The 56,403-nt window shown below is 67.8% G+C and carries 52 protein-coding genes, 1 tRNA gene and 1 other RNA gene (1 of these 54 only partly in view); 34 read left to right on the top strand and 20 right to left on the bottom strand.

Annotated features, from left to right (window positions below):
• Positions 1 to 234, top strand: the 3' portion of a protein-coding gene (gene amrS / locus MTBSS4_RS12395) for an AmmeMemoRadiSam system radical SAM enzyme (RefSeq protein WP_173983716.1). 855 nt of this gene lie to the left of the window's left edge; 234 of the gene's 1,089 nt are visible here — the last part of the coding sequence; its start codon lies off the left edge, out of view; its stop codon occupies positions 232 to 234.
• A gap of 17 nt (positions 235 to 251) precedes the next feature.
• Here the strand turns inward: amrS and MTBSS4_RS12390 are convergent, their stop codons facing one another.
• A complete protein-coding gene (locus MTBSS4_RS12390) occupies positions 252 to 2,051 on the bottom strand; it encodes a potassium/proton antiporter (protein WP_173983715.1) in 1,800 nt (599 codons plus the stop codon).
• Between the two features lie 189 nt (positions 2,052 to 2,240).
• Here MTBSS4_RS12390 and MTBSS4_RS12385 point away from each other — a divergent pair, with 189 nt between their 5' ends.
• From MTBSS4_RS12385 to MTBSS4_RS12375, 3 genes are read left to right on the top strand one after another with little or no spacing between them, the layout of a single operon-like run.
• Entirely contained in the window at positions 2,241 to 3,224 is a 984-nt protein-coding gene (locus tag MTBSS4_RS12385) for a bifunctional GNAT family N-acetyltransferase/(deoxy)nucleoside triphosphate pyrophosphohydrolase (RefSeq protein WP_173983714.1), read from the top strand.
• The gene (locus tag MTBSS4_RS12380; RefSeq protein WP_173983713.1) at positions 3,221 to 3,955 is read left to right on the top strand and encodes a molybdopterin-binding protein; all 735 of its coding nucleotides are present in this window, start codon (positions 3,221 to 3,223) and stop codon (positions 3,953 to 3,955) included. The genes MTBSS4_RS12385 and MTBSS4_RS12380 overlap by 4 nt, the downstream gene beginning before the upstream one ends.
• Positions 3,956 to 3,959: 4 nt before the next feature.
• Positions 3,960 to 4,208, top strand: coding sequence for a hypothetical protein (locus MTBSS4_RS12375; RefSeq protein WP_173983712.1), 249 nt, complete (start codon positions 3,960 to 3,962; stop codon positions 4,206 to 4,208).
• A 13-nt stretch (positions 4,209 to 4,221) separates the two neighbouring features.
• Here the strand turns inward: MTBSS4_RS12375 and MTBSS4_RS12370 are convergent, their stop codons facing one another.
• Together MTBSS4_RS12370 and ctrA are read right to left on the bottom strand one after the other, a co-directional pair.
• The gene (locus MTBSS4_RS12370) at positions 4,222 to 5,079 is read right to left on the bottom strand and encodes an SDR family oxidoreductase (protein ID WP_173983711.1); all 858 of its coding nucleotides are present in this window, start codon (positions 5,077 to 5,079) and stop codon (positions 4,222 to 4,224) included.
• Positions 5,080 to 5,778, bottom strand: a complete 699-nt coding sequence (gene ctrA, locus MTBSS4_RS12365; protein WP_173983710.1) for a response regulator transcription factor CtrA — start codon at positions 5,776 to 5,778, stop codon at positions 5,080 to 5,082.
• Positions 5,779 to 5,869: 91 nt separating this feature from the next.
• Between ctrA and fliI the strand changes: the two genes are divergently transcribed.
• The 23 genes from fliI to ftsZ all read left to right on the top strand — a co-directional run bounded on the left by fliI (position 5,870) and on the right by ftsZ (position 29,515).
• Positions 5,870 to 7,222 (top strand): flagellar protein export ATPase FliI, encoded by a 1,353-nt coding sequence (fliI, locus tag MTBSS4_RS12360; RefSeq protein ID WP_173983709.1) that lies wholly within the window; start codon positions 5,870 to 5,872, stop codon positions 7,220 to 7,222.
• Positions 7,223 to 7,306: 84 nt separating this feature from the next.
• Positions 7,307 to 7,741, top strand: a complete 435-nt coding sequence (locus tag MTBSS4_RS12355) for a flagellar FliJ family protein (RefSeq protein ID WP_173983708.1) — start codon at positions 7,307 to 7,309, stop codon at positions 7,739 to 7,741.
• A 267-nt stretch (positions 7,742 to 8,008) separates the two neighbouring features.
• Positions 8,009 to 8,626 (top strand): DUF721 domain-containing protein, encoded by a 618-nt coding sequence (locus MTBSS4_RS12350; RefSeq protein WP_254432524.1) that lies wholly within the window; start codon positions 8,009 to 8,011, stop codon positions 8,624 to 8,626.
• 42 nt (positions 8,627 to 8,668) lie between these two features.
• Complete coding sequence (locus MTBSS4_RS12345) at positions 8,669 to 8,860, top strand: hypothetical protein (protein ID WP_173983707.1); 192 nt, start codon at positions 8,669 to 8,671, stop codon at positions 8,858 to 8,860.
• An 88-nt stretch (positions 8,861 to 8,948) separates the two neighbouring features.
• Positions 8,949 to 9,404, top strand: a complete 456-nt coding sequence (locus MTBSS4_RS12340; RefSeq protein WP_173983706.1) for a bacteriohemerythrin — start codon at positions 8,949 to 8,951, stop codon at positions 9,402 to 9,404.
• The gene (locus MTBSS4_RS12335) at positions 9,401 to 10,123 is read left to right on the top strand and encodes a protein phosphatase CheZ (RefSeq protein WP_173983705.1); all 723 of its coding nucleotides are present in this window, start codon (positions 9,401 to 9,403) and stop codon (positions 10,121 to 10,123) included. Before MTBSS4_RS12340 ends, MTBSS4_RS12335 begins: the two co-directional genes overlap by 4 nt.
• Positions 10,124 to 10,243: 120 nt before the next feature.
• Positions 10,244 to 10,638, top strand: an RNA gene (rnpB, locus tag MTBSS4_RS12330) — RNase P RNA component class A.
• Between the two features lie 330 nt (positions 10,639 to 10,968).
• Positions 10,969 to 11,436, top strand: coding sequence for a division/cell wall cluster transcriptional repressor MraZ (mraZ, locus tag MTBSS4_RS12325; protein WP_173983704.1), 468 nt, complete (start codon positions 10,969 to 10,971; stop codon positions 11,434 to 11,436).
• A 3-nt stretch (positions 11,437 to 11,439) separates the two neighbouring features.
• Positions 11,440 to 12,408 (top strand): 16S rRNA (cytosine(1402)-N(4))-methyltransferase RsmH, encoded by a 969-nt coding sequence (gene rsmH, locus MTBSS4_RS12320; RefSeq protein ID WP_173983703.1) that lies wholly within the window; start codon positions 11,440 to 11,442, stop codon positions 12,406 to 12,408.
• The gene (locus MTBSS4_RS12315; protein WP_173983702.1) at positions 12,405 to 12,992 is read left to right on the top strand and encodes an energy transducer TonB; all 588 of its coding nucleotides are present in this window, start codon (positions 12,405 to 12,407) and stop codon (positions 12,990 to 12,992) included. Before rsmH ends, MTBSS4_RS12315 begins: the two co-directional genes overlap by 4 nt.
• A 2-nt stretch (positions 12,993 to 12,994) precedes the next feature.
• Positions 12,995 to 14,779, top strand: a complete 1,785-nt coding sequence (locus MTBSS4_RS12310; protein WP_254432541.1) for a penicillin-binding protein 2 — start codon at positions 12,995 to 12,997, stop codon at positions 14,777 to 14,779.
• Positions 14,763 to 16,217: a UDP-N-acetylmuramoyl-L-alanyl-D-glutamate--2,6-diaminopimelate ligase gene (locus MTBSS4_RS12305; RefSeq protein ID WP_254432523.1), complete on the top strand. Its 1,455-nt coding sequence runs from the start codon at positions 14,763 to 14,765 to the stop codon at positions 16,215 to 16,217. The genes MTBSS4_RS12310 and MTBSS4_RS12305 overlap by 17 nt, the downstream gene beginning before the upstream one ends.
• Entirely contained in the window at positions 16,214 to 17,611 is a 1,398-nt protein-coding gene (locus MTBSS4_RS12300; RefSeq protein WP_173983700.1) for a UDP-N-acetylmuramoylalanyl-D-glutamyl-2,6-diaminopimelate--D-alanyl-D-alanine ligase, read from the top strand. The genes MTBSS4_RS12305 and MTBSS4_RS12300 overlap by 4 nt, the downstream gene beginning before the upstream one ends.
• Before the next feature lie 7 nt (positions 17,612 to 17,618).
• Positions 17,619 to 18,707 (top strand): phospho-N-acetylmuramoyl-pentapeptide-transferase, encoded by a 1,089-nt coding sequence (gene mraY / locus MTBSS4_RS12295; RefSeq protein ID WP_173983699.1) that lies wholly within the window; start codon positions 17,619 to 17,621, stop codon positions 18,705 to 18,707.
• 7 nt (positions 18,708 to 18,714) lie between these two features.
• Positions 18,715 to 20,088 carry a UDP-N-acetylmuramoyl-L-alanine--D-glutamate ligase gene (gene murD / locus MTBSS4_RS12290; protein ID WP_173983698.1) on the top strand — a complete coding sequence of 458 codons (1,374 nt, stop codon included), beginning with the start codon at positions 18,715 to 18,717 and terminating at the stop codon, positions 20,086 to 20,088.
• Positions 20,085 to 21,218 (top strand): putative lipid II flippase FtsW, encoded by a 1,134-nt coding sequence (gene ftsW / locus MTBSS4_RS12285; RefSeq protein WP_173983697.1) that lies wholly within the window; start codon positions 20,085 to 20,087, stop codon positions 21,216 to 21,218. The genes murD and ftsW overlap by 4 nt, the downstream gene beginning before the upstream one ends.
• Positions 21,215 to 22,336 (top strand): undecaprenyldiphospho-muramoylpentapeptide beta-N-acetylglucosaminyltransferase, encoded by a 1,122-nt coding sequence (murG, locus tag MTBSS4_RS12280; RefSeq protein ID WP_173983696.1) that lies wholly within the window; start codon positions 21,215 to 21,217, stop codon positions 22,334 to 22,336. The genes ftsW and murG overlap by 4 nt, the downstream gene beginning before the upstream one ends.
• A 3-nt stretch (positions 22,337 to 22,339) precedes the next feature.
• Positions 22,340 to 23,776 carry a UDP-N-acetylmuramate--L-alanine ligase gene (murC, locus tag MTBSS4_RS12275; protein WP_173983695.1) on the top strand — a complete coding sequence of 479 codons (1,437 nt, stop codon included), beginning with the start codon at positions 22,340 to 22,342 and terminating at the stop codon, positions 23,774 to 23,776.
• Positions 23,776 to 24,696 carry a UDP-N-acetylmuramate dehydrogenase gene (gene murB, locus MTBSS4_RS12270; RefSeq protein ID WP_173983940.1) on the top strand — a complete coding sequence of 307 codons (921 nt, stop codon included), beginning with the start codon at positions 23,776 to 23,778 and terminating at the stop codon, positions 24,694 to 24,696. The genes murC and murB overlap by 1 nt, the downstream gene beginning before the upstream one ends.
• On the top strand, positions 24,693 to 25,616 hold the full coding sequence (locus MTBSS4_RS12265) for a D-alanine--D-alanine ligase (protein ID WP_173983694.1): 924 nt from the start codon (positions 24,693 to 24,695) through the stop codon (positions 25,614 to 25,616). The genes murB and MTBSS4_RS12265 overlap by 4 nt, the downstream gene beginning before the upstream one ends.
• On the top strand, positions 25,604 to 26,536 hold the full coding sequence (locus tag MTBSS4_RS12260; protein ID WP_173983693.1) for a cell division protein FtsQ/DivIB: 933 nt from the start codon (positions 25,604 to 25,606) through the stop codon (positions 26,534 to 26,536). The genes MTBSS4_RS12265 and MTBSS4_RS12260 overlap by 13 nt, the downstream gene beginning before the upstream one ends.
• 1 nt (position 26,537) lies before the next feature.
• On the top strand, positions 26,538 to 27,776 hold the full coding sequence (gene ftsA, locus MTBSS4_RS12255; protein ID WP_173983692.1) for a cell division protein FtsA: 1,239 nt from the start codon (positions 26,538 to 26,540) through the stop codon (positions 27,774 to 27,776).
• Positions 27,777 to 27,829: 53 nt separating this feature from the next.
• A complete protein-coding gene (ftsZ, locus tag MTBSS4_RS12250; RefSeq protein WP_173983691.1) occupies positions 27,830 to 29,515 on the top strand; it encodes a cell division protein FtsZ in 1,686 nt (561 codons plus the stop codon).
• A gap of 171 nt (positions 29,516 to 29,686) precedes the next feature.
• Here ftsZ and MTBSS4_RS12245 read toward each other — a convergent pair whose 3' ends face one another.
• From MTBSS4_RS12245 to MTBSS4_RS12235, 3 genes are all read right to left on the bottom strand, one after another.
• Positions 29,687 to 30,307 carry a class I SAM-dependent methyltransferase gene (locus MTBSS4_RS12245; RefSeq protein ID WP_173983690.1) on the bottom strand — a complete coding sequence of 207 codons (621 nt, stop codon included), beginning with the start codon at positions 30,305 to 30,307 and terminating at the stop codon, positions 29,687 to 29,689.
• A gap of 599 nt (positions 30,308 to 30,906) precedes the next feature.
• Positions 30,907 to 32,643, bottom strand: a complete 1,737-nt coding sequence (locus MTBSS4_RS12240; RefSeq protein ID WP_173983689.1) for a glycosyltransferase — start codon at positions 32,641 to 32,643, stop codon at positions 30,907 to 30,909.
• Positions 32,640 to 33,755: a DegT/DnrJ/EryC1/StrS aminotransferase family protein gene (locus tag MTBSS4_RS12235; protein ID WP_173983688.1), complete on the bottom strand. Its 1,116-nt coding sequence runs from the start codon at positions 33,753 to 33,755 to the stop codon at positions 32,640 to 32,642. The genes MTBSS4_RS12240 and MTBSS4_RS12235 overlap by 4 nt, the downstream gene beginning before the upstream one ends.
• 184 nt (positions 33,756 to 33,939) lie before the next feature.
• On the opposite strand from MTBSS4_RS12235, the gene MTBSS4_RS22730 reads away from it, so the two are divergent.
• Positions 33,940 to 35,541, top strand: a complete 1,602-nt coding sequence (locus tag MTBSS4_RS22730) for a Gfo/Idh/MocA family oxidoreductase (protein ID WP_173983687.1) — start codon at positions 33,940 to 33,942, stop codon at positions 35,539 to 35,541.
• A 103-nt stretch (positions 35,542 to 35,644) separates the two neighbouring features.
• Here the strand turns inward: MTBSS4_RS22730 and MTBSS4_RS12225 are convergent, their stop codons facing one another.
• Both MTBSS4_RS12225 and MTBSS4_RS12220 read right to left on the bottom strand, forming a co-directional pair.
• A complete protein-coding gene (locus MTBSS4_RS12225; protein WP_173983686.1) occupies positions 35,645 to 35,932 on the bottom strand; it encodes a HigA family addiction module antitoxin in 288 nt (95 codons plus the stop codon).
• 9 nt (positions 35,933 to 35,941) lie between these two features.
• Entirely contained in the window at positions 35,942 to 36,220 is a 279-nt protein-coding gene (locus MTBSS4_RS12220; protein ID WP_173983685.1) for a type II toxin-antitoxin system RelE/ParE family toxin, read from the bottom strand.
• 456 nt (positions 36,221 to 36,676) lie between these two features.
• On the opposite strand from MTBSS4_RS12220, the gene MTBSS4_RS12215 reads away from it, so the two are divergent.
• Positions 36,677 to 37,420 (top strand): hypothetical protein, encoded by a 744-nt coding sequence (locus tag MTBSS4_RS12215; RefSeq protein WP_173983684.1) that lies wholly within the window; start codon positions 36,677 to 36,679, stop codon positions 37,418 to 37,420.
• Positions 37,421 to 37,594: 174 nt separating this feature from the next.
• Here MTBSS4_RS12215 and MTBSS4_RS12210 read toward each other — a convergent pair.
• From MTBSS4_RS12210 to MTBSS4_RS12195, 4 genes are all read right to left on the bottom strand, one after another.
• Positions 37,595 to 37,670 (bottom strand) — tRNA-Ile (locus MTBSS4_RS12210).
• Positions 37,671 to 37,721: 51 nt separating this feature from the next.
• A complete protein-coding gene (rpoD, locus tag MTBSS4_RS12205; protein ID WP_173983683.1) occupies positions 37,722 to 39,746 on the bottom strand; it encodes an RNA polymerase sigma factor RpoD in 2,025 nt (674 codons plus the stop codon).
• Positions 39,747 to 39,917: 171 nt separating this feature from the next.
• Positions 39,918 to 41,783, bottom strand: coding sequence for a DNA primase (gene dnaG, locus MTBSS4_RS12200; RefSeq protein ID WP_173983682.1), 1,866 nt, complete (start codon positions 41,781 to 41,783; stop codon positions 39,918 to 39,920).
• 63 nt (positions 41,784 to 41,846) lie between these two features.
• Positions 41,847 to 42,305: a GatB/YqeY domain-containing protein gene (locus MTBSS4_RS12195; RefSeq protein WP_173983681.1), complete on the bottom strand. Its 459-nt coding sequence runs from the start codon at positions 42,303 to 42,305 to the stop codon at positions 41,847 to 41,849.
• Between the two features lie 367 nt (positions 42,306 to 42,672).
• On the opposite strand from MTBSS4_RS12195, the gene carA reads away from it, so the two are divergent.
• The 4 genes from carA to MTBSS4_RS12175 all read left to right on the top strand — a co-directional run bounded on the left by carA (position 42,673) and on the right by MTBSS4_RS12175 (position 49,110).
• Entirely contained in the window at positions 42,673 to 43,851 is a 1,179-nt protein-coding gene (carA, locus tag MTBSS4_RS12190) for a glutamine-hydrolyzing carbamoyl-phosphate synthase small subunit (protein ID WP_254432522.1), read from the top strand.
• Positions 43,852 to 44,010: 159 nt separating this feature from the next.
• Complete coding sequence (gene carB / locus MTBSS4_RS12185) at positions 44,011 to 47,268, top strand: carbamoyl-phosphate synthase large subunit (protein ID WP_173983679.1); 3,258 nt, start codon at positions 44,011 to 44,013, stop codon at positions 47,266 to 47,268.
• A 16-nt stretch (positions 47,269 to 47,284) separates the two neighbouring features.
• Positions 47,285 to 47,758, top strand: coding sequence for a transcription elongation factor GreA (gene greA / locus MTBSS4_RS12180; RefSeq protein WP_173983678.1), 474 nt, complete (start codon positions 47,285 to 47,287; stop codon positions 47,756 to 47,758).
• Positions 47,758 to 49,110 carry a hypothetical protein gene (locus MTBSS4_RS12175; protein ID WP_173983677.1) on the top strand — a complete coding sequence of 451 codons (1,353 nt, stop codon included), beginning with the start codon at positions 47,758 to 47,760 and terminating at the stop codon, positions 49,108 to 49,110. Before greA ends, MTBSS4_RS12175 begins: the two co-directional genes overlap by 1 nt.
• Positions 49,111 to 49,119: 9 nt before the next feature.
• On the opposite strand, the gene MTBSS4_RS12170 is transcribed toward MTBSS4_RS12175, so the two are convergent.
• The 7 genes from MTBSS4_RS12170 to MTBSS4_RS12140 form a co-directional block, all read right to left on the bottom strand.
• Positions 49,120 to 49,917: an ABC transporter permease gene (locus MTBSS4_RS12170; protein ID WP_173983676.1), complete on the bottom strand. Its 798-nt coding sequence runs from the start codon at positions 49,915 to 49,917 to the stop codon at positions 49,120 to 49,122.
• A complete protein-coding gene (locus tag MTBSS4_RS12165; protein ID WP_173983675.1) occupies positions 49,914 to 50,888 on the bottom strand; it encodes an ABC transporter ATP-binding protein in 975 nt (324 codons plus the stop codon). Before MTBSS4_RS12165 ends, MTBSS4_RS12170 begins: the two co-directional genes overlap by 4 nt.
• 103 nt (positions 50,889 to 50,991) lie before the next feature.
• Positions 50,992 to 51,285, bottom strand: coding sequence for a CcdB family protein (locus MTBSS4_RS12160; RefSeq protein WP_173983674.1), 294 nt, complete (start codon positions 51,283 to 51,285; stop codon positions 50,992 to 50,994).
• A gap of 3 nt (positions 51,286 to 51,288) precedes the next feature.
• Positions 51,289 to 51,546 (bottom strand): type II toxin-antitoxin system CcdA family antitoxin, encoded by a 258-nt coding sequence (locus MTBSS4_RS12155; RefSeq protein ID WP_173983673.1) that lies wholly within the window; start codon positions 51,544 to 51,546, stop codon positions 51,289 to 51,291.
• Positions 51,547 to 51,595: 49 nt separating this feature from the next.
• Entirely contained in the window at positions 51,596 to 52,987 is a 1,392-nt protein-coding gene (locus tag MTBSS4_RS12150; protein ID WP_173983672.1) for a cobyrinate a,c-diamide synthase, read from the bottom strand.
• Complete coding sequence (locus MTBSS4_RS12145) at positions 52,984 to 53,985, bottom strand: glycosyl transferase family protein (RefSeq protein ID WP_173983671.1); 1,002 nt, start codon at positions 53,983 to 53,985, stop codon at positions 52,984 to 52,986. Before MTBSS4_RS12145 ends, MTBSS4_RS12150 begins: the two co-directional genes overlap by 4 nt.
• 85 nt (positions 53,986 to 54,070) lie before the next feature.
• The gene (locus MTBSS4_RS12140; RefSeq protein WP_173983670.1) at positions 54,071 to 54,823 is read right to left on the bottom strand and encodes a tRNA-uridine aminocarboxypropyltransferase; all 753 of its coding nucleotides are present in this window, start codon (positions 54,821 to 54,823) and stop codon (positions 54,071 to 54,073) included.
• A 79-nt stretch (positions 54,824 to 54,902) separates the two neighbouring features.
• Here MTBSS4_RS12140 and ruvX point away from each other — a divergent pair, with 79 nt between their 5' ends.
• Positions 54,903 to 55,370 carry a Holliday junction resolvase RuvX gene (ruvX, locus tag MTBSS4_RS12135; protein WP_173983669.1) on the top strand — a complete coding sequence of 156 codons (468 nt, stop codon included), beginning with the start codon at positions 54,903 to 54,905 and terminating at the stop codon, positions 55,368 to 55,370.
• Between the two features lies 1 nt (position 55,371).
• Here ruvX and ppk2 read toward each other — a convergent pair whose 3' ends face one another.
• On the bottom strand, positions 55,372 to 56,373 hold the full coding sequence (gene ppk2 / locus MTBSS4_RS12130; protein ID WP_254432521.1) for a polyphosphate kinase 2: 1,002 nt from the start codon (positions 56,371 to 56,373) through the stop codon (positions 55,372 to 55,374).
• Positions 56,374 to 56,403: the final 30 nt, after the last annotated feature.

Here is a 56,403-nt window from a genome sequence, read left to right as displayed (position 1 = left end):
GGCAACGGCCTGCGCTACGTCTATACCGGCAATGTTCACGATCCGGCCGGCGGCAGCACCTATTGCCCCGGCTGCGGCGGCCTGCTGATCGGGCGCGACTGGTACGAGCTGTCGGCGTGGGCGCTGACGCCGGAGGGAACCTGCCGCGCCTGCGGCAGCCGTATTCCCGGGGTGTTCGAGGCGGCGCCCGGCGCCTGGGGGCGCAAGCGCCAGCCGGTGCGGTTCCGCCACTGACGCCGGCGACGGAAGGTCTATCGCCTCAGCCAGCGTCGCAGCAGCGCCCTCATCTCGCTGCGGGTCTGGAACAGCGGCAGCCTGGGCTTGTCGATCGGGGTCGGCTCGACCGCCAGCCCGATCTCCGAGATGCTGTCGTCCCAGTCCAGCGCCCGGACGATCAGCTCGATCTCGCCCAGGGCCACCCGGTCGCCGGTCCCCGGCGCGTGCCCCAGTTCGCGGGCCACCCAGGCCGCCAGGGTCATGTCGAAATCGGCCTCGGCCACGGGCAGGCCGTAGGACAGCGCCAGCTCCTTCATGCGGATGTCGGGGGCGAGGGCGAAATCGCCGAAGAACTGGCGGTCGGCCTCGGCCGCCGGGGCAGGGCTGGCGAACAGGCGGTCGAGATGGGGCACCCGCTCGGGCCGGGCGAACAGATAGGCGGTGTCGCCGGTCCGCAACGGTCCGGCGGCGTGGGCGCTGTACGACTTGGCGTCGCGCAGCACCAGCGACGGCACCGCCCAGCGCGGCAGCCGGTGGCCGCGCGTCACCAGCGAATCCGGAGCGACCCGGTAGGCCACCAGTTCATGGCTGGCGCCGGGGATTTCCAGTTCCATGCGCTCCACCGGCCCGATTCGCTTCGGCACGATCTGCCCCAGGAAGCGGGCGGCGGGGCCGATGGTCCAGCCCTGGACGCCCAGGCTGACCAGCACCACCAGGAAGGCGACGATGAAATAGTCGCGGCCGTGGTCGAGGCCGGCGACCATGGGCAGGACGGACAGCAGCACCGACACCGAGCCGCGCAGCCCGACCCAGGCGACGAAGGTGGTTTCGTTGCGGTTGAAGCCGAACGGCAGCAGCGATATCCATGCCGCCACCGGCCGCGCCACCAGCATCAGCACCACCGCCACCCCCAGGGCCGGCAGGGCGAAGGCCGGAAACTCCGACGGCGTCGCCAGCAGCCCCAGGGTCAGGAACATGACGATCTGGGCCAGCCAGGTCAGGCCGTCCTGAAAGCGGCGCATGGTCTCGGGGGCGTTGATGCGGGCGTTGCCCGCCACCAGGCCGGCGATGTAGACGGCGAGGAAGCCGCTGCCGTGCAGCACCGAGGCGGTGGCGAACACCACCATGGCCAGACTGATGGCGGCCAGCGGTTGCAGGCCGCGCTCGAACCCCATGCGGTTGACCGCCAGCACGATCAGGCCGCCGCCCGCCATGCCGATGGGGGCGCCGATGGCGATCTGGGTGCCGAGGTCGGCCAGGATCAGCAATCCCGACGACAGCGAGTCGACCTCGGCGCCCGAGGCCAGCAGGGTCACCAGGGTCAGGGTCAGGAAGATGGCCATGGGGTCGTTGCTGCCCGATTCCACTTCCAGGGTCGAGCGGACCCGGTCCCTGACGTGGATGCCGCCCACCCGCAGCAGGAAGAACACCGCCGCCGCGTCGGTGGAGCCGAGAATGGCGCCCATCAGCGCCGCTTCCAGCCAGTTGAATCCCAGCAGGAAATGGGCGGGAACCGCCACGACGGCGGCGGTGATCACCACGCCCAGGGTCGCCAGGGCCATGGCGGGAAAGGCGGCGGCGCGAAACGTCTTGATCCGGGTGTGGAAGCCGGAATCGAACAAGATGATCGCCAGGGCGATGCTGCCGATCAGGTAGGCGGTGGGGGAATCGTCGAACTTGATTCCGCCGAGGCCGCTTTCGCCCGCTACCAGCCCGACCCCCAGGAACACCAGCAGCAACGGCGCGCCGATGCGGAAGCTGAGCAGGCTGGAGAAAATGGAGAGCGCCACCAGCCCCGATACGATCAGGATGGAGACGTTCATGGTGTCGAGCATCGACGGCCGATCCGATCAGAAGGAGGGGAGAGGTGCGTGCCTCCCTCCCATACTCTATAGAGCGCTATGCCTTGCCGGATCAACCCGCCTTGTCGGAGCCGCGTGCCGGCTATTCCCAACGGAACCATGACAGGCGGGGGCCGGCCTGCTACCTTCGACCGGGAGCGGCCTTGCCTCGGGAGAGCGGAGATGACGGAAGCGGGTTGTCGGCAACCGGGAACGGTCTGGGCGGGACATCCGCTTCTTACTGCCCGTCTCAGGATGCGCCCGGTGTCCGAGCGCGACGTCGAGCGGCTGCCGGCGCTGCTGGACGACTGGGACGTGGTGCGGCTGACCGCCGCCATTCCCCATCCCTTCACCGTCGAGGACGCCAGGCGCTTCGTCGCCGACCAGGAAATCCGCCGCATCGAGCACAAGGGCGTCGCCCTGGCCATCGAGCGGGCCACCGATAACGTGCTGGTCGGCGTCGTCGGCTTTGGCCTGGATCGCGGCGAGTCGCCGGAACTCGGCTTCTGGCTGGGCAAGGCGTTCTGGGGCCAGGGCTATGCCGCCGAGGCGCTGCTGCGGCTGATCCGCCACATGTTCGACACCCTGGGTTTCAACCGGGTGTGGGCGTCGTTCCATCCCGACAATATTGCCTCCAAGCGGGTGCTGGAAAAGGCGGGGCTGACCTATTGCGGCGTCGAGGCCTGTCCCATGCCGGCCCGTGGTGAAAGCGTGGTGGCGCCGGTCTTCGCCTTGAAGAAGGGCGAATGGGAGATGATCCGCGCCACCCGTCCGATTCTGCTGGTGGTGGCGGCGGCGCTGGTCGATCACGACGGCCGGGTGCTGATGGCCTCGCGCCCCGCCGGCAAGGACATGGCCGGGCTGTGGGAGTTTCCCGGCGGCAAGGTTCACGACGGCGAGACGCCCGAGGCCGCCCTGGTCCGCGAACTGGAAGAGGAACTGGGAATCGACGTCACCGAAAGCTGCCTGGCGCCGGTGGCCTTCGCCTCGCACGACTACGACACCTTTCACCTGCTGATGCCGCTTTACGTGGTGCGGGTGTGGAAGGGCAATCCCGCCGCCCGCGAGGGGCAGGAACTGCGCTGGGTCCGGGCGCCCCGCCTGGGCGACCTGCCCATGCCGCCGGCCGATATCCCGCTGGTCGCCGTGCTGCGCGAGTGGGTATGACCAGCGCGGCCGTCCTGGTCATCGGCAACGAGATCCTGTCGGGGCGGACCCGCGACGCCAACGTGCAGTATCTGGGAACCCAACTGGCGGAACTGGGCATCGTCCTGGCCGAGGTCCGCATCATCCGCGACGACACCGCGGCGATCGTCGAGGCGTTGAACGCCCTGCGCGCCCGCCACGCCTATGTCTTCACCAGCGGCGGCATCGGGCCGACCCACGACGACATCACCTCGGCGGCGGTGGCGCGGGCGTTCGGGGTGGCGCTGGCCCGCGATCCCGAGGCGGTCGCCCGCCTGCGGAGCCGCTACGGCGAAGACGAACTCAACGCCGCCCGCCTCAAGATGGCCGACATTCCCGAGGGCGCCGCCCTGATCGACAATCCGGTCAGCCAGGCGCCCGGCTTCCGGCTTGGCAACGTCTTCGTCATGGCCGGGGTGCCGCGCATCCTTCAGGCCATGTTCGACGGCGTCAGGGCCGGGCTGGCGGGTGGTCCGCCCCAGGTGTCGCGCTCGCTGACCCTGGCGGTTCGGGAAGGCGACCTGGCCGAGGGGCTGGCGCTGCTGCAATCCGCGCATCCCCATGTGGAGATCGGCAGCTATCCCACTTTCGCCGATGGGTGCTCGCGGGTCGGGGTGGTGGCGCGGGGCGTCGATGCCGGCGAACTGGAGCGGGTCATGGACGGGGTCCGTGTCCTGGCGGCGACCCTGGGGGCCGCCATCCTCGACGGGTGACGCCATGACGCCGAAGCAGCGGGAGGCGCTCCTCTTTCTCGCCCAGCACCTGTTCTACGGCGTGGCGGCGGCGGTCACCTTCGGCGGTCTGGTCCTGGCCACCGACCTTGGTCATATCCGGACCCTGCTGACCACCGCTGATCATCCCTGGGTGATCGTGTCCATGCTATTCTTCGGGTTGATCATCACCTTCGGCGGGGTCGCCATGGCCGTCGGGGTCATGGGGCTGGCCCGCGACGACGACGATGAGTGACGCCCCTTGCCGCCTATGGGCGGGGCGGCGTTTCCCGCAAGATCGCCGCCAGTCCCTCGCGGTAGCTGGGATATTTCAGCGTCACCCCCAGGTCCCGCTTCATGCGGGCGTTGTCCACCCGCTTGTTGTCGGCGTAGAAGCTGCGCGCCATGGGCGACAGGGTGGCCTCGGCCTCCTCCCACGCCATTTCCGGCGGTGGCTCGATTCCCAGCAGGTGGCAGGCATGGGCGATGACGTCCTGGGGCGGCGCGGCGTCGTCGTCGCACAGATTGTAGATGCCGCCGGGATGCGGCCGCGCCAGCGAGGCCAGCACCGCCTCTGCGATGTCGTCCACATGGATGCGGCTGAACACCTGGCCGGGCTTGACGATCCGCCGGGCCTGGCCGGCCCGCACGGTGTCGATGGCCGAGCGGCCGGGGCCGTAGATGCCGGCCAGCCGGAAAACGTGGACGGGCAGGCCGCTGTCCAGCCATGCCCGTTCGGCGGCGGCGCGGCGGCGCGACCGGTCGAGAGTGGGAGCGGCCGGCGTGGTCTCGTCGACCCGGCCGCCGCCATGATCGCCATAGATTCCGGTGGTGGACAGATAGCCGACCCAGGCGGGGGCGCGGGTCCTGATGGCCGCGCCCATCACATCCATCACCGGGTCGCCGGCCGAATCGGGCGGCACCGAGGACAGCAGCGCGTCGACGCCGTCGAGCACCGAATCCGGCAGGGGATGGTCGCGGTCAAAGGGATGGACGTCCACGCCCGGACAGTCGGCGCCCTCGCCCGAGCGGGTGGTGCCGGCGACGCTCCAGCCGGCCGCCAGCAGGCGGCGGGCGATCACCCGGCCGGAAAAGCCCAGCCCGAACAGGAAAAAGCGGCGGCTCACTCAGCCGGCCTTGGCCTGGGGCGTCTCGGGGTCGCGCAGCACGTAGCCGCGCCCCCATACCGTCTCGATGTAGGATTCGCCGCCGGTGGCGGTGGACAGCTTCTTTCTCAACTTGCAGATGAAGACGTCGATGATCTTCAACTCGGGCTCGTCGATGCCGCCATAGAGGTGATTGAGGAACTGCTCCTTGGTCAGGGTCTGGCCCTTGCGCAGCGACAGCAGCTCCAATATTCCGTATTCCTTGGCGGTGAGATGCAAGGGCTCGCCGGCCACTGCCACGGTGCGGGCGTCGAGATTGACCGACAGCCGGCCGGTGTCGATCACCGACTGGGCATGGCCCTTGGAGCGCCGCACGATGGCCTGGATGCGGGCCACCAGTTCGCCCTTGTCAAACGGCTTGGTCAGGTAGTCGTCGGCGCCCGAGCCCAGGCCCTTGACCTTCTTGTCGGCCTCGGTCAGGCCGGACAGGATCAGCACCGGCGTCTCGATGCGCGACGCGCGCAGGCGGCGCAGCACCTCGTAGCCGTCCATGTCGGGCAGCATCAGGTCGAGCAGGATGATGTCGTAATCGTAGAGCTTGCCGATCTCCAGCCCGTCCTCGCCAAGCTCGGTGGTGTCGACCACCATGCCTTCGGCCTTCAGCATGGCTTCGATGGCCCTCGACATCATGGGATCGTCTTCAACCACCAGCACGCGCATCGCAAGGTTCCCGGTTTCTTTCCGTCTCCACGATATCTTAACCATAAGGGTGTAGCCTGACCAGTTCAAGCTGGCAGGGGAGGGTGGCCGGGTGAAGTTCCTTGTCCGCAACCTGATCAACGATATCGAACGGGTGTCCAACGTCCAGGTCTATGGCCGGGTGGCGGCGGTGCAGGGGATGCTGCTGGAAGCCGGCGGCATTCAACGCACCATCTCGGTGGGCGACCGCTGCAACGTCATCGCCCGCGACGGCCGCAAGGTGATCTGCGAGGTGGTGGGATTCCGCCAGGGCCGCGCCCTGTTGATGCCGTTCTCGGCCATCGAGGGGATCGGGCTGGGCTGCCGCACCGAGGTGCAGGACGCCGAGCCGGTGCTCTATCCCGATCGCGGCTGGCTGGGCCGGGTGATCAATTGCTTCGGCGATCCGGTGGATGGCATGGGACCGCTGCCCAGCGGCGACGTCGCCTATCCGATCCGTTCGGCACCGCCCTCGGCCCATTCCCGCTCGCGGGTCGCCGGCAAGATCGACCTGGGGGTGCGGGCGGTCAACACCTTCCTCACCTGCTGCCGCGGCCAGCGCATGGGCATCTTCGCCGGGTCCGGCGTCGGCAAGTCGTCGCTGCTGTCCATGATGGCCAAGAACACCTCGGCCGACGTCTCGGTCATCGGCCTGATCGGCGAACGCGGCCGTGAGGCCCGCGAGTTCATCGAGGACGATCTGGGCGAAGACGGCATGAAGCGCTCGGTGGTGGTGGTCTCCACCTCGGATGAAAGCCCGCTGATGCGCCGTCAGGCCGCCTACGTCACCCTAAGCGTGGCCGAGCATTTCCGCGACCAGGGACTGGACGTGCTGTGCATGATGGATTCGGTAACCCGCTTCGCCATGGCCCAGCGCGAGATCTCGCTGTCGGCGGGCGAGCCGCCGGCCTCCAAGGGCTATACCCCCACCGTGTTCGCCGAATTGCCGCGTTTGCTGGAACGCGCCGGTCCCGGCGTGGGCAAGGGCTCCATCACCGGCCTGTTCACCGTGCTGGTGGACGCCGACGACCACAACGAACCCATCGCCGACGCGGTGCGCGGCATCCTGGACGGCCATATCGTGCTGGATCGCGGCATCGCCGAGCGCGGACGCTATCCCGCCATCAACATCCTGCGCAGCGTGTCGCGAACCATGCCGGCCTGCAACAACGACATGGAAAACGCCCTGGTGCGGCGCGCCCGCGCCCTGCTGTCCACCTACGAGGACATGGCCGAACTGATCCGGCTTGGCGCCTATCGTCGCGGCACCGACCCGGCGGTGGACGAGGCCGTTCATTATTATCCGGCCATCGAGGCCTTCCTGGGCCAGCGCAAGACCGACGCCACCCCCCTGGCCGAGTGCTATGCCCAGATGGCGGAAATTCTCGGCATGCCGTTCGAGGGCGATGGCATGGGCCGGAAATGACATGGCCCGGGCAACCTCTCCCTTTCCCTCCATCGTCGCGGCCGGGCATGACCCGGGCGTGACGGCGTCATAGGGGCGGCGGCGGTGGCTGCCAAGGGCCTCAAGACCCTCATCCGGCTGTCCAAGTGGCATGTGGATGAGAAACAGCGCGTCCTGGTGGCCCTGCAAGGCCGCGAGGACGAGATTCTGTCGTGGATCGCCCAGTCGGAAGAGCAGTTGAAGGAGGAGCAGCGCGTCGCCGCAGAGGATTCCACCGGCGTCGGCTTCGCTTACGGCAACTTCGCCAACGCCTGGCTGAACCGGCGCCAGCAATTGTTCGCCATGCTCGACATGATCCGGGCCGAGATCGTCCGGGCTCGCGACGAACTGGCCGATGCCTTCAACGAACTGAAGACCTACGAGATCACCCAGCGCGAGCGCGACCGCCGCGCCCAGGCCGAGCGCGACAAGAAGGAACAGGCCTTCCTCGACGAGATCGGCCTCAACATCCACCGCCGCAAGGACAAGCCGGAGAGCTGATGGTGGATGTCGCGGTTATGGGCCGGCGGGGGACGCCTTTCGAGGGCTGTCCCCCGCCGCCCGTGCCGGCATCGCCCTTCCGCAAGGGGGGGGAGGGAAGGGGCGGCCGGCTTTTACCCGTTTGTCTCCCATCGATCCGATGGCGGGCGGCCGCCGGCGGCATTGGCGGAGTGGGAGGAGCTATGCGCCGACAGCTAAGGAATAGAATAATTAAAAGGTAATGGGGCGGCAAGGGGTTTTTGCTCCGGTCGTGGCCTTCTCGCGCAAATGAGCCCCCGCCCCCGGCGCGATTGTCTCCACATTCCCGGCCGGATTCGTGGCAAGATCGGCGACGATCACCATCGGGAGACCGCTTGCATCATGGCCGAGGCCAAGCCGCCGCCGCGCGGGGAACGGGAGCCGGACCGCCGCACCCATGGACTGATCGCCATCGCGGTGCCGTGCCAGCGGGTGACCCGGCCGGTCTTCGGCAAGCACGGCTTTGCCGGCGGCGCCCTGGTGGTGGACTGGCCGGCCATCGTCGGCTCGGCGGTGGCAAGCCACACCTTGCCGGTCCGCATCAGGTTCCCCCCCAAGGAGCGGGTCGACGGCACCTTGACGGTCAAGGTGGATTCCGGCGCCTTCGCCCTGGAAGTCCAGCACCTGGAGCCCTTGATCCTGGAACGCATCAACGGCTATTTCGGCTGGAAGGCGGTGGCCCGCCTCAAGCTGGCGCAAGGCCCGCTGCCCGAACCCCGCAAGCCCCGTCCCGCCGCGCCGCCGCCGTCCGCGCCGCCCGGCCCGGTCCTGCTGGAAAAGCTGGCCGGCGTCGAGGACCCCGACCTGCGCGAGGCGCTGGCCCGGCTGGGCCGGCGGCTGGGCCGGCCCGCCGTTACCAAATCCTAAGGATTGCTCCGCCATGCTGTGGCGTCGGAAAGGCGAGGCTTGATGAATCCGCTGCGGGAATTGTCGGACATGATCCGCGATTACGGGCTGGGAGGCAGATATTTCCTGCTGACCGGATTCCTGGCCGCCGCGCTGATGCTGGTGCTGTATTTCTGGGGGCGCGAGGACGAGCCGCCGGTCCCGCCGCCGCCGGCCGCGACCACGCTTCCGCCACCCATCCAGCCGGGATACTGAAGTCCGCGCCGCATCCGCCCGATCGCCTACTTGTTCCTTGTGGGCGCTTGGGTATAGTGATTCGGTGAATCAGGGCTGAGGGCTGGCGATGGCGTGGGTGGCGTGGAACGAGTCCCTGGCGGTCGGCAATGCCCTGCTGGATTCCGATCACCGGCTGCTGATCGACCTGCTGAACCAGTTGCACGACGCCATCGACACCGGCCAGAGCCGCGACGTGATCGGCAATGTCGTCTCGGTGCTGGCCGAATACGTCGAACACCATTTCCAGCGCGAGGAAGCCATCATGGCCGATGCCGGCTTTCCCGGCATGGATGCGCATCTGTCGCAGCACCGCGACCTGGGCGGAAGGGTCCGTCGGGTCCGCGACCGCTATCTGGCGGGCGAGCGGGGAGCCCTGGCGGAAGATGTTGTTGATTTGCTGAAGAAGTGGTTGACCGAACATATACAGGTTTCGGATAACTCGTATAAGCCGTGGGTGGCGCGGGCGAGCGGGGACGGGATGGGGCCGTCGGCAATGGCGAGGAAGGGCGGGAACCAATCATGAGTACCGAGCGCAAGCTGTTCACGGCCGAGATCAAGCGCCTGCAACAGCGGGGCGAGGCGGCCCCGTCGACCTCCAACGCCGAGGTCCTGAAGGCCATCCAGGATCTTCGCAACGATCTGAAGCATCTGGTCACCACCGGCGAGCCGCCGCCGCCGGCCCAGGCGCCGGCCGACGACGCCCTGCCCCAGAAGGCCGCCGAAGTCTCGATGCTGAAGACCGAATTGCGGGCGCTGGCGGTTTGCATCGAACACACCAAGGCGGAAATCGCCGCCCTGAAGCCCAAGGATGCCGAAGACGACCGTCTGATCGCCGTCACCTTCGAGTTGGACGCCATCGTGTCCTCCACCGAGCGCGCCACCGAGCAGATCCTGGAGGCGGCGGAAAAGATCGAGCTTATCGGCAAGGAAATCCAGGCCCACGCCGCCGACAGCTATGTCAGCCGTCTGGTCGAGGATATCGGCGATACCGTCGGCAATATCTTCGAGGCCTGCAATTTCCAGGACATTACCGGCCAGCGCATCACCAAGGTGGTCAAGACCCTGAAATACGTCGAGGACCGCATCAACGCCATGATCGAGATCTGGGGGCCGGAGAACATCGCCGACGTTTCTCCCAAGATCTTCGAGGAGCATCGCGACGACGATTCCAAGTTGTTGAATGGGCCGCAGTTGGAGAACAAGGGTATTTCGCAGGCGGAAATCGACAGCCTGTTCGGATAGGAAGTAATATCAAAGTATTTTTATCGTAATTTTTATTGTTTCCCTCGGGCGTCCTGGTTCTCACCCGCGTGTTCTCGCCGCTTGACGGCGGGCGGCGCGAGGCTCACAGTCCCTCCCGCGCCAGACGGCTGGACGGCCGCCTTCCGGAGTGATCCGGGGGGAGGAAAGTCCGGGCTCCACGGAAATACGGTGCCGGATAACGTCCGGCGGGGGCGACCCTAGGGAAAGTGCCACAGAAAGCAAACCGCCCGTTCCCCGTTCGCGGGCAGCGGGCAAGGGTGAAAGGGTGCGGCAAGAGCGCACCGCGCCTCCGGCAACGGAGGCGGCACGGTAAACCCCACCGGGAGCAAGACCAAATAGGGGCGGCACTGTTCCTCCTCGGAGGGACGAAACGCGTTTCCGCGTCGCCGCCCGGGTCGGTCGCGAGAGGCGTCCGGTAACGGGCGTCCCAGATGAATGGCCGTCCACCCTTCCTGGAAGGGGGACAGAACCCGGCTTACAGGCCGTCTGGCGCAATTCCCATGCAATCCCAAATCGCCGATTTTCGCCGCAAGGCGTCGCTGCCGCTGATGTTCACGATATATACCGTGAACACAAAAATGGCGATTTTTGCGATCTTTTGGGGAAGCTTTTTAAGAATCAAGGGGCTGTGGCGGTTTCCTCCAGTACTTTAATAAAAACTGTGCGGAATTATCCAATCGTCACCCTATCCCATGGTTTTACTATCCGATTCCATTGACTCCCATGATTTCCCATGATATCCCAATAGTACCCAGCAAGCGGCGCCAGGGGCGTAGTGTGTCGGCGCGGGGGTTCGGGCAAATCTGGATGAAGGCGGACGAGGGGTGGCGCTGTTCCTTTCCACATTCGTCAACAGGATCGACAAGAAGGGCCGCACCTCGGTTCCGGCGACCTTTCGTGCTGCCCTCGCCGCCCAGGCCTTCCAGGGGGTCGTCGCCTACCGTTCGTTCACCAATGCCTGCGTCGAGGGATGCGGCATGGACTTCATGGAGCGCCTGTCCGACGGCGCCCAGGGGCTGGACGCCTTCAGCGCCGAGCAGGAGGACCTGTCCGCCCTTATCTTCGCCGATGCCCGTCAACTGCCCTGGGACCCCGAGGGGCGCATCAGCCTGCCCGAGGATATCCTGGCCCATGCCGGCATCACCGATGCCGTCGCCTTCGTCGGCAAGGGGCAGACCTTCCAGATCTGGCAGCCCGAGGCCTACAGGGCGGTCGAGGCCGAGATTCGCGCCCGCGCCCTGGCGTCGCGCCCCACCTTGCCGCTGCGTCCCAAGATTCCGGCGGGAGGGTAGGCCATGTCGCTTTCTCCCCACGTTTCCGTCCTGCTGCCGGAGGTGATCGAGGCGCTGGCGCCGCGTGACGGCGGCCTGTACCTGGACGGGACCTTCGGCGCTGGCGGCTATTCCGCGGCCATCCTCGACGCCGCCGCCTGCCGGGTGATCGGCGTCGATCGCGATCCGGGGGCGGTGGCTCGCGGCCGGGCGCTGGAGACTGCTCGTGGCGGGCGCTTCACCATGATCGAGGGCCGCTTCGGCGACATGGGCGAGCTTTTGCATGTCCGGGGCGTCAACCGGGTGGACGGCGTCGCCCTGGATATCGGGGTGTCGTCCATGCAGCTGGACGAGGCCGGGCGCGGCTTCTCCTTCGCCAAGGACGGTCCACTGGACATGCGCATGGAACAGGCCGGTCCCAGCGCCGCCGATCTGGTCAACGCCGCCGACGAGGCCGATCTGGCCGACATCATCTACCGCTATGGCGAGGAACGGCTGTCGCGCCGCGTCGCCAGGGCCATCGTCGCGGCTCGCAAGGACAAGAAATTCGAGGGGACCGCCGAATTGGCCGCCCTGGTCCGCCGGGTGGTGCCCAAGCACGCCGACGGCATCGATCCGGCCACCCGCACCTTCCAGGCGTTGCGCATCGCCGTCAATGACGAGTTGGGGGAGCTGGAGCGCGGCCTTGCCGCCGCCGAGCGCCTGCTGGCCCCGGGCGGGCGCCTGGCCGTCGTCACCTTCCATTCGCTGGAAGACCGGGTGGTGAAGGAATTCTTCAAGGGGCGCAGCGGCGAGGCGGCCCGGCCGTCGCGCCATCTGCCGCAGGCGGCCCTTGGACCGGCGGCCAGCTTTGCCCTGCTGAACCGCCGCGCCATCCGCGCCGGCGACGACGAGACCCGGCGCAATCCCCGCGCCCGTTCGGCCAAGCTGCGGGCCGCCAGCCGTACCGAGGCGGCGCCCTGGCCGGCCGGCATGAAAGGAGGAGTGTCATGAATCGCGGTATTCTCGGCACCATCCTGTGGACCTGTCTGATCGGCTGCATCGGAATCGGCCTGTTCGTGGTCAAGCACGAGGTCAAGGACCAGGAGCGCCGCCTCGCCACCCTGTCCGATGAAATCCACCGCAACCAGGAGACCATCCACATCCTTCGCGCGGAGTGGAGCTACCTGAACGATCCCGCCCGACTGCGCGCCCTGTCGGAAAAGCATCTCGGCATGCGGCCGGTGACGCTCAATCAGGTGGCGACGCTGGACCAGGTGCTGAAGGACGGCCTGCCGCCTCCGGTCATGCTGGCAGCGGCGACGCCGGCGCGGCCGCCCCAGCCGGGAAGCGCCGTCAAGCCGTCGCCACCGCTGCAACCGGTCAAGCTGGTGGAGGGGGGCGCGCCCCGGCCGCGTCCGGCCGATCAGGCCAAGCCGCCGCCCAAGCCGCCCCAGCCCAAGCCCGGAACCGTCACCCTGGCCGAGTCTCCGCCGCCGCCCGCCCCGGCGGCGACTCCCGTTCCGGCCCGTGCCGCCGGCCGCGCCATCATCATCCGTTCGCCTGCCCTGGCCGAGCGCGAGGAGGGGGCGCCGTGAGCATGTTCTCGTCCAGGCGCCATGTTCCGGGCTTCCACGCCGGCGAGGATCTCCAGGCCGGCGCCGCGCTGCGTCTGGACGGGGTCCGCATGCAGGCGGTGGAAACCGGCCGGTCGCGGCTGGTCGCCACCGCGATGGTGTTCCTGCTGGCGTTCGGCGTCATCGGTGCCCGCATGGTCGACGTCGCCGTGCTGGAACGCACCTCGCAGCAGGTGACGGCGCCGCCGCCGATTCTGTCGGACGGCCTCGCCATGGAGCGCGCCGACATCACCGACCGCACCGGCGTGCTGCTGGCCTCGTCGCTGCCGACCGTGTCGCTGCACGCGCGGCCCGAGGATTTGCGCAACGCCCGCGTCAACGCCGAGACCGCCGCCGGCCAACTGGCCGAGGCGCTGCCGGATCTCGACGCCGAGGACCTTCTGGACAAGCTGTCGTCGTCGCGCCCGTTCGTCTATCTGAAGCGCAACCTGACTCCGCGCCAGCAATACGACGTCAACGGGCTGGGCATTCCCGGCCTGCGCTTCGAGAAGGGCGAACGCCGGGTCTATCCCCACGGCAATCTGGTGTCGCATGTGGTCGGCATGACCGATGTGGACAACAAGGGCATCGCCGGCGTCGAAAAGCGCTTCGACACCGCCCTGAAGGAAAGCCGCGAGCCGCTGGGGCTGTCCATCGACGTCCGGGTCCAGACCATCGTGCGCAAGGAACTGGTCCGGGCGGTCGGCGAGTTCTCGGCGGTCGGCGGCACCGGCATGGTGATGGACGTGCGCACCGGCGAACTGCTGGCCATGGTCAGCCTGCCCGATTTCGATCCCAACGACCCGCCGCCGGTCACCGATCCGTCCATGTTCAACCGCGCCGCCAAGGGCGCCTACGAGATGGGCAGCACCTTCAAGCTGTTCAACACCGCCATGGCGCTGGATTCCGGGCGGATCACGCTGAATTCCAGCTTCGACGCCACCCGGCCGCTGGTGTTCAACAGCCACACCATCCATGACGACCATGCCCTGAACCGCTGGATGACCGTTCCGGAAATCCTGATCCATTCGTCCAATATCGGTTCGGCCCGCATGGCGCTCGACGTCGGCACCGACGGCCAGCGCGCCTTCATGGCCCGGCTCGGCATGCTGTCGGCGCCCGCCCTCGAATTGCCCGAGGTGGGGGCGCCGCTGGTACCCAGGCCCTGGCGCGAGATCAACACCATCACCATCGCCTTCGGGCACGGCCTGTCGGTGACGCCGCTGCAATTGCTGGCCGGCGTCGCCACTCTGGTCAACGGCGGCGAATACCGCCCGCCGACCCTGCTGGCCCGCGCTCCCGACGAGCCCTCCCCCGGCTTGCGCATCATAAAGCCGAAGACCTCGGAGCAGATGCGCCATCTGATGCGGCAGGTGGTCACCGAGGGCACCGGCAAGAAGGCCGACGTTCCCGGCTACGAAGTGGGGGGCAAGACCGGCACCGCCGAAAAGGCGGTCGGCGGCGGCTATCGCAAGAAGGCGGTGCTGTCGTCCTTCGTCGCCGCCTTTCCCATGGATGCGCCCCGTTACGCGGTGCTGATCATGCTGGACGAGCCCCAGGGCACCAAGGAGACCCACGGCTTCATCACCGCCGGCTGGACAGCGGCTCCGGTGGTGGGCCGGGTGATCGCCCAGGTGGCGCCGCTGATGGGGCTGATGCCCCGGACCCCCATGTCGATCCAGCCGGCGGGCAGCCGTCCGGCCACGGCGGCCGGGGGCAACGCCAACACCACAGCCAGGGGGAGCCGGGACGTTGCGGCGGTTGAGTGAACTGATGGCGGCCAATGTGACGCATGACATGGAGATTGCCGGTCTGACCGCCGATTCGCGGGCGGTGGCGCCCGGCTTCCTGTTCGCCGCCTTACCGGGGTCCAAGGCCGACGGCCGCGATTTCGTGCCCGCCGCCCTGGCTGGCGGCGCGTGCGCCATCCTGGCCGGCGAGGGCAGCCGGATCGAGGTGCCGCCGGGGGTGGAACTGCTGACCGATCCCAATCCCCGCCGCCGCTTCGCCCTGATGGCCTCGGTGTTCCATGCCGGCCAGCCCGCGACCATGGTGGCGGTGACCGGCACCAACGGCAAGACCTCGGTCGCCAGCTTCTACCGCCAGATCATGGCGGCGGTCGGCGCCAGGGCCGCCGCCATCGGCACTCTCGGCATCGTCGCCGACGGCTGGGACAACCGGGGCGGCCTCACCACTCCCGACCCGGTGGCGCTGCATGACGCCCTCTCCCGGCTGGCGGCGTTCGGCGTCACCCATGCCTGCATGGAGGCCTCCAGCCACGGCCTCGACCAGTGCCGGCTGGATGGGGTTCGCCTCAGGGCCGCCGCCTTCACCAACCTGACCCGCGACCATCTCGACTATCACGGCGACATGGAGCGCTATGCCGGCGCCAAGCTGCGGCTGTTCGCCGAATTGCTGCCGGACGACGGCGCCGCGATCATCAACATGGACGACCGGTCCGGCCCGCGCTTCGCCGATGCCTGCCGCGCCCGCGGCATCCGGGTGATCGGCTATGGCGCCAGGGGCGCCGAGCTGCGGCTGGTGGAGGCGAAGCCCGCTTCGTCCGGCCAGGTCCTGACCCTGGCGGTATCCGGCGAGACGGTCACGGTCGGGCTGCCGCTGGCCGGCCGCTTCCAGGCCGACAACGCCCTGGCCGCCCTCGGCCTCGCCTTGGCCACCGGCGCCGACCGGGACAAGGCGCTGGCGGCGCTGGAGCGGCTTGAAGGCGTTCCCGGACGCTTGCAGAAGGTGGCCGAACGCGCCACCGGCGCTGCCATCTTCGTCGATTACGCCCATACCCCCGACGCGCTGGAAACCGTGCTGGCGGCGCTGAAGCCCCATGCCGCCCGTCGGCTGGTGGCGGTGTTCGGCTGCGGCGGCGACCGCGACCCCGGCAAGCGGCCCGAGATGGGCGCCATCGCCTGCAATCTGGCCGACGCCACGATCGTCACCGACGACAATCCGCGCAACGAGGACCCGGACCAGATCCGCGCCGCCATCCGGGGCGCCTGCCGCGGCGCCATCGAGATCGGCGACCGCCGCGAGGCGATCCGCACCGCCGTCGCCGGGCTTCAGAAAGGCGACGTGCTGGTGATCGCCGGCAAGGGCCACGAGACCGGCCAGATCGTCGGGTCCGCCGTCCTGCCGTTCGACGATGCCGAGGAAGCGCGTTCGGCGGTGCTGCTGGCCGACGGGGGGATGTCATGAGTCCATCCCCCGCCATCCTGTGGACCTCGGCCGAGGCCGCCGCCGCCACCGGAGCCGCCCCGTCGGGCTCCATGTGGGAAGCGACCGGCGTGTCCATCGACAGCCGCACCGTCGATCCGGGCGATCTGTTCATCGCCCTGGCCGGCCCCAATCACGACGGTCACGACCATGTGGCCGCCGCCCTGGCCACCGGCGCCGTGGCGGCTCTGGTCCATCGCCTGCCGGCCGGAGTGCCCGAGGACGCGCCGCTGCTGCTGGTCAAGGACACCATGGCGGCGTTGCAGGACCTGGGGCGCGCGTCCCGTGCCCGCTCGGGCGCCCGCGTCGCCGCCATCACCGGCAGCGTCGGCAAGACCGGCACCAAGGAAATGCTGCGCCTGGTGCTGGGCGGGCAGGGGCCGACCCATGCCAGCATCGGCAGCTTCAACAATCACTGGGGGGTGCCGCTCAGCCTCGCCCGCATGCCGAGGAATGTCCGCTTCGCGGTGTTCGAACTGGGCATGAACCATCCCGGCGAGATCGCGCCGCTGGTGGCCATGGTCCGTCCCCATGTGGCGGCCATCACCACCGTCGAGGCGGTGCACATGGAATTCTTCGCCTCCACCGAGGAGATCGCCCGGGCCAAGGCGGAAATCTTCTCGGGCCTGGATGCGGGCGGAACCGCCGTGCTGCCCCGCGACAACCGTCATTTCCAACTGCTGGCCTCCGCCGCCGGAACCGCTTCGGTCCGGACCTTCGGCAGCCACATCGAGGCCGACGCCCGCCTGCTGGATTGCGGCGTCGACCCCGCCGCCACCTTGGTGTTCGCCCTGCTGGGCGACAGGCCGCTGTCGTACCGTATCGGCATCGCCGGGCGGCAATGGGCCATGAACTCGCTGGCGGTGCTGCTGGTGGTCGAGGCGCTGGGGGGCGACGCCATCCTGGCCGCCCAGGCACTGGCCGGCATGAGCGCTCCCAAGGGGCGCGGTCAGCGCCGCGTCGTCCCGGTGATGGGCGGCAGCATCGAACTGATCGACGAAAGCTACAACGCCTCGCCGGTGTCCATGAAGGCCGCCATCGCCGCCCTGGCGGCGGCCCGCCCCGCCAAGGGGGCGCGCCGCGTCGCCGTGCTGGGCGACATGCTGGAACTGGGAGGGGGCGGGCCGGACATGCATCGTGCCCTCGCCGAGGCCATCGAGACCTGGAACATCGACGCCGTCTTCACCGCCGGCCCGCTGATGGCCCACCTTCACCACGCCCTGGCCGAGCACCGCCGGGGCGGCCACGCCGAATCGTCGGAGGCGCTGGCCCCGATGGTCGTTCGGGCGCTGCGGCCGGGCGACGTGGTGATGGTCAAGGGCTCGGCGGGGTCGCGCATGGGGCGCGTCGTTCAATCGCTGGCCGAGGGGGGCTAGGACCCGGATGCTGTACAATCTCCTCTATCCCCTGGCCGACCAGTTCGCGGTCTTCAACCTGTTCAAGTACCTGACCTTCCGCAGCGGCGGCGCGGTCCTGACCGCCCTCGTCGTCTCGTTCCTGCTGGGGCCGGGCATCATCGCCTGGCTGCGCAAGTGGCAGAAGCAGGGCCAGCCCATTCGCGCCGACGGTCCGGAAAGCCATCTGCTGACCAAGAAGGGGACCCCCACCATGGGCGGTTTCCTGATTCTGATCGCGCTGTCGGTGTCGACCTTCCTGTGGGCCGACCTGACCTCGCAATACGTCTGGATCGTCATGATGGTGACGCTGGGCTACGGCCTGATCGGCTTTCTCGACGACTACCTGAAGGTGTCGAAGAAGAATCCGAAGGGCCTGCCCGGCAGGATCAAGCTGGTGGCCGAGGTCGCCATCGCCCTGGTCGCCGCGATCTGGGTGATGTCGTTGCAGAAGGACCCCCTGGCCGGCGCCCTGGCGGTGCCATTCTTCAAGACGGTGCTGGTCCAGCTGTCGTGGTTCTACGTGCCCTTCGCGGTGTTCATCGTGGTGGGCGCCGGCAATGCCGTCAACCTGACCGACGGCCTGGACGGCCTGGCGATCGTGCCGGTGATGATCGCGTCGGGGGTGTTCGCCATCTTCGCCTATCTGGTGGGCCACGCCGTTTTCGCCAATTACCTCCAGATCCACTACGTCGCCGGCTCGGGCGAGCTGGCGGTGTTCTGCGGCGCCCTGGTGGGGGCCGGGCTGGGCTTCCTGTGGTTCAACGCGCCGCCGGCCATGGTGTTCATGGGCGACACCGGCTCGCTCGCCATGGGAGGCGCGCTGGGCGCCATCGCGGTGGTGATCAAGCACGAACTGGTGCTGGGCATCGTCGGCGGCCTGTTCGTGCTGGAAACCGTTTCGGTCATCGTCCAGGTGGCCTCGTTCAAGCTGACCGGAAAAAGGGTGTTCCGCATGGCGCCGCTGCACCATCACTTCGAGAAGAAGGGATGGGCCGAGCCCACCGTGGTCATCCGCTTCTGGATCATCGCCACCATCCTGGCCCTGATCGGGCTGTCCACCCTGAAGCTGAGGTAGGGAAGAGATGATTCCGGTTCCGTTCATGGCGGGAAAACGCGCTCTGGTGATGGGTCTCGGCAGGTCCGGGACGGCGACGGCGCGCGCCCTGCTGGCCAGCGGCGCCGGAATCATGGCCTGGGACGACGACGAGGGCGCCCGCCGCGCCGCCGCCGAGGAGGCGATCCCCATCGCCAATCCGCTGGCGATCAATCTGGCCAAGGCCGACGTGGTGGTGTGGAGCCCCGGCATTCCCCACACCCATCCCCAGCCCCATCCGGTGGCGGAAAAGGCCCGCGCCGCCGGCGTTCCCGTGGTCTGCGACGTGGAACTGCTGGCCCGCGCCAAGCCCATGAGCCGTTTCCTGGGCGTGACCGGCACCAACGGCAAGTCCACCACCACCACCTTGCTGGCCCATGTGCTGGCCCAATGCGGCGCGCCGGTGGCGGCGGGCGGCAACCTGGGCATCGCCGCGCTCGACCTGCCCGACCTGCCGGGCGACGGCCGCTACGTGCTAGAACTGTCGTCCTATCAGCTGGAACTGGTGGAGAGCCTGTCGCTGGGCGTCGGCATCCTGCTCAACATCGCCCCCGACCATCTCGGCCGCCATGGCGGCATGGCCGGCTACGTCGCCGCCAAGCGCCGGCTGTTCGACTTCATCACGCCGGGCGGGGCGGCGGTGATCGGCGTCGACGACGGCGCCAGCAGGTCCATGGCCGCCGAGCTGTCGCGGCTGGGCCTGCGGGTCGTCCGGATCTCGGTCAGGCAGGCGTTGGACGACGGCGTTTCCGCCCCCGACGGGGTGTTGCTGGACAATGGCCGGCCGGTCTGCGACCTGAAGGACCTTCCGCGCCTGCCCGGCCGCCACAACTGGCAGAACGCCTGTGCCGTCTACGCGGCGGCCCGCGCCGAGGGTTTCCCCGCCAAGGCCATCGTGGCGGCGCTGGCCACCTATCCCGGCCTGGCCCACCGCCAGGAACTGGTCACGGTCAGCGACGGCGTCGCCTGGATCAACGATTCCAAGGCCACCAACGCCGACGCGGTCGACAAGGCCCTGGTCTGCTACGACCACGTCTACTGGATCGCCGGCGGTCAGGCCAAGGAAGGCGGGATCAAGGCGCTGGAGCCCCATTTCAGCCGGATCGAACACGCCTTCCTGATCGGCGAGGCCACGGAATCCTTTGCCGCGACGCTGGAGGGCAAGGTTCGCTTCACCCGGTGCGGCACCCTGGACAAGGCGGTGGCCGCCGCCCGCAGCCTGGCGGTGTCGGACGGCATCGAGGGCGCGGTGGTGCTGCTGTCGCCGGCCTCGGCCTCGTGGGATCAGTTCAAGTCGTTCGAGCATCGCGGCGACGCCTTCCGCGAACTGGTCATGGCCTTCGCCGGGGGGCATATGCCATGACCGTCACCTTCGGCCGCACCGATACCTCGACGCTTGGCCGCTGGTGGTGGACGGTGGACCGCTGGACCATCGCCGCCCTGTTCCTGCTGGTGGGCGTCGGCGCCCTGCTGACCATGGCCGCCAGCCCGGCGGTGGCCGAGCGCATCGGCGCGCCCAGTTCGTTCCACTTCGTCCGGCGCCAGTTCATGTTCCTGGTTCCGGCCATCGTCATCATGCTGAGCGTGTCGTTGCTGAGCCCCCGGCAGGTTCGCCGCATGGCGGTGCTGGGGCTGGCGGTCTCGGTGGTCCTGCTGGTGCTGGTGCCATTCCTGGGGGCCGAGGTCAAGGGCGCCCGCCGCTGGCTGACCATCGCCGGCCTGTCCATCCAGCCGTCGGAATTCGCCAAGCCCATGTTCGCGGTGGTGGCTGCCTGGATGTTCGCCTCCGCCCGCGTCGAGGAGGGATTTCCCGGCCGCCTGATCGCCACCGCCCTGCTGGGGCTGATCGTCGGCCTGCTGCTGGCGCAGCCCGATGTCGGCCAGACCGCCATCGTGCTGGCCATCTGGGCCACCCAGTTTTTCCTGGCCGGCCTGTCGGTGGTCTGGGTGGTGGGGCTGGGGCTGGCGACGCCGGTGGCGGTGATGGGGGCCTATTACGTCTTTCCGCACGTCCAGTCGCGCATCGACCGCTTTCTCGACCCCTCGGGGGCCGGCGGCTATCAGGTGATGACGGCGCTGAACGCCCTGCGCAACGGCGGCCTGTTCGGGCGCGGCCCCGGCGAGGGCCGGGTCAAGCTGTCGCTGCCCGACGCCCATACCGACTTCATCCTGGCGGTAGGCGGCGAGGAATTCGGCCTCGTCATGTGCCTGTTCGTGCTGGCCCTGTTCGCCTTCATCGTGCTGCGCGGTTTTTCGCGGGTGATGAAGGAGGATAACCTGTTCGTGGTCCTGGCCTCGGCCGGCCTGCTGGTGCAATTCGGCCTTCAGGCCATCGTCAACATGGCCTCGACCCTGCGGCTGATGCCGGCCAAGGGCATGACCCTGCCGTTCATCTCCTATGGCGGCTCGTCCATGATCGCGCTGGCTCTCGGCATGGGCATGGTGCTGGCGCTGACCCGCACCCGCTACGGCAGGGAGGGCCAGGACGCATGACCACCTCCTCCCCCCCTCCCCTCATCGCCCTCGCCGCCGGTGGCACCGGCGGCCACGTCTTCCCCGCCGAGGCGCTGGCGGGAATCCTGCTGGAGCGCGGCTATCGGCTGGCGCTGATCACCGACCGGCGCGGTGCCGCCTATGGCGGCACCCTGGGGCGGCTGGAAACTCACCGCATCCGTGCCGGCGGCATCGCCGGGCGGGGGGCGCTGTCCAAGCTGCGGGCGGTGGCCGAACTGGGTCTGGGCGTGCTTCAGGCCCGCTCGCTGCTGAAGCGGATCAGGCCCGCCGCCGTCATCGGCTTTGGCGGCTACGCATCGATTCCCGGCATGGTCGCGGCGGTGGCGGCCGGCATTCCCACCGCCATTCACGAACAGAACGCGGTTCTGGGCCGCGCCAACCGGCTGCTGGCCAGCCGGGTCGGGCGCATCGCCACCTCGTTCGCCGAGGTCAGCCATGTGGACCCCCGCCTGCTTCCCAAGCTGGTCCATATCGGCATGCCGGTCCGCGCCGCCGTCGCGGCGCTGCGCGACGCCCCCTATCCGCCGCTGGACGGAGACGGTCCGATCCAACTGCTGGTGCTGGGCGGCAGCCAGGGGGCGCGGGTGCTGTCCGAGGTGGTGCCGGCGGCGCTGGCCCAGCTGCCCGCGGCGCTCCGCCTGCGCATCCGCATCGCCCAGCAATGCCGGCCGGAAGACCTGGACGGCGTCGCCAGGGCCTACGAGGGCGCCGGCATCGCCTGCACCTTGCAAAGCTTCTTCGCCGACGTGCCCGAGCGCCTGACCGCCGCCCATCTGGTCATCGCCCGGGCCGGCGCCTCCACCGTCGCCGAACTGACCGCCCTGGGCCGTCCCGCCATCCTGGTGCCCTATCCCTTCGCCATCGACGACCATCAGACCGCCAACGCCCACGCCATCGAGAACAATGGCGGCGCTTGGCTGATGGACCAGGCCGGCTTTACCGCCGAGGCGCTGGCCGCCCGTCTGGGTTCGCTGTTCAGCCAGCCCGGAATCCTGGCGCGGACCGCCGGATGCGCCGCCCGCGCCGGCCGCCCCGACGCGGCCGAGCGGCTGGCCGACCTGGTCGCCGGCCTCATCACGCCAATGCCGGGGGACTGACCCATGCGCACCATGCCGCTTTCCATCGGAACCATCCACTTCGTCGGCATCGGCGGCATCGGCATGTCGGGCATCGCCGAGATTCTGCACAATCTGGGATACACGGTGCAGGGCAGTGACATCGCCGACAACTACAACGTCGAGCGCCTGCGCAAGAAGGGCATCAGGATTCACATCGGCCACGCCGCCGAGGCGCTGGGCGAGGCCCGCGTGGTGGTGGTGTCGTCGGCGGTCAGGCCCGACAACCCGGAGGTGGTCGCCGCCCGCTCCAAGCTGGTGCCGGTGGTCCGCCGGGCCGAGATGCTGGCCGAGCTGATGCGCCTGAAGAACGCCATCGCTATCGGCGGCACCCACGGCAAGACCACCACCACCTCGATGATCGCGGCCCTGCTGGACGCGGCCCACATGGACCCCACCGTCATCAACGGCGGCATCATCAACGCCTACGGCACCAATGCCCGGCTGGGGGCGTCCGACTGGATGGTGGTCGAGGCCGACGAGAGTGACGGCAGCTTCATCAAGCTGCCCTCCACCGCCGTGGTGGTGACCAATATCGACTCCGAGCACATGGATCATTACGGCAGTTTCGACCGGTTGCGCGACGCCTTCCACACCTTTGTCGAGAACACGCCGTTCTACGGCTTCGCGGCGCTGTGCATCGACCACCCGGAAGTCCAGGCGCTGATCGCCAAGGTGCCCGACCGCAAGATCGTCACCTACGGCTTCAGTCCCCAGGCGCTGGTCCGCGCCGCCAATGTCAGGGTGGGCACCGACGGCGCCCGCTACGACGTGGTGGTCACCGACCGGGTGACCGAGCAGGTCCGCACCATCGAGGACGTCTTCCTGCCCATGTTCGGCGAGCACAACGTCCAGAACTCGCTGGCGGCGGTGGCGGTGGCCATCCAACTCGGCCTGGCCAACGACGTGGTCAAGAAGGCCCTGGGCTCGTTCGCAGGTGTCAAGCGCCGCTTCACCAGGACCGGCGAGGCCAGGGGCGTGACGGTCATCGACGATTACGGCCACCATCCGGTGGAGATCGCCGCCGTGCTGAAGGCGGCGCGCAGCGCCACCGCCGGCCAGGTCATCGCGGTGGTGCAGCCGCACCGCTATACCCGGCTGTCCAATCTGTTCGCCGAGTTCTGCACCTGCTTCAACGACGCCGACACGGTGATCGTCGCCGATGTTTATGCCGCCGGCGAGACCCCCATCAAGGGCGCCGACAAGGCCGGACTGGTCAAGGGGCTTCAGGAGCATGGCCACCGCCACGCGGTGGCGCTGCCCGAACCCGCCCGGCTGGCCGCCCTGGTCGGGTCCATCGCCCGGCCCGGCGACATGGTGGTCTGTCTGGGGGCCGGCAACATCACCGGCTGGGCCCACGCCCTGCCGGCCGAACTGGCCGCCCTGCCCGACGCCGCCCCCCCTTCGGAGCCCGCCGAATGATGACCGTCCGGCGCGAACATGACTGGCGCGACGATCTGCCCGCGGTGCGCGGGCGGATCGGCTTCGACGCGCCCATGGCGCCGTTCACCTGGTTCAGGGTCGGCGGTCCGGCCGAGGTGCTGTTCCGTCCCGCCGATCTCGACGACCTCATGACCTTCCTGGCGGGGTTGCCGCCCCAGGTGCCGGTGACGGTGATCGGCGTCGGCTCGAACCTGCTGGTTCGCGACGGCGGCGTGCCGGGGGTGGTGATCCGCCTCGCCGGCCCCTTCGCCGCCATCGAGACCAACGGCGACACCATCACCGCCGGAGCCGGGGCGCTGGACATCACCGTCGCCAAGCTGGCCATGGAGGCCGGCATCGGCGGGCTGGAATTCCTGTCGGGCGTGCCCGGCACCATCGGCGGCGCGCTGCGCATGAATGCCGGGGCCTTCGGCGCTGAGATGAAGGATGTCGCCATCGCGGCCGAGGCGGTGGACCGCGACGGCCGGCTGCGCATCCTCGACCTTGCCGACCTGGGGTTCACCTATCGCCATTCGGCGGTGGATGAAAGCTGGATATTCCTGTCGGCGACCCTGCGCGGCCGGCCCGCTCCGACCGCCGCGATCGCGGCGCGCATGGACGAGATCAGGGCCGGCCGCGAGAACGCCCAGCCGGTCCGCGCGCGGACCGGCGGGTCCACCTTCGCCAATCCGCCGGGCCACAGCGCCTGGAAGCTGATCGATGCCGCCGGCTGCCGGGGGCTGATCCGGGGCGGGGCCCAGGTGTCGGAAAAGCACTGCAACTTCCTGCTCAACCTGGGCGACGCCACCGCCGCCGACATCGAGGATCTGGGCGAGGACGTCCGCCGCCGCGTCCTGGAGACCAGCGGCGTCGAGCTCAACTGGGAAATCCGCCGTATCGGGGTGAGGGAACGCTCATGACCACCAAGCGCGTCACGGTCTTGATGGGAGGCGCTTCGGCCGAGCGCGACGTCAGCCTGCGTTCGGGCCATGCCGCCGCCGCCGCGCTGGAGCAGGCCGGTTTCCTGGTCACCCGCGTCGACGTCGGCCGCGATCCCCTCGAACTGGTCCGCGCCGTGGCCGAGACCCAGCCCGATGTGGTGTTCAACGCCCTGCACGGCCGTTTCGGCGAGGACGGCTGCGTCCAGGGCGTGCTGAACCTGCTTGGCGTGCCCTACACCCATTCCGGCCTGCTGGCCTCGGCGGCGGCCATGGACAAGGCCTTTGCCCGGAGCCTGTTCCAGTCGGCCGGAATTCCGGTGGCCAGGGGGCGCATCGTCACCCGGTCGGAATGCGCCGGCGGCGATCCGCTGCCGCGTCCCTTCGTGGTCAAGCCCATCAACGAAGGCTCCAGCGTCGGGGTGTTCATCGTCAGGGCCGGCCAGCCCTCGCCCATCGCCGCCTGGCCGTTCGACGGGGAAGACGTCCTGGTGGAGGAGTTCATCCCCGGCCGCGAGCTGACCGTGGCGGTGATGGGCGGCAAGGCGCTGGGCGTGCTGGAGATCACCTCGGAACGCGGCTTCTACGACTACGAGGCCAAGTATGCTCCCGGCGGCTCGCGCCACCTGATGCCGGCGCCGCTGCCGCCCGCCGATTACGCCGAGGCCTGCCGCCTGGCGGCGGAGGCCCACCGGGTGCTGGGCTGCCGCGGCGTCAGCCGGGCCGACCTGCGCTACGACGACACCCGGCCGGGCGAGACGCCTCGCCTGGTCATGCTGGAGGTCAATACCCAGCCGGGCATGACCGCAACCTCCCTGGTGCCGGAGATGGCCGCCCATGCCGGAATTAGCTTTCCGGAATTGGTGCGCTGGATGGTCGAGGAGGCGCGATGCGACGGATAAGCGACACCGACATCGTCGTCACCGCCGACGACCGGCCGGGCACGGGCCGCACCCAGGCCCCGGCCAGGGCGAGGACGAAGCCCAAGCCTCGGGCCAAGCGCCGGACGTGGTGGCCGCGCCTGTGGCTGTCGCCGCTGCAAAGGCTGGCGGGAGCCGGAGTGATCGCCACCGCCCTGCTGGTGGGCGGGGCGGTGCTGTGGCGTTCGGGCATGGTCCACCGCGTCGCCCGCGACGCCGGCGCCGCCCTGCTGGCCGTTTCGGCCGATGCCGGGCTGCGCGTCGCCGAGATCACCGTCGAGGGCCGCCGGCGCACTCCCACCGAGCAGATCATCGTCGCCCTGGCGACGCGGCACGGCGATCCCATCCTGGGCGTCGATATCGCCGTGGCCAAGGCGCGGCTGGAGAACCTTCCCAGCGTGCGCGCCGCCGCCATCGAACGCCGCCTGCCCGGCGCTCTGCACCTGTCCATCGTCGAGCGCCAGCCGGTGGCGCTGTGGCAGAACGGCGGGCGTTTCATGCTGGTCGACCGCGAGGGGCACCGCATTCCCGGCGCCATCGAGGGCTTCGAGGATCTGCCGCTGGTGGTGGGGGAGGGGGCGCCCCAGCGCGCCGACGAACTCTTCGCCATGCTGGCCACCGAACCGGCCCTGGCTGCCCGGGTCAAGGCCGCCACCCGCGTCGGCAACCGCCGCTGGAACCTTCGTCTCGACGATGTCGAGCGCGGCCTGGAGGCCCGCCTGCCCGAGACCGATCCCGAGGCCGCCTGGCGCCGGCTGGCCGGTCTGGAGCGCGACCGGGGCCTGTCCTCCAAGCAGATCACCATGATCGACCTGCGGGTGCCCGAGCGCCTGATCATGAGAAGCGATCCGCAGCAGGCCGCCGGGCGCGCCGCCTCCGCCGAGCATGGAAGGGAGGACTGACATGGCCCAGCGCAACGGAGTGATCGCCGCCGTCGACGTGGGCACCACCAAGGTGTGCTGCTTCATCGCCCGCGTCCAGGAGGACGGGACGCCGCGTATCGTCGGCATCGGCCATCAACTGGCGCGCGGCATGAAGAACGGCACCGTGGTCGACATGGAGGATCTGGAAAGCTCGATCCGCGCCTCGGTGGAGGCGGCCGAGGAAATGTCGAAGGAGCACATCCGCGCCGTCGCCATCAACGTCTCGGGCGGACAGCCGGCCTCGGCCAACGTCAAGGTCGAGGTCGCGACCAACGGCCATCCGGTCAACGAGGCCGACATCCGCCGCATGCTCGATCTCGGCCGCGCCCATCACGAAAGCCACGAGCGCGAGCTGATTCACGCCATTCCGGTGGACTACACCATCGACGGCAACGAAGGCATCAAGGACCCGCGCGGCATGTTCGGCGACCGCCTGGGGGTCACCATCCACATCATTTCCGCCGGAAGCGGACCGGTGCGCAATCTGTCGACCGTGGTCAACCGCTGCCATCTCGACATCGAGGCCCGCGTGGTCAGTCCCTATGCCGCCGGCATGGCCTGCCTGGTGGAGGACGAGAAGGAACTGGGCGTCACCTGCATCGACATGGGCGGCGGCACCACCTCCATCGCCGTGTTTCTGGGCGGCCAGCTGGTTCATACCGACGTCATCGCGGTGGGGGGCGCCCACGTCACCAGCGACATCGCCCGATGCCTGTCGACGCCGCTGGCCCATGCCGAGCGCCTGAAGACCCTGTATGGCTCGGCCATTCCCAGCCCGTCGGACGATCGCGAGATTCTGAAGGTTCCGCTGGTGGGCGAGGACGAGGACGGCGCCTCCAATCAGGTGCCGCGCTCCTTGCTGATCCAGATCGTCCAGCCCCGGCTGGAGGAAACCTTCGAGATGGTGCGCGCCTGCCTGGAACAAAGCGGCTTCGACCGGATGGCCGGACGCCGGGTGGTGCTGACCGGCGGCGCCAGCCAGATGCAGGGCGTTCGCGAACTGGCGGGAATGGTGCTGGAAAAGCAGGTGCGGCTGGGTCGTCCGGTCGGCCTGCAAGGCCTGCCCGAGGCCACCGGCGGCCCCGCCTTCTCCACCTGTGCCGGCCTGATCCGCTACGCCATGGTCCACGTTCCCGCGCCGTCGCGCGGCCGGCGGACCGGCACGGAGGGTGGAACCGGCCTGGGCAGGCTGGGGGCCTGGCTTAAACGGAATTTCTGATTCAACGGACGGCCGGCGCAGAATCGGCCGAACACAGCGCGGAGGACCTGGACATGCTGACTTTTCTTCCCGGAGCCCATCAGGATCTGAAGCCCCGCATCACCGTGATCGGGGTTGGCGGTGCCGGCGGCAACGCCGTCAACAACATGATTCTGTCGCGGCTTGAAGGCGTCGAGTTCATCGTCGCCAACACCGACGCCCAGTCGCTGGGGCAAAGCCGCACCGAACGGCGGATACAGCTGGGCAATCAGGTGACCCAGGGCCTGGGCGCCGGCGCCCGTCCCGACGTGGGCCGCGCCGCCGCCGAGGAAAGCCTGGACGAGGTTCTGGGTCAGATCGGCGGCGCCAACATGGTGTTCATCACCGCCGGCATGGGCGGCGGCACCGGCTCGGGCGCGGCCCCGGTCATCGCCCGCGCCGTGCGCGAGCAGAACATCCTGACCGTCGGCGTGGTCACCAAGCCGTTCCATTTCGAGGGCGCCCACCGCATGCGCACCGCCGAGGCCGCCATCGAGGAACTGCAACAGGTGGTCGATACCCTGATCATCATCCCCAATCAGAACCTGTTCAGGGTCGCCACCGAGCGCACCACCTTCGCCGACGCCTTCAAGATGGCCGACGACGTGCTCTATGCCGGCGTGCGCGGCGTCACCGACCTGATGATGAAGCCCGGCCTGATCAACCTCGATTTCGCCGATATCCGCACGGTGATGAGCGAGATGGGCAAGGCGATGATGGGAACCGGCGAGGCCGAGGGCGACAAGCGCGCCATCGACGCCGCCGAGGCCGCCATTTCCAACCCGCTGCTGGACGACAGTTCCATGAAGGGCGCCCGCGGCGTCCTGATCAACATCACCGGCGGCATGGACATGACCCTGTTCGAAATGGACGAGGCCGCCAACCGCATTCGCGACGAGGTCGATCCCGACGCCAACATCATCGTCGGTTCCGCCCTGGACGACCAGCTGACCGGCAAGATGCGGGTGTCGGTGGTGGCGACCGGCATCGCCGGCGAGACCGTCGCCCAACCCAAGCCCACCGTGGTCTCGATGGTTTCCGTGGCCAGCCCGGCGCCGGCCCAGCCGGTCCGGCCGGCGCAGCCGCCCATCGCGGCCAATGTCCAGCCCACCTTCCGCCCGCAGACGGTCGGCGCCCCCCAGCACCAGCCCCAGGCGGCCAAGCTCCAGGTGGCGGCGGCTCCGGCCCCCGCTCCGGTTTCGGCCCCGGTTCCGGGGGCGGGGGCCTATCACATGCCGCCGGCCCATCAGACCCATGCCGCCGTGTCGCGGACCCAGCAGAACCTTCGCGAACCGGAACTGGATATCCGCCAGCCCGAGCCCCAGCTCCGCCACGAGCCGACCCTCAGGACCGAACCGCGCCAGGAACCCAGGCTGGGACAGCCCGCTGGCCGGGGCTATGCCGAAACGCCGGAATCCGACATGACCTCCTTGCAGAAGGCGGTGTCGGAGATCAGCGAGGCGGCCCACGACCATGCCTCTCCGTCGGCGGCTTCCCAGCCGCAGGCTTCGCCGCAGCCTGAACCCCGGCGTGGGGGCGGCCTGCTGGACCGTCTGGTCAATCGCGGCCGTCAGACCCTGGCGCCGGCGGCCCGTGCCCCGGAGCCGGCGCCGCAGCCGCAGCCCCGCATGGAAGCCCGCCGCGAGACCGCCGCGCCGCATTCGGGCGAGGATCTGGACCTGCCGGCCTTCCTGCGCCGCCAGCAGCCCAACGGAGCCTGAGCGTCCGATTTCGGGGAGAGGTTTTCCCTCTCCCCCGCCTGCGCTGTGCCTTGAAGGCCCGACCGGTTCATCCGGCCGGGCCCTTTTCTTGGCCGGTGGCGAGATGGCCTGTCCCTGGATTCGGCAAGGCGAGTCAGTTCATTGGGGCGCCGGCATTATCGTGAAATCATCTTACCGCTTGCGAAATATCCAATAGAGACAGGGAAGCGTGAAGCTGAGCCTCAATTCCGACGCCACCTCGGCAAAGCCATTTGATTCAAGGAGTTCCCGCACCAGGGACGGGCTGCGGCAAAAGCGGGCATTGCCGCCCCTGGTCGCCATTACGCCCTCGGGGGCGGGAAAGTCGGTGAAGGCGAAATAACCTCCCTGGGACAGGCACGCCGCCACCGCCGCCACGATGGGGGCAAGGTCCCGGAAGTAATACAAGGCGCCATGGCATACAACCATTTCGGCCCTGAGGCGTGGAAGCATATCCAGCAGGTCGCCGACCAGCAAGTCATCGTAGCATCCAAGCCGCTCGGCTTGCGACACCATGGCCGGAACGAGATCGAGCCCCACCAGCCGGCGGGCCCACGGCTTCAGGATTGGCCCCGCCAACCCGGTGCCACAGGGGGCGTCAATGATCTCCCACGGTCCACCTCCGTCAAGATGGTCGCCGAGAAACGCCTGGAATTCGGCAATCGAGTCCAGATGGGTGCTCTGCCGATCATAGAGTTCCGCATCGTATTCCTTGATAACCTCGCCGTGGGCTGCCGGCGTGGGCAGTTCGGCGGTGAGACATTCGCCGAACACTCGCAATGATGTTTCGGCCCCCCCCCATCCGTAATGATAGAATTGAAAGTCCTGCAAATAGATCGTAAGTATTATCGTGCTCGTTGAATATCTCCAAAAGAATTGCTGTTGCATTTTCCAGGTTGCCGAATCGGCATGTCGCGGCCCAGGTTGCGACAAATCGAGAAAGGATATCGTCCCCGACCTTGGTCAGACTAGCCACGGCAATGGTCTGGGCCTTCAGGTGGAGCGGATTTTCTCGCAGGGCATCAATTATTGTTCTAAATGAATTTATATACTCTCCATGGGTGTAGTGCCTGGCGGCAGAGTTTATGCAGCGTATATAGTGATCGCTGAATTTCATTTCTGAACTCTAATTGGATGTGCGGGAGGCCGTGTCACGATCAGACCCGCCGCCCCTGACGAGCTTTCAATGATTTATGGTAGATGAGTTTTTTGTATTTAAAAGCAATGCATTGTTCATACGCATGCATATATCGTTCTAATAGCTTCTATCGACGCATATAAGATCATCAGGATGGGACGGCGGCGGTTCCAGCCGTGATTGCCGGTTGGAAGGCGGCCGTTATCCCCGGGGGCATGGGCTCCCGGTCGCGCGGCTATGCCTGATCCAGGGCCGCCAGCAGCGCCTCGGCGCTTCGCTCGGGGGTGAAGGTTCCGACCACGATTTCCGCCGCCTCGGCGGCAAGGCGGCGGGCCTGGGCCGGGGCGTCGAGCAGGCGGGCGCAGGCCATGGCGATGTCGTCCGGATCGGATGTCCGGCAAAGCCCCTGGCGCAAGGGGGGCATCACCGCCTCGGCGGTTCCGCCTCCGGCGGTGGCGACGACCGGGCAATGCTGCATCTGGGCTTCCAGCAGGGCGTTCGGCATCCCTTCGACGCGCGAAACGTGCAAGAGCAGGTCGCTGGCCGCCAGCACCATCTCCACGTCCCGGCGAATTCCCAGCAGGCGGACCGTGCCGCCAAGATTCATCCGGGCGATGGCGCGTTCGGTTTCCCCGCGCAGGATGCCGTCGCCCACGATGATGGCGACCAGATCGGGAAAGCGCCGGACCAGCCGGGCGATCACCGCCAGGAACAGGTCTGGACGCTTCTCGGGTGACAGGCGGAAGAGTCCCGCCACGACCTTGGCGTTTTCGGCCAGCCCCAGCCGTTGCCGCGCCTCCCGCCGGTCATGAGGGGCGGCGGGGCGGACGGAATTGGGCAGAATGCCGATCCGCTCGGGCGCGATGCCCAGCCAGCCGGCATAGGATGCGGCGCCGGCGCGGCTGTTGCACAGCATGCGGACCCGCGAATGGGCGAGGACAAGCCGGTAGACCGAGGCCATCACCTCGGAAACATCGTGGTAATTGGCGGGAAAATGGCCGGGATGGACGCTCCGCCCGCACATGACGACATGACGGATGCCGGCCAGCAGCCCAGCAAGGGCGCACCGGAGGTTGTCGGCGTCGAGGAAGCCGAGCAGGAGCTCGGGGCGGTCGGCCTCCAGGTCCCGCCAGGTGGCAAGGATGGCGTGCATGATCTGAGGGGGCAGCAGGCGAAGCGCGCCGAGGACATGCGGCGGCGCCCGGTCCCGGGCCCATGCCAGTATGGCGTCCGCCGCCACGAGCGGATGCGGCAGGTTGGAGACCGGAATGGCCCGGCCGGCGAGACTGTCCAGGTAATGGGACGCCTGCCCCCGATGGGGGTAGATGGTGAGAATTCTCACCGTCCAGCCCCGGTCGTGCAGCGCCGCCGCCAGCATGCATATCTGGCGCTCCGCCCCTCCGGGTTCGATGCCGTAGATCAGGAAACACGCCGATCTTGGCGTTTCCACGGGGGCGGCCGGCAGGGACAGCAGGGTTTTCCATCCCCGGATGACGCCGGCCAGTTCCGGCACGGGTTCGCGGGCGTAGGGGGCGTAGGCCGGGGCGTGCCAGGGCCGGTCCGGCCGCCGGCCGCCGAGGCGGCGGTACAGTCGAAGGGTTTCGGGAATCCTGCCGGCGATCAGGAGGCGGGCGGTCCGCTCCGTCACGGCGAATCCATACGCCGGCAGCATCGCTTCAAGTCCGGCATGATCGTCTTCGGCCCGATCCGACAGCGGAACCACCAGCACCGCCGCATCGGCGAGACCGGCGCTCAACTCGGACAGAACCGACGGGATGTCCGCCTCGTCCCCCCTCCACGGCGTCATCACCACCGCGGCGTCGGCGCCGTCATCCGCCAGGACAAGGCCGCCGTGGCGGAAAAGGGTCTCGGAGAAATCGGATGGAGCGACACCGACCGCCCTGACGCGCCCGCCATTGGGACGGTGACGGAACAGGGCGTCGGCAAGCAGGTCCGGCAGTTCCGCCATCATGGACTTGCGGCGGCGCCCACGGCATCCTTCAGGGCGGCGGCGACCTCGGCGATCTGAGCCTCGCTCAGCTCGGGATAGATGGGCAGGGCCAGGACCTGTTCGGCCGCCAGTTCCGAATGGGGCAGGCTGCCCGGCCCATGGCCCAGGGCGGCGAAGCATTCCTGCCGGTGCAGCGGCAGCGGGTAATAGATCTCGGTGCCGATTCCCCGCGCCCCCAGCGCCGCCTGGACCCGGCCGCGCTCCGGCACCCTGATCACATACTGGTTGAACACGTGCGGCTCGAACCGGACCGGCGGGGTGGTCAGGCCCGGCAGGCCGGCCAGCAGGCGGTCGTAAAGCCGGGCATTGCGGCGGCGCGCCTCGGTCCAGCCCGCCAGATGCGGAAGCTTGGCCCGCACCACCGCCGCCTGAAGGGCGTCGAGACGGAAATTGCCGCCGACCATGGCGTGGAAATATTTGGGCTTGGAGCCGTGGGCGCGCAGCACCCGCAGGCGTTCGGCCAGCGCGTCGTCGTTGGTCACCACCATGCCGCCGTCGCCGCAGGCCCCCAGATTCTTGGAGGGGAAGAACGAGAAGCAGCCCATGGCGCCCATGCTGCCGGCGGAACGTCCCTTGTAGCCGGCGCCGATGGCCTGGGCGGCATCCTCGATCACCGCCAGGCGGTGGCGGGCGGCCAGGTCTAGGATCGGGTCCATGTCGGCGCATTGGCCATAGAGGTGGACCGGAACGATGGCGCGGCTGCGCGGCGTGATGGCGGCCTCGATGCCGGCCGGATCGATGTTGAAGCTGTCGGGCTCGATATCGACGAAGACCGGAACCGCCCCCAGCCGGGCGATGGCCCCGGCGGTGGCGAAGAAGGTGAAGGGCGAGGTGATGATCTCGTCGCCCGGCCCGATGTCCAGCGCCATCAGGGCGGCGAGCAGGGCGTCGGTGCCGCTGGACACGCCAACGCCGTGGCGGGCGCCGCAATAGGCGGCGATCTCGGCCTCGCAGGCCGCCACCTCCGGCCCCAGGATGAAGGCCTGACTGGCGACGACGCGGCCGATGGCCGCCATGACGTCCTCGGCGATGGTGGCGTGCTGGGCCTTGAGATCGAGCAGGGGAACGCTCACGGTCCATCCTTCGCGGCGGCGGGTACCCGGAACTTGTAGCCCGTCAATGGTTATGGCTCTGTTAATCCCCTCCTTTCGCTGCGTTCAGGCCCGATGCCCTGCCCGGTGGCCGTTAACCGAATGGCGAGATATGATGGCGTCTGATGCGTGGTTGAAACGGATTTTCGCAGAAGGCGGACCCTGAATGAACACGAACACGAAGACCGTCGCCAGCCGCGTCGCGGTGGTGGGGTGCGGCCACTGGGGCAAGAACCTCACCCGCGTCATGCACGAGCTGGGGGCGCTGGCGGCGGTGGTCGACCGCTCGGACCGAACCGCCGCCGCCATGGCGGAAAAATTCCAGGTTCCGGCGCGCTCCCTCGGCCAGGTCCTGGCCGACGACGCCATCGACGGCGTCGTCATCGCCGCTCCCGCCGCCCAGCATCACGACATCGCCCACGAGGCGCTGCTGGCCGGCAAGCATGTCTTCGTGGAAAAGCCCCTCGCCCTCAAGGTGTCCGAGGCCGAGGAACTGGCGCGGCTGGCGGCGGGGCGGGGCCGGGTGCTGATGGTGGGACACCTGATGCGTTACCACCCGGCCTTCCTGGAATTGCTGCGCCTGCGCCAGCAGGGGGAACTGGGCCACATCCGCTACGCCTATTCCCACCGGCTCAATCTCGGCAAGTTCCGCACCGAGGAAAACAGCCTGTGGAGCTTCGCCCCCCACGACGTTTCCATGATCCTGGCGCTGATGGGGGCGGAACCGGTGTCGGTCAGCGCCTTCGGCCATTGCTACCTGACCCGTTCGGTGGCCGACGTCACCACCACCCACATGATCTTTCCCGGCGGCGAGGCCGCCCATATCCATGTCAGCTGGCTGCATCCGTTCAAGGAGCAGCGGCTGGTGGTGGTGGGCGACGGCGGCATGGCGGTGTTCGACGACGGGCTGGGGTGGGAGGCCAAGCTGCGGCTGTATTCCGCCCAGATCGCGTGGCGCGAGGGGCTGCCCTTTCCCGATCCGTCCGAGGCCCGGCCGGTGCCGCTGGACCCGTCCGAGCCCCTGCGCCTGGAATGCGGGCACTTCCTCGACTGCATCGCCCGGGGCGCGACGCCGGTCACCGACGGAGCCGAGGGCGTGGCGGTGCTGCGGGTGCTCGACGCGGCCCAGCGCTCCATGGAGGGCGGCGGCGCCGTCGTCCTGGCCCCATCCGTCCGGACCGGGAACGAGCCGGTCATCCATCCCACCGCCGAAGTCGACACCCCCTGCGTCATCGGCGCCGGCACCCGCATCTGGCATTTTTCCCACGTCCTGGCCGGCAGCAGCATCGGGCGCGACTGCGTGATCGGCCAGAACGTCAGCATCGGCCCCAATGTCAGCATCGGCGATAACTGCAAGATTCAGAACAATGTCAGCGTCTATGCCGGCGTGACCCTGGAGGACGGGGTCTTCTGCGGCCCCAGCATGGTCTTTACCAATGTGATGAACCCGCGCGCCGAAATCTCCCGCAAGCACGAATTCCGCCCGACCCTGGTGCGGCGGGGGGCTTCCATCGGCGCCAACGCCACCGTCGTCTGCGGCCGCACCATCGGCCGCTGGGCCTTTGTCGGCGCCGGTTCGGTGGTGACCCGCGACGTGCCCGACCACGCCCTGGTGATCGGCAATCCGGCGCGGCTCAAGGGCTGGGTCTGCCGTTGCGGCGAGCGCCTGCCGGGCGGCGAGTGGAGCGGGGCGGCCTGTCCGTCCTGCGGCCAGCGCTATGGCCGCGACGGCGACCGGGTCGCCATGGTCGGAACGGAAGAGGAGTAGCAAGCCGCCTGCCGCCCGTCTGGTAAGGGAGATGCGGGCGCGATGGTGGAAGAACCGCCCCGGCGAGCCGGCCCAAGGAGGTTTATCGCCTCACGCCCTGGTGCTACGCCGCCCGTGGCGTCACGTCGCGGACAATCTTTTCACCCGCCTCGGCTTCCACCTTTGACAGGTCATGCGCACTTTGGAGGTTGAGCCAGAATTGAGGCGTGGTGCCGAGATACCGGGCCAACCGCAAGGCAGTGTCGGCGGTGATGGAGCGGTGTTCCTTGATGATCTCGCCAATGCGGGTTGCCGGGACGCGCAACGCCGTGGCAAGGGCGTTGGCCGAGAGTCCCAAGGGGGTCATGAACTCTTCGCGGAGGATTTCACCGGGATGGGTCTTGATGCGCATGATCCTGCCTCAATGGTAGTCGGCGATCTCGACACGGTGCGCGGCACCATCGCGCCAAACAAAGCACAGCCGCCACTGGTCATTGATGCGGATGCTGTGTTGGCCCTTCCTGTCGCCCTCCAGAGTCTCCAGTCGGTTTCCTGGAGGCGAGGAGAGGTCTTGCAGTTCCGTCGCCGCATCGAGCATGTCCAGTTTGCGTAACGCGGCGTTGGCGATAGCTGCAAACCGCTTGGACGCGCCCGTCCGAAAAAGGCGCTCCGTTTCCTTGTCGCGGAAGCTGACTATCATCCGACAACGATATAACGCGATGGGTATGACGTCAAGCGTTGCATTGTCGGGCGGTGCTTGTGCCGTCAATCAATAGGTTGAATCATTTTTCAAGCATGAGGGGAAAATCCTGTTATTCAGATTTTGGAAGTGTTTATATGGAAATATTCGTCCTTTAATGTGTTATTTCTCGGTTGAGGTTGGCGCGAATGCGTGTGGAGGCCGAAATTGAATGACCAAGTCAAATGCCCGATTTGCCGGAATGCCGATTTCGAGAATTTTGGCGGTAGCTGTCGCATATTCTCGACCGGCGGAAGGCATTCCTCCGGGTTTGAGTGCGACGTCTGCGGGAAGTATGAAATCAGCGGATCAGCGTTCGCGGGGCCTCTCGATCCAGAAAAAGCGACCCTGACACCGATTCAACGTGCGGCCCTATCGCATCGACTTCGAATTGCGTCGCGTGAAGGGGCGCCACTCATGATCACAACGGATTGGTTGAGGGGGTTTCTCGCAAACCCATCTCTGCCAAGCCCCGCAATGCAAGCTATCAACATCATTCGCTACATCGGCGATGAGACGTCCAAGTCCGGCGAACAACTCTCGAAGATGCCCGTTGATTTTCACTCGATTATCGGCGCTCCCAACAGAAGATTTGCCGCCAGACTGGCCGAGCAGCTTTGCGAACGGAAACTCTTGAGCCTGACGAATCCCGGCCCCCGTGACTGCGTTGATCTCAGAAACATCGAACTGACCCTTGACGGATGGGAACGTTACGAAGCTGAGAAGACCGGGAAAGTGTCCGGCAAGTATGGGTTCATTGCGATGAAGTTCGGAGACCCGATTCTCGATCCCTTCGTTGAAGACACCGTCAAGCCAGCCGTCAGGGACGGTATCGGTTATGACCTCCTGGACATGCGCAACGTCGCTCGCGCGGGCATTATCGACAACATTATGCGTACCCAGATCCGCGATGCGGCCTTCGTCATTGTTGATCTCACCCATGACAATTCTGGTGCCTACTGGGAGGCCGGCTACGCAGAAGGGCTTGGCAAGCCCGTCCTTTACATCTGCGAGAAAGGCAAGTTCGACGAAGCAAAGACCCATTTCGATACCAACCACTGCACCACCGTCGTGTGGGGCCACCAAGATGGCGACAGCTTCTGTCAAGAACTCATTGCCACGCTTCGCAGGTCACTCGATTTATTTTCCGAACGGCATTAGGCAGATTCATCGATACGTCCTCGCCGCTGGATTGGGCCCATAGCGGCGTTCCAGGGTGGGCGCCAAGACCCGGTGCCGCGAGACGTGCAGATAGGCGGGAGCGTGCAAGCCAATGTTCCACCTTGATGTCCCACCGGGGGTTCATCAAGGCTACTTCATTGATTTTGCAGAATTTGGTGGGCCCGGCAGGACTCGAACCTGCAACCAGACCGTTATGAGCGGCCGGCTCTAACCATTGAGCTACAGGCCCCACCGCCCCCGACCATAATCAATGGTCGGGGGAATGCAAGGGGCGCCGAGGTCAGGTGTCGAGGAACGACCGCAGCTTGCGCGAGCGCGACGGGTGTTTCAGCTTCCTGAGCGCCTTGGCCTCGATCTGGCGGATGCGTTCGCGGGTGACGCTGAACTGCTGTCCGACTTCCTCCAAGGTGTGGTCGGTGTTCATGCCGATGCCGAAGCGCATGCGCAGCACCCGTTCCTCGCGCGGCGTCAGGCTGGCCAGCACGCGGGTGGTGGTTTCGCGCAGATTGGCCTGGATGGCGGCGTCGAGCGGCAGCACCGCGTTCTTGTCCTCGATGAAGTCGCCGAGATGGGAATCCTCCTCGTCGCCGATGGGGGTTTCCAGGCTGATCGGTTCCTTGGCGATCTTGAGGACCTTGCGCACCTTCTCCAGCGGCATGGACAATTTTTCCGCCAGTTCCTCGGGCGTCGGCTCGCGGCCGATCTCGTGCAGCATCTGCCGCGACGTCCGCACCAGTTTGTTGATGGTCTCGATCATGTGGACCGGGATGCGGATGGTCCGGGCCTGATCGGCGATGGACCGCGTGATCGCCTGCCTGATCCACCAGGTGGCGTAGGTGGAGAACTTGTAGCCGCGGCGGTATTCGAACTTGTCCACCGCCTTCATCAGGCCGATGTTGCCCTCCTGGATCAGGTCGAGGAATTGCAGGCCGCGATTGGTGTATTTCTTGGCGATGGAGATCACCAGACGCAGATTGGCCTCGATCATCTCCTTCTTGGCGCGGCTGGATTCGCGCTCGCCCTTCTGCACCGTCTGGACGATGCGGCGATATTCGCTGATGGGCAGGCCGGCCTCGGCCGAGATGGCGCCGATATTGCCCCGGATGTCGCCGATGTCGCGGATGTGGCGGGTGGCGAAGTCCTTCCATTGCTTGCTGCGGACCGAGACCTGCTCGACCCAGTTGGGGTCCAGTTCCGAGCCGTAATAGGCGTCGAGGAAGTCCTGGCGCTTGATCCGGCAGGATTCCGCCAGGCGCAGCAGGCGGCCTTCCTGGGCCATCAGACGGCGGTTGAGGCCGTTGAGGCGTTCGACCAGCTGTTCGATGCGGGCGCTGTTGAGGTGGATGCCTTCCATCAGGCGCACCAGCTCGGCCTTCAGCTTGTCGTATTTCTTTTCCATGGCCGGGGTGACGGCCTCGCCCCGCGACAATACCGCCAGCCGCTGGTCCTGCACCTTTTCCAGCTTGTGATGGGTGGCGGCGATGACCTCGAACGCCTCCAGCACCACCGGCAGCAATTGCAGCTCCATCGCGGCCAGCGAGATGGAATTGTCCTCGCCCTCCTCGGCTTCGGTCTCGCCCTCGGCGCCGGGTTCGCCCTCGCCCTCGGCGGGCTCTTCCCGCTCCTCGGTCTCCTCGGCTCCCTCGGCGGGAGCGGCGGCGCCCTCGGGCGGGGGAATCTCGTCGGGGCCGCGTTCCAGGTCCTCCTCGGTCAGTTCGCCGCCGGGGCCGGAGCCATAGGTGGCGTCGAGGTCGATGATGTCGCGCAGCAGCATCTTGCCTTCGACCAGGGCGTCGTGCCATTCGACCACGGCGCGCAGGGTCAGCGGGCTTTCGCAGATGCCGCCGATCATCATCTCGCGGCCGGCCTCGATGCGCTTGGCGATGGCGATCTCGCCCTCGCGCGACAGCAACTCGACCGAGCCCATTTCGCGCAGATACATGCGCACGGGGTCGTCGGTGCGGCCCAGGTCCTCCTCGTCGACGTTGCCGGCGCCGGAATAGCCCTCGGCGGGCTCGGCGGCCTCTTCCTCGGCGGGTTCGGCGGCGTTGTCCTCGCCTTCCTCGCTTTCGACCACGTTGATGCCAAGCTCGGAGAGCATGGCCATGGTGTCCTCGATCTGCTCGGACGAGACCTCGTCGGGCGGCATGGCGGCGTTGAGCTCGTCATAGGTGACGTAGCCGCGCTCCTTGCCGCGCGCCACCATCTTCTTGACGGCGACACCCAGGGTGTCGAGCAGCGGGCCGTCCATGCCTTCTTCCTGGGTTTCGGACGCTTCCGCCGTGTTGGTCGATTTGGTCGCCATGAAAACCGATGCTCCTGAAGTATCCGGACCCGGATCGGAACCGATCCGTCCCCGACGGAACGGCTCGTCAGCCCGGGTGGCGTCTGAGCCCAAGCCCACACGGGAGGTGTGGGCGTACACCAAAAAGCCCGGAGCAATCCCGCCGCGGCGGACACTACTCCGGGGATCATCTCATTCCTCGTCCCGCCCCCCGGCGGCCTGTTCGTGGCGTTTGACCGCCTCGAACCGCGTCCAGGCGGCCTGCGAGGCGTCGAGGGCGAGGCGGGCATTGGCCTCGCTTACGTCCGCCAGCAGATCCTTCCTGGTGTAATGGTGGTAGACGTCTTCCCAGAGCGCCCGTGCCTCCTCGATGCCGTCATAGCCCCGAACCGAGCGCATGCGCCGTTCGCTGGCGTCCAGCAGGGTCTCCAGGACCGGGGAAAATCCGTCTGTCCGTAAATGGGCCGCAAGGCCCTCCGCGTCAAGTCCGCGCACGGCCCCGAGGTGCTTTAGAATCCCTCGCCGAAGGTTGTCAAGCGAGTCATTGGAAAACAGGCATCGCCCCAGTTCCTCGTGCACCGAATCGAACAGGGCGGGATTGGCGAGCAGCAGGCCCAGCAGAACCCGTTCCTGCATCTCGAAGGGCGGACGCATGGCGCCTGGCGCCCCCAACCCGACGATGCGGCCATCGAAGCCGCGCAAGGCGGTCTGGCCGACCGGCGGCCGGCGGCCGGGCCGCGCCCCTCCTTTTCCCGCCTGAGGCGCGAAGGCCGGGCCGGCGGCGGGGCGGGGCGGGCGGAACGCCTGCCACAGCCGGTCCTTGAAGGTGCGGGCGTATTGCCATTTCACCGTCTCGTCGGCGACGGAATGGGCCTTTTCCAGCAAGTCCTTTTCCAGGGCGGCGCGGCGTTCCGGGGTGTCCAGCGGCCGCCCCTCCACCGCCAGCCGCCAGGCCACCTCCACCAGCGGCTGGGCGGCGTCCAGCACCGCCTGCATGGCGGCCGGTCCCTTGGCCTTGATCAGCGAATCCGGGTCCTCGGGCGCCGGCAAGGTGGCGAAGCGCAGCGACAGGCCGGGCTTCAGGATGGGAAAGGCGCGGTCAAGCGCCCGGGCCATGGCGCGCTGGCCGGCCTTGTCGCCGTCCAGGCACAGGATCGGCTCGGGGGCGAGGCGCCACAACTCCTCGATCTGCTGTTCGGTCACCGCCGTGCCCAACGGCGCCACCGCATGGGCGAAGCCGGCCTGGTGCAGGGCGATGACGTCCATGTAGCCTTCCACCACCACGACGCAGCCCCGCTCGCGGGCCGGCTCGCGGGCATGGGCGAGACCGTAGAGGGTGGTGCCCTTGTGGAACAGCGGCGTTTCCGGCGAATTGAGGTATTTGGGCGGATTGTCGCCCAGGGTGCGGGCGCCGAACGCCACCACCCGGCCGCGCCGGTCGGTGATGGGAAACATCACCCGGCCGCGGAAATAGTCGAAGGCCGGGCCGCCGCCGTCGGGCTTCTTCAGCAATCCCGCCTCGGCCAGCAGGCTTTCCGGGCATTCCCGGCTCATCAGGGCGGATTTGAGGGCTTCGCGCGAATCGGGCGCCCAGCCCAGGCGGAAGCGGGCGATGGTCTCGTCGGTCAGGCCGCGCCCCTTCAGATAGGCGAAGCCGTCGCGGCCCGAGGGTGAGCGGAGCTGCTTCTCGAAGAAGGCGCAGGCGGCCTCCATGGCATCGTGGAGCGAGGCGCGGCGCTGCTCGCGCACCCGTTCTTCCGGACTGGCCTTGGGGACGTCCAGCCCTGCCTCGGCGGCGAGACGCTCCACCGCCTCGGTGAAGGACAGATGGCCGGTGCGCATCTCGAAGCCAATGGCGTCGCCATGGGCGCCGCAGCCGAAGCAGTGGTAGAACCCCTTGTCCTCGTTGACGGTGAAGGACGGCGTCTTTTCGTTGTGGAACGGGCACAGCCCCTGATGTTCGCGGCCCTTGCGGGTCAGCTTGACCCGCCGCCCGACCACCGAGGAGAGTGGCACGCGGGCGCGAAGCTCGTCGAGGAATTGCGGCGGAAAGGCCATGGGCGGGGCTGTCCTGCGTCGTCGGTCAGGCCCATAGGATATGGGGCGGAATGGCCCGAGGAGCTAGCCCCCCAGGAGGGTCTTGGTGGTGGCGCTGGCCTTGGTGAAGTCCATCTCGCCGGCGTGGCGCCCCTTCAGGATCGCCATGACCTTGCCCATGTCCTTGATGCCGGCGGCGCCGACCTCGGCGATGGCGGCCCTGACCGCCGCCTGGGTCTCGGCCTCGTCCATCTGCCGGGGCAGGAACCGCTCGATGACGGCGATCTCGTCGGCCTCCTGTTGCGCCAGTTCCGGGCGGTTGCCCTGCTGGTACAGCGAGATGCTCTCTCGCCGCTGCTTGATCATGGATTGCAGCATCTGGCGGATTTCATCGTCACCGATGCCGTCGGCCTGCCCCTTGGGGCGGGCGGCGATGTCGCGGTCCTTCAAGGCCGCCAGGATCAGCCGCACGGTCGAGACGACCCGCGGGTCCTTGGTCAACATCGCCTGCTTGAGCGCGTCGCTCAGTTCCCGCCGAAGCATGGTCTCCCCCCTCGTGGCGCCTTCCCCATCGGGAAAGCGCACAGGCTAGCGCAAAACCCCATGGAATGAAAGGCTTTGTCTCGCATGACCCATTGAAAGTATTGTGGTTTTCCCAAAGCGCCGGAGAGCTTGACTCGGGGTCTGGGCGTCATTATAAGGCAGCCGTTTACCTATTTGCCGATCAGGCTCAAGCGCGCCTCGCCACCGGTTGTTCCGTATGATGCGGAAGATTCCGGCGGCTTTTTGCGACCCAAGTCTGGCGAGGGAGGCCTTTCCCTCCTATCATGCACCTCCGCGGGCGGACACCGGTCCGGCCGCGACCGAGACACAAAGGACCGACATGCCGAACCATCCCGGGACCGCACCCATGCCAGAGCGCGAGGTGCCGTCATTCGACACGCCGCGTCCCCCCGGCGCCACCGGCGCCCTGGTGCTGGCCGACGGCACCGTTCTGTGGGGCAAGGGCATCGGGGCCGAGGGCTCCAATGTGGGCGAGGTGGTGTTCAACACCGCCATGACCGGCTATCAGGAGACCCTGACCGATCCGTCCTATGCCGGACAGATCATCACCTTCACCTTTCCTCATGTCGGCAATGTCGGCAGCAATCCCGAGGACATCGAGACCATCACGCCGGCGGCGCGCGGCCTGATCCTGCGCGCCGACGTCACCGAGCCGTCCAACTGGCGTTCGGCCAGGCATCTTGAATCCTGGCTGAAAAGCCATGGCATGATCGGGCTTGCCGGCATCGACACCCGCGCCCTGACCCGGCGCATCCGCGAGAAGGGCGCGCCCAACGGCGTCATCGCCCATTCCCCCGACGGCGAGTTCGACCTGCCCGCCCTGTGGCGTCGGGCCGCCGGCTGGCCCGGCCTCAACGGCATGGATCTCGCCAGGGAGGTCACCTCCACCCAGGCCTATGACTGGGACGAGACCGAATGGAGCCTGCGCGGCGGCCACGGCAAGCAGGCGGACCCCCGTTTCCACGTCGTCGCGCTGGATTTCGGCGCCAAGCGCAACATCCTGCGCTGCCTCGCCTCCTCCGGCTGCAAGGTCACGGTGCTGCCGGCGGACGCCACCGCCGCCGACGTGCTGGCGCACAAGCCCGACGGCGTGTTCCTGTCCAACGGCCCCGGCGACCCGGCCGCCACGGGTGAATACGCCGTCCCCATGATCCAGGGCGTGCTGAAGGCGGGAACGCCGCTGTTCGGCATTTGCCTCGGCCACCAGATGCTGGCCCTGGCCCTGGGGGCGAAGACCTTCAAGATGGATACCGGCCATCGCGGCGCCAACCATCCGGTCAAGGACCTCGCCACCGGCAAGGTCGAAATCACCAGCCAGAACCACGGCTTCGTGGTGGACGAGAAGACCCTTCCTGCCGGGGTGACCGTCACCCATCGCTCGCTGTTCGACGGCTCGGTCGAGGGCATCGCGGTGGCGGGCAAGCCGGTTTTTTCCGTCCAGTACCACCCCGAGGCCAGCCCCGGCCCCCAGGATTCGCATTACCTGTTCGACCGGTTCGTCGGGCTGATGGAGACTAAGGCCTAGGCCTTAGCGACGAATTCAATGGCCACAGGTGAACACAGATAAACACAGATAGGAATTCCGTCGATTATTGACCGTCGATCGGGGTGTCTCGGGGATCAAGAGGTATCTGTGTTTATCTGTGTTCATCTGTGGCTCAAAAAATCTGATCGGATTTGATCGATGCCCAAGCGTACAGACATTAAGTCCATCCTCATCATCGGCGCCGGGCCGATCGTCATCGGCCAGGCCTGCGAGTTCGACTATTCGGGCGTTCAGGCCTGCAAGGCGCTGAAGGAGGAGGGCTACCGGGTCATCCTGGTCAACTCGAACCCGGCGACCATCATGACCGACCCCGGCCTGGCCGACGCCACCTATATCGAGCCGATCACGCCCGAGATCGTCGCCAAGATCATCGAGAAGGAGCGCCCCGACGCGCTGCTGCCGACCATGGGCGGCCAGACGGCGCTGAACACCGCCATGAAGCTGGCGGACATGGGCATCCTGGACAAGTTCGGCGTCGAGATGATCGCCGCCAAGCGCGACGTCATCGCCAAGGCCGAGGACCGGCTGCTGTTCCGCGACGCCATGGACAAGATCGGCCTTGAATCGCCCAAGTCGCGACTGGTCAAGACCCTGGCCGAGGCCCGCGACGCCATGCCGGTGGTCGGCCTGCCCGCCATCATCCGGCCCAGCTTCACCCTGGCCGGCACCGGCGGCGGCATCGCCTACAACATGGCCGAGTACGAGCAGATCGTGGCCGGCGGCTTGGCCGCCAGCCCGGTGCACGAGGTTCTGGTCGAGGAATCCGTGCTCGGCTGGAAAGAATACGAGATGGAGGTGGTGCGCGACCGCAACGACAATTGCATCATCATCTGCTCGATCGAGAACGTCGATCCCATGGGCGTGCATACCGGCGATTCCATCACGGTGGCGCCGGCCCTGACGCTGACCGACAAGGAATATCAGATCATGCGCAACGCCTCGATCGCGGTGCTGCGCGAGATCGGGGTGGATACCGGCGGCTCGAACGTGCAGTTCGCCATCAACCCCAAGGACGGCCGCATGACCGTCATCGAGATGAACCCCCGCGTGTCGCGCTCGTCGGCGCTGGCGTCCAAGGCCACCGGCTTTCCCATCGCCAAGATCGCCGCCAAGCTGGCGGTGGGCTATACCCTGGACGAACTGGCCAACGACATCACCGGGGTGACGCCGGCCAGCTTCGAGCCGACCATCGATTACGTGGTCACCAAGATTCCACGCTTCACCTTCGAGAAGTTCCCCGGCGCCGATCCCATGCTGACCACGTCGATGAAGTCGGTGGGCGAGGCCATGTCCATCGGCCGCACTTTCCAGGAATCGCTTCAGAAGGGCCTGCGGAGCATGGAGACCGGCCTGACCGGCCTCGACGACATCGAGATTCCCGGCTCGGGCGCCGGCGACATGAAGGACGCGGTGAAGAAGGCGCTGGCCGAACCCCGCGCCGACCGCATCCTGGTGATCGCCCAGGCCTTCCGCCTGGGGCTTTCCATCGACGAGATCCATGCCGCCTGCTTCTACGACAGGTGGTTCCTGGGCCAGATCAAGGGCATCGTCGACGCCGAAGAGGAGGTGCGCCGGAAGGGATTACCCATCGACGCGCCGGGGCTGCTGCGCCTCAAGAAGATGGGGTTCTCGGACCAGCGGCTGTCCAAGCTGTCGGGCAAGACCCTGGTGGAGACCGCCTTTCGCCGCGAGGTGCTGAACGTCAAGCCGGTGTTCAAGCGCATCGACACCTGCGCCGCCGAGTTCCCGTCGTCCACCGCCTACATGTATTCCTGCTACGAGGGCGACGGCGTCAATCCGGCCGAGTGCGAGTCCGATCCGTCGGACCGCGACAAGGTGATCATCCTGGGTGGCGGGCCGAACCGTATCGGCCAGGGCATCGAGTTCGACTATTGCTGCGTCCATGCCGCCTACGCCCTCGACGAGGCCGGGCGCGAGACCATCATGGTCAACTGCAATCCGGAAACCGTGTCCACCGATTACGACACCTCGGACCGCCTCTATTTCGAGCCGCTGACCGCCGAGACGGTGATCGATCTGGTGCGGCGCGAGCAGAGCAACGGCCGGGTGCTGGGCTGCATCGTCCAGTTCGGCGGCCAGACGCCGCTGAAGCTGGCCCATGCGCTGGAGCAGGCTGGCATCCCGATCCTGGGGACCAGCCCGGATTCCATCGATCTGGCCGAGGACCGCGAACGCTTTCAGAGGCTGCTGCACGATCTGGGCCTGAAGCAGCCGGCCAACGGCACCGCCCGCTCGTTCGAGGAGGCCATCGCCGTGGCCGAGCGCATCGGCTATCCGGTGGTGATCCGCCCCAGCTTCGTTCTCGGCGGCCGCGCCATGCAGATCGTCTATGATCACGAGGCGCTGGAACGCTACATGAAGGAAGCGGTGGTGGTGTCCGGCGACGATCCGGTGCTGATCGACCTCTACCTCAAGGACGCTATCGAGGTGGACGTGGACGCGCTCAGCGACGGCGTCCAGGTCTATGTTGCCGGCATCATGCAGCACATCGAGGAGGCCGGCATCCATTCCGGCGATTCCGCCTGCTCGCTGCCGCCCTATTCGCTGGATTCGGCCACCATCGCCGAACTGGAGCGCCAGACCGCCGCCCTGGCCAAGGCCTTGAACGTGGTCGGCCTGATGAATTGCCAGTACGCCATCAAGGACGGCACCATCTACATCCTGGAGGTCAATCCCCGGGCCAGCCGCACCGTTCCCTTCGTCGCCAAGGCCACCGGAATTCCCATCGCCAAGATCGCGGCGCGCGTCATGGCCGGCGAGACCCTGGCCTCGTTCGGCCTGACCACCCGGCCGGTGATGAAGCATGTGGCGGTCAAGGAGGCGGTGTTCCCCTTCGCCCGCTTCCCCGGCGTCGACATCCTGCTGGGGCCGGAGATGAAGTCCACCGGCGAGGTGATGGGCATCGATTCCGACTTCGCCCGGGCCTTCGCCAAGAGCCAGCTGGGCGCCGGCACCCATCTGCCCACCGAGGGCGGCGTGTTCCTGTCGGTCCGCGACGGCGACAAGCCGGCCATGGTCGAGATCGCGAGACGGCTGCTCGCCATGGGCTTCAAGGTGATGGCCACCGACGGCACCGCCAATTACCTGAAGGATCGCGGCATCACCGACGTCAGCGTCCTCAACAAGGTGCTGGAAGGCCGTCCCCACTGCGTCGACGCCATGCTGAACAACCAGGTTCATCTGGTGGTCAACACCACCGATGGCAGCCAGGCGGTCAAGGACAGCTTTTCCATCCGCCGCACGGCGCTGACCAACACCATTCCGCATTACACCACGGTGGCCGGCGCCAGGGCCGCCGTGGAGGCCATCGAGGCGCTCCGATGCGGCACGCTTGATGTGGCGCCGCTGCAATCGTATTTTAAGGGCTGTTTCTGAAGGCGGGGGCTTGTTGATGGAAAAAATCCCGATGACTCCGGCCGGGCTCGCCCAGTTGGAGGACGAGCTCAGGACGCTTAAATCGGTGGAACGCCCGGCGGTTATCCGGGCGATCGCCGAGGCGCGCGAGCACGGCGATCTGTCCGAGAACGCCGAGTACCACGCCGCCCGCGAGCGCCAGAGCTTCATCGAGGGCCGCGTGTCCGAGTTGGAGGACATCATCTCCCGCGCCCAGGTCATCGACATCGCCACCCTGTCGGGCAGCCAGGTCCGCTTCGGCGCCACCGTGACGCTCGCCGACGAGGATTCCGACGACGAGGTGGTCTACACCATCGTCGGCGCCCACGAGGCCGACATCAAGGCGGGCCGCATGTCGGTTCATTCGCCGCTGGCCCGCGCCCTGATCGGCAAGCATCTCGGCGACACCGTCGAGGTGACGGCGCCGGGCGGTTCCAAGTCCTACGAGATCGTCGACGTCCGGTTCGGCTGATGGCCGGCCGTCGCCTTGGATTGTCGGTTTCCGCCCTGCTGCTGGCCGGCGTGCCCGCCTGGGCGGCCATGGATGACCGCAATTACGTGGCGCGGCGCATCGCCGCCGACCATCATGTCCAGGTCGAGACCTCCGGGCTGGAGGATGACGGCGGCGTGTGCACGGTCCGGGGGCGCGTGCTTCGCGCCTTCTCCGGCCGTCCCCGCATGCTGGAGGCCGGGACGGCGGTTGCCTTCGCCCTGCCCTGCGGAAGCGATTCGTTCTGGCCGGTTCAGCGGCTGAATGCCGCCCGGCTGCTGGAACTGCATCTGAAAACCGGTCCCGCCGGCATGCTGGTCGCCGATCAGGGCCAGGGCATGCGGGCGGTGGAGGCCGCCACCGACGGCCCGACCATCAGGGATGATCCGGCGCTGGTACGCGAAATGACCGAGACCATGGCCCGCTATTCCATCGAGGCGGAAGCCAAGCGCAACAATCCCGATGGCGCCCTGGCGCTGGCGCGGGTGGATGACCCGGTCCTGCGTCCCCGCCTGCTGGCCCATGCCGCCGGCAGCTTCGCCGGCAAGCGCATGGCGGCGGCCGACGCCGCCGGCGACGAGGCGCTGGCGGCGTTCGAATCATTGTCCGCTGGGCCGGAGCGGCTGGAGACCGGACTGACGGCGCTGGAATCCCTGGCCATGGGTGGCGCCGGGACGCATGCGTTGCGGCTGGCCGACCGCCTCGCCCCCGAGGTGGACGCCCTGACCGTGCCGTCGCGGCGCGACAGCGCCCTGCTGTCGCTTTACGGCGCCCGCATCCGTTCGGGCGGTCCGGCCGCGGCGCTGGAATCCCTGGCCAAGGTCGGCAATCCCAAGACCCGGCGCGAACGCCTCGACGACATGGCCTTCGCCCAAAAGGATTTCGGACCGACCAATCCCCAGTCCCCGGCGTGGCTGGACCGGCTGCTGAGCGCCGCCGAGGTTCAGTCCGATCCCGATTTTCGCCGCGAGGCGCTGCTGGCGCTTTGTCGCACCGCCTACCGGGCCGCCGCCGGTCTGGCCGAGATACCAGATCTCGCCCCCCGCGCCGGCGCCATGGCCGAACTGGCGGCCAGGCGTCGCCATGCTCCCTCGGCGATGCTGCTGGCGGTGCTGCGCGAGATGGGCGGCGGCAAGGACGCCCGGGCCGATGCGGCCCGCTGGCATGCAGTCTCGGCCTCGGGCTTCGATGCGCCCGCATCCTTGCGGGGCGAGGTGCTCAGGGTGCTGTCCACCTTCACCCCGGCCGAGCGTGCCGCCGCCGCCGCTCTGCTTGGAGCCGCCGTCCCCGGCGCGGTATCGCCGGAAAGGCTGGTCGATCTGGCGGGGAAATAGGCGTCGGGCTCAGCCCGCCGGCACCGCCACGCCCTGATCCCGCTTGTTGACCCGGGCCATGGACAGTCCCAGGCACAGCACCGCCCAGGCGACGGTGACCGCCAGCGAGGTCAGGTAGTGCGGATCGGCCAGCAGGGTGGCGGGACCGTAATAGAACGGCATCCGGATGATGACCAGGGCATGGCTGACCGGATTGGCCAGCATCACCATCTTCATGGCCGCCGGCACGTTGCCCAGCGGGAACAGGGCACCCGACAGCATCCACAGCGGCATCAGGAACACCATCATCACGGCGTGGAAGGCCGAGGTGGATTTCATGCCCCAGGCCAGCAGGAAGCCCAGCGCGGCAAAGCCGATGCCGGTGAGAACGAAGCCCAGCAGCAGCATCACCAGCCCGCCCAGGCCGAGATTGAGGCCGAGGAACGGCGCCGCCACGGTGAAGATCAGGGTCTGGACCATGGCGATGGAGGTGCAGCCCAGCACCTTGCCCAGCACGATGGCGAGGCGCGAGACCGGCGCCACCAGCACGCCCTGGAGAAAGCCGGCGTCGCGGTCCTCGATGATGGTGATGGACGAGAAGATCGAGGCGAACAGCATCATCATCAGCATGACGCCGGGATAGAAATATTCGAGATAGGTGACGCCCTCCATGCCGGCCGGGCGGAACGAGCCGGCGAAGCCGGCCCCCAGGAACAGCCAGAACAGCAGCGGCTGCGCCACGGTGCCCACCACCCGCTGGGGCTGGCGGATGAAGCGGGTGAATTCGCGCTTGGCCAGGGCCAGGGAAACGCGGACGAGCGAACTCATGTGCCGGTCCTCTTCAGGTCGAGCGCCAGGGCATGGTCGGGCACCGCCTTGCTGGTGACGTGGACGAAGACGTCGTCGAGGCCCGGCTGCTTGATGGAAATGGTGAGGACGTCCGGGCGGTAGCGCTCCAGGATCTTTTCCAGCAGCGGCAGGCTTTCGCCGTTCTCGGTCTCTTCCAGCCGCACCTCGTCGCCGATGCAGCGCACCGCGAGGCCCATGTCGGCGCGCAGGCGCTCGGCCAGTCCCTCGGTGTCCCTGGCGTGAATCACCACCATCTCGGTGCCGATCATGGCCTTCAGCGCCGTGGGGCTGTCATAGGCCAGCAGCTTGCCCTGGCGCATGATGGCGACCCGGTCGACGTCGTCGGCCTCGGCGAAGACGTGGCTGGTCATCAGCACCGTCATGCCGCGCGTCTGCTGCAACCGGTGCAGGGCGTCGAGGAAGCTGCGCCGCGACACCGGGTCGAGGCCGGTGGTGGGTTCGTCCAGCAGCAGTACCTTGGGGTTGGTCATCAGCACCTTGGCCAATTCCACCTGACGCGCCAGACCGCCCGAGAGGGTTTCCACCTTCTGGTCGAGGCGGTCGCCCAGGTCGGTCCAGGCCAGGGCCTCGTCGCGCAGCTTGCGGAAACCGGCGCCCGACAGGCCGTAGAGATCGGCGTGGATGGCGATGTTCTCGGCCACCGACAGATGCTTGTCCACCGCCGGGCTCTGGAACACCACGCCCAGGATGGCGCGGACGCGGGCCGGCTCGGCGAACAGGTCGAAGCCGCCGATGCTCACCCGGCCCGAGGTGGGCAGCGCCATGCCGCACAGAATTCGGAACAGGCTCGACTTGCCGCTGCCGTTGGGGCCGGACAGGATGACGAACTCGCCCTCGTTCACCGCCAGGGTCAGATCCGAGATGGCGACGCGGGCGGGAACCTTGCGGCTGCCGGGATAGACGTGGGTCAGGCTGTCGATGCGGATCATCAGGGACTCTGAATGGAAAAGGCCGCCGGACTCTTTCACAGTCGGGGCGGAGGGTAAAGCCCTACGGAAGGGTCGCTACATTAAAATTAGTCAAAGCTGCGCATCACACGCCGTCGAACACCATGTTGATGGCCGCCTTGATGACGAAATGCTCGTGCGACAGGGACCCGACCTTCGTCGTCAGTTCCGACAGCGGGGCCGACGCCATGAATTGAGGCGCCATGACGTATCGGCTGTCCCCGATCATGAAAACGGGATTGAGACGCTGGGCCGGCCTGGCGAGTTCGGCCAACGGCAGCAAGGGAACGATCATCCGCGTCTCAAGGCCATCAAGAATGTCGGATTGGACATCGAGCAGGAGCCCTCCGTCGGATGGATAGAGGTCGAACTGTGCCAATCCTCAGAACCGCCGGTACTTGGCCAGCGGCAGGCCATGGCGCCTGACGTAGTCGTTGGACGCGGTGATGGCGTCCTTGTTATCCTCGCGCCACTGCTTGGCCCGTGCTTCGGCGATCTGCAGTTCCAATCCGCGCTCGCAGGCACGGGAAACATTGATCTTCATCTTCCGCGCCAGATCCAGAAGCTCGGAATTCAGCGTCAGGTTGGCGGCCTTGCGCGGCGCGTCGGGATCGAAGGTGAAATCCGTCGTAACTGACATGGCTGCCTCCCAAATCATGGGGATAGATATGCGCACGGAAGCGCGCATGTCAAGGCCTCTTCACCTCCCTGACGAAGGCGACGAAGCGGGGCGCCCAGGGGTTGGCGCCGACGCTGCGCATATGGGCATAGGTGGCCAGGGTGTTGCCGACGATGATGCCGTCCTGCTTTTCGGCGATGCCGGCGCCCCTGATCACCCGGTAGGCGAAGCGGGGCTCGCCTTCGATGTTCTCCAGCCGGGAATGGTGGAATTCATGGGCCGGCATTACGCCGGGACCGTCCTCCAGCCGGGGCCAGGGGAAATCGGCGGTCTCGCGCAGCCGGACATAGCCGCGTCCCTGCGGCGCCCGGTACATGACCGCGTCGCCGGGGACGATGCCCACCATCTCGCGCCGCTCGCCCTTCCAGACGATGGCGCGCGACAGATACATCAGCCCGCCGCATTCGGCATAGATCGGCATGCCCGCCTGTCCCCTGGCGCGGATCTCGGCCCGCAGCGAGGCGTTGGCCTCCAGTTCCGCCATATGGGTCTCGGGAAATCCGCCGCCGATGAACAATCCGTCCAGGTCGGGGGGCAGGTGGGAATCGCGCAGGGTGTCGAACGGCACCGGTTCGGCGCCGGCCCGGCGCAGCGCCTCGATGTCGTCGGGATAGTAGAAGCCGAAGGCCGGGTCGCGGGCGATGCCGATGCGCAGGGATGCGGCCGGAACCGCCGGCAAGGCGGTGTCGGTCACCTCGATTGGCGAGGCCTGCCGCGCCAGGGCGGCGATGGCGTCCAGGTCCACCTGGGCCGCCACGGTGCGGGCAAGGCGGGCGATGGCCTCGCCGGCGGCCTCGGCCTCGTTGGCGGGGACCAGCCCCAGGTGGCGTTCCATGATTTCCATGTCGGGGCCGCGATGGACCGCGCCCAACACCGGAATGCGGGTGTAATGGGCCACCACCTCGCGCAGCTTCTTTTCGTGGCGGGGACCGCTGACCTTGTTGAGGATGACGCCGGCGATGCGCAGGCTCTGGTCGAAGGCCTGATAGCCCAGCAGCAAGGGCGCGACGCCCCGCGTCATGCCGGCGCAATCGACCACCAGCACCACCGGCGCCTCCAGCCAGTTGGCCAGCATGGCCGAGGAATTGGCGCCTTCCAGGTCGACGCCGTCGAACAGGCCCTTGTTGCCCTCGATCAGGCTGAGATCGGCGCCGCGCGACACCCGCTCGAAGGTCTCGCGGATCAGGCGGGGCGGCATGGTGTGGAAGTCGAGATTGCGGCAATCGCGATGGCAGGCGGCTCCCAGCCATAGCGGATCGATGTAGTCCGGCCCCTTCTTGAAGGGCTGGACCACATGGCCGCGCTCGGTCAGGGCGGCGCACAGCCCGACGCTGATCGTGGTCTTGCCCGAGGATTTGTGGGCCGCCGAGATCAGCAGCCGGGGGGCCGGACGGGTGCTCACGCCACCCCCGGAATGCTTGTCCTGACCCGGTCGCGCCACAGGACCTGGGCCATGCCCTCGGCCTCGTCCACCGAGGCGGCGCGGCCCATGGCGCGGAGCGCGATGGCAATGGTGCCGCAGATCACGGCGGCGGCGGTCTCGTCGTGGTCCTCGCCACTCCACAACGCCTTGAGGCGGCCGAGGTCGAGCGCCTCCTCGTGCGGGCGGGCACCGTTGATCAGGGCCGGCCAATCCTCGGCCAGCGGCAGCCCGTCGACCAGCGACAGCACCTCGCAGGCCTTTTCCGGCCGGCGTTCCACCTCGCCGCCCTCGCCCTTGAACACCGCCATGCGGTGCTCGCCCAGCAGGCGCGCGGCCTCCTGATGCACCGGGGCGTAATTGGGATGGGACACGCTGTTGACGGCGCAGGCGGCGCGAAACGGATTGATCAGCCGCGCCACGGTGTGGATGGGCGAGCGCAGCCCCAAAAGGTGGCGCAGCTCCATGATGGCGTGCAGCGGCGGCGACAGATGCTCCAGGGTCATGTAGGCGAAGCCGGACGTCTCCAGCCGGCGGGCGGCGTCGGCGGCCGAGGTCGAGACCGGCACGCCCAGGGCGGCCAGCGCCTCGGACGTCCACACCCGGCCGTTGGTGTGGTGTTCTGAACCGTGCATGAACACCCGGACGCCGTGGCCGGCAAGCGCCAGCGCCGCCAGCACGTAATAGGGCAGTTGCCGCGACTTGCCGGCATAGGACGACCAGTCCAGATCCACCGGGGGCGCTCCGGCCGGGGGCGCCACGGTCTCGCGGATGGCGGCGGCCAGCCCGGCGGCTTCCTCCGGCGTTTCGGTCTTGACCCGGAGCAGGCAGAGAAAGGCCCCCAACTGCACCGGCTCGACCTCGCCGGCCAGCACCATGCGGAAACCGTCCCGGGCCTCCTCGAAGGCGAGCGGGCGCGACAGGCGCGGCCCCTTGCCGAGAATGCGGACATAGGGGGCGAAGGGATGTTCCTGGGTCACGGACTGGCCTCTATGCTAGTGAGACCGACAGTCTCCTATACCAAGCCGGCCGCGTCCACGAGCAGATCACATGCCACAATCCGGATCAGACGGACGGCGGCGGGCGGCGGCGTCCCCTGCCGCGGCCCTGGGGGCGGAACCGGCGGTCGGGCCGAGGCGGCCTGGACTGCCCGGCGCGGGCGGCGCGAAAGGCGTCCAGCATGCGCTGGAAGGTGGCGTCCAGCGTCTCGGCGATTTCGGGGCGTCCCTCCAGCCGGCCGAGCAGAAGGCCGGCGGCTTCGATGGTGGACAGGCTGTCGGAGCGGGGTTCCGTCCGCACCCGGCCATAGCGGCTGGGCCGCTTGGGACCCAGAATCACCCGCTGGCATTTCAGCAGCCAGGCATTGCGCCACCACAGCGCCTTGGCCTGGCTCCAGGTGCCGTCCAGGACGATGACGCCGTCCAGATGGGCCAGGGCGGTGGCCTGATCGGCCAGGGCCGCGCCCTTGGCGTCAAGCGCCACCACCTCGGCGCCGGGGGCGAGGTCGGCGGCCTTGGCCGAGCCGAGATAGAGCACCGCCCAGCGCCTGGGGTCGGCCGGCCGGCCCAGCGCCTTGGCCAGACTGGGCCAGGACAGGCCGATGCGCATGTCGGATCGGGTGAAGTGCAGGGCGGCAAGGCGGGCGGTGCCCAGGGTCTTGTCCTGTTCCTGCGGGTGCTGGAGCACCAGCAGGGCGATGCGGTTGTCGATGGGCGTCACCCCGTCGCAGACACACAATTCGGCCGGTTTCAGGCAGGACAGGCATTCGGCCGGGGCTTCGGCGTCGGGCGGGACTTCGGACGGGATATCGTTGGACATGGCCGACTTGTACCGCGTGGGGGAGGGCGGCGCAATCGGAGCGCTTGATTTTCATCGGCGGATGGCGCAAGCACGGCTCATGCCTGTTCTTGCTCCTTCCGACCTGATCTCCCTGCTTGGCCGTGACCAGCGGCTGATGGGCCTCGACCTCGGCACCAAGACCATCGGTCTGGCGCTGTCCGACGTCAGCCGCACCATCGCCACGCCGTTCGACACCATTCGCCGCGCCAAGTTTACCAAGGACGCCGAGACCCTGCTGGCCATGGTGGACAAGCAGGACGTCGGCGGCCTGGTGCTGGGCCTGCCGGTGGAGATGGACGGGCGGGAGGGGGCGCGCTGCCAGTCGGCGCGGGCCTTCGCCGCCAATCTGCTGAGGCTGCGCGATCTTCCCGTGGTCTTCTGGGACGAGCGGCTGTCCACCGCCGCCGTCACCCGCACCCTGCTGGAGGCGGATTCGTCGCGCAAGCGCCGCGCCGAGGTGGTGGACAAGATGGCCGCCGCCTATATCCTCCAGGGATTGCTGGACAACCTGCGCTCGTCCCTCTGACCTATGGGTTCAGCGACGCCCCCAGGATGTGTTCGCTCTTGTGGACCACATGGGCGCCCTTGCCGACGATCAGCGGATCGGGCTGATGCACCACCGCCTTGTCCTTGCCGGGATAGTCCAGCGAGTTGAGGAAGTGAAGCATGCAGTTGAGGCGGGCCCGCTTCTTGTCGTCCGACTTGACGATGGTCCAGGGCGCGTCGGCGGTGTCGGTGTAGAAGAACATCGCCTCCTTGGCCTCGGTGTATTCGCCCCACTTGCCCAGCGAGGCCTTGTCGATGGGGGACAGCTTCCACTGTTTCAGCGGGTCGCTTTCCCGCGACTTGAAGCGTCGCCGCTGTTCATCCTGGGTCACCGAGAACCAGTACTTGTAGAGCTTGATGCCGGAGCGGACCAGCATCCGTTCCAGTTCCGGGGTCTGGCGCATGAATTCCAGGTATTCCGCCGGCGAGCAGAACCCCATCACCCGCTCGACGCCGGCCCGGTTGTACCAGGAACGGTCGAAGAACACCATTTCACCGGCGGTGGGCAGGTGCTGGACATAGCGCTGGAAGAACCACTGGCCGCGCTCGACCTCGCTCGGCTTCTCCAGGGCGACGATCCGGGCGGCGCGGGGGTTGAGATGCTCCATGAACCGCTTGATGGTGCCGCCCTTGCCGGCGGCGTCGCGGCCTTCGAACAGCAGCACGAATTTCTGGCCGGTATCCCTGGCCCATAGCTGGACCTTGAGCAATTCGGCCTGCAACGCCGCCTTTCTCGCCTCGTAATCGGCGCGGCCCATCCGGCTCTTGTAGGGGTATTCGCCGGTTTCGAAGGCGTGGCGCACCGCCTCGGGGTCGTGGCGCATCCGGGCCAGTTCCTGGCGGGCCAGGGCGGCGGCGGAAAGCGGCCTGCCGGCGGTTCCCGCCTTCTTCCGGGGAGCGGCGGCGGGAGCGGGGGCTTGCCCGGACGTCACCGTCGGGGCGATCGGGTCGGCCGGCTTGCCCTTGTCCTCTGCATCGATCATCGGTGTCCCCCCAGTGGTCCGTCATGTTGA

Source organism: Magnetospirillum sp. SS-4 (assembly GCF_902729425.1).
Classification (GTDB): Bacteria; Pseudomonadota; Alphaproteobacteria; order Rhodospirillales; family Magnetospirillaceae; genus Phaeospirillum.
The sequence above is the reverse complement of the archived record's forward strand: the minus strand, read 5'-3'. Positions and strand labels throughout refer to the sequence as shown.

Coding starts and splice junctions, on each gene's coding strand:
- murD (WP_173983698.1), top strand. CDS start 18,715: ATGATTCCGGTTCCGTTCATGGCGGGAAAACGCGCTCTGGTGATGGGT.
- ruvX (WP_173983669.1), top strand. CDS start 54,903: ATGCCTGTTCTTGCTCCTTCCGACCTGATCTCCCTGCTTGGCCGTGAC.
- carB (WP_173983679.1), top strand. CDS start 44,011: ATGCCCAAGCGTACAGACATTAAGTCCATCCTCATCATCGGCGCCGGG.
- murC (WP_173983695.1), top strand. CDS start 22,340: ATGCGCACCATGCCGCTTTCCATCGGAACCATCCACTTCGTCGGCATC.
- MTBSS4_RS12195 (WP_173983681.1), bottom strand. CDS start 42,305: ATGCTTCGGCGGGAACTGAGCGACGCGCTCAAGCAGGCGATGTTGACC.
- MTBSS4_RS12340 (WP_173983706.1), top strand. CDS start 8,949: ATGGCGTGGGTGGCGTGGAACGAGTCCCTGGCGGTCGGCAATGCCCTG.
- MTBSS4_RS12385 (WP_173983714.1), top strand. CDS start 2,241: ATGACGGAAGCGGGTTGTCGGCAACCGGGAACGGTCTGGGCGGGACAT.
- ftsZ (WP_173983691.1), top strand. CDS start 27,830: ATGCTGACTTTTCTTCCCGGAGCCCATCAGGATCTGAAGCCCCGCATC.
- ftsW (WP_173983697.1), top strand. CDS start 20,085: ATGACCGTCACCTTCGGCCGCACCGATACCTCGACGCTTGGCCGCTGG.
- MTBSS4_RS12380 (WP_173983713.1), top strand. CDS start 3,221: ATGACCAGCGCGGCCGTCCTGGTCATCGGCAACGAGATCCTGTCGGGG.
- MTBSS4_RS12300 (WP_173983700.1), top strand. CDS start 16,214: ATGAGTCCATCCCCCGCCATCCTGTGGACCTCGGCCGAGGCCGCCGCC.
- murB (WP_173983940.1), top strand. CDS start 23,776: ATGACCGTCCGGCGCGAACATGACTGGCGCGACGATCTGCCCGCGGTG.
- MTBSS4_RS12225 (WP_173983686.1), bottom strand. CDS start 35,932: ATGCGCATCAAGACCCATCCCGGTGAAATCCTCCGCGAAGAGTTCATG.
- MTBSS4_RS12265 (WP_173983694.1), top strand. CDS start 24,693: ATGACCACCAAGCGCGTCACGGTCTTGATGGGAGGCGCTTCGGCCGAG.
- MTBSS4_RS12140 (WP_173983670.1), bottom strand. CDS start 54,823: ATGTCCAACGATATCCCGTCCGAAGTCCCGCCCGACGCCGAAGCCCCG.
- MTBSS4_RS12240 (WP_173983689.1), bottom strand. CDS start 32,643: ATGATGGCGGAACTGCCGGACCTGCTTGCCGACGCCCTGTTCCGTCAC.
- MTBSS4_RS12345 (WP_173983707.1), top strand. CDS start 8,669: ATGAATCCGCTGCGGGAATTGTCGGACATGATCCGCGATTACGGGCTG.
- MTBSS4_RS12375 (WP_173983712.1), top strand. CDS start 3,960: ATGACGCCGAAGCAGCGGGAGGCGCTCCTCTTTCTCGCCCAGCACCTG.
- MTBSS4_RS12350 (WP_254432524.1), top strand. CDS start 8,009: ATGAGCCCCCGCCCCCGGCGCGATTGTCTCCACATTCCCGGCCGGATT.
- MTBSS4_RS22730 (WP_173983687.1), top strand. CDS start 33,940: ATGAACACGAACACGAAGACCGTCGCCAGCCGCGTCGCGGTGGTGGGG.
- dnaG (WP_173983682.1), bottom strand. CDS start 41,783: ATGGCCTTTCCGCCGCAATTCCTCGACGAGCTTCGCGCCCGCGTGCCA.
- MTBSS4_RS12175 (WP_173983677.1), top strand. CDS start 47,758: ATGGCCGGCCGTCGCCTTGGATTGTCGGTTTCCGCCCTGCTGCTGGCC.
- MTBSS4_RS12390 (WP_173983715.1), bottom strand. CDS start 2,051: ATGCTCGACACCATGAACGTCTCCATCCTGATCGTATCGGGGCTGGTG.
- rpoD (WP_173983683.1), bottom strand. CDS start 39,746: ATGGCGACCAAATCGACCAACACGGCGGAAGCGTCCGAAACCCAGGAA.
- MTBSS4_RS12155 (WP_173983673.1), bottom strand. CDS start 51,546: ATGTCAGTTACGACGGATTTCACCTTCGATCCCGACGCGCCGCGCAAG.
- MTBSS4_RS12215 (WP_173983684.1), top strand. CDS start 36,677: ATGATCACAACGGATTGGTTGAGGGGGTTTCTCGCAAACCCATCTCTG.
- MTBSS4_RS12165 (WP_173983675.1), bottom strand. CDS start 50,888: ATGATCCGCATCGACAGCCTGACCCACGTCTATCCCGGCAGCCGCAAG.
- MTBSS4_RS12315 (WP_173983702.1), top strand. CDS start 12,405: ATGAATCGCGGTATTCTCGGCACCATCCTGTGGACCTGTCTGATCGGC.
- ppk2 (WP_254432521.1), bottom strand. CDS start 56,373: ATGATCGATGCAGAGGACAAGGGCAAGCCGGCCGACCCGATCGCCCCG.
- carA (WP_254432522.1), top strand. CDS start 42,673: ATGCCAGAGCGCGAGGTGCCGTCATTCGACACGCCGCGTCCCCCCGGC.
- greA (WP_173983678.1), top strand. CDS start 47,285: ATGGAAAAAATCCCGATGACTCCGGCCGGGCTCGCCCAGTTGGAGGAC.
- MTBSS4_RS12220 (WP_173983685.1), bottom strand. CDS start 36,220: ATGATAGTCAGCTTCCGCGACAAGGAAACGGAGCGCCTTTTTCGGACG.
- rsmH (WP_173983703.1), top strand. CDS start 11,440: ATGTCGCTTTCTCCCCACGTTTCCGTCCTGCTGCCGGAGGTGATCGAG.
- MTBSS4_RS12310 (WP_254432541.1), top strand. CDS start 12,995: ATGTTCTCGTCCAGGCGCCATGTTCCGGGCTTCCACGCCGGCGAGGAT.
- ftsA (WP_173983692.1), top strand. CDS start 26,538: ATGGCCCAGCGCAACGGAGTGATCGCCGCCGTCGACGTGGGCACCACC.
- murG (WP_173983696.1), top strand. CDS start 21,215: ATGACCACCTCCTCCCCCCCTCCCCTCATCGCCCTCGCCGCCGGTGGC.
- mraY (WP_173983699.1), top strand. CDS start 17,619: ATGCTGTACAATCTCCTCTATCCCCTGGCCGACCAGTTCGCGGTCTTC.
- MTBSS4_RS12335 (WP_173983705.1), top strand. CDS start 9,401: ATGAGTACCGAGCGCAAGCTGTTCACGGCCGAGATCAAGCGCCTGCAA.
- MTBSS4_RS12260 (WP_173983693.1), top strand. CDS start 25,604: ATGCGACGGATAAGCGACACCGACATCGTCGTCACCGCCGACGACCGG.
- MTBSS4_RS12170 (WP_173983676.1), bottom strand. CDS start 49,917: ATGAGTTCGCTCGTCCGCGTTTCCCTGGCCCTGGCCAAGCGCGAATTC.
- ctrA (WP_173983710.1), bottom strand. CDS start 5,778: ATGCGCGTGCTGGTGGTTGAAGACGATCCCATGATGTCGAGGGCCATC.